The organism is Amycolatopsis albispora, from assembly GCF_003312875.1.
Classification (GTDB): domain Bacteria; phylum Actinomycetota; class Actinomycetes; order Mycobacteriales; family Pseudonocardiaceae; genus Amycolatopsis; species Amycolatopsis albispora.
This window is the reverse complement of record NZ_CP015163.1, coordinates 841,555-897,272: the sequence shown is the minus strand read 5'-3', so window position 1 is coordinate 897,272 and position 55,718 is coordinate 841,555. Positions and strand designations below refer to the sequence as shown.

Here is a 55,718-nt window from a genome sequence, read left to right as displayed (position 1 = left end):
GGTGCGGCCGTCGAGGATCGGCACGGTGATGTTCGGCGCCGAGACCACCTGCGTGTCCAGCACGAACGCGGCCTGCTGGTTCACGTTCGCCGAGGTGAAGTCACCCCAGAGCTTGGTGCCCTCGGCCTTGAAGGTCAGGTCGACCACGTAGCCGCCGCGCTGGCTGTCGTAACCGGAGGCGGCGGTGTCGATCATCGTGCCGGGCAGGAACTCGGGCTCCAGCACGAACTTCTGGCTGCCGTCCTTGAGGCAGGCGACCAGCGGCAGGGTCGGGTCGTCGTTGCCGCGCAGCGGGTCGTTCGGCAGGCACTGGAACTGGGCCAGCGTCTCCTGCTGCAGCTGCTGCGCCGCGGCGACCGCGGCCTGGTCGGCCGGGTTGGCCGCGACCAGCGCCGGGTTCTGCCGGACCGCCTTGGCGGCCTGGATCGCCTGCGCCTCGGCCTCCGGTGAACCCGGGGTGGGCGGGGCGGGCTGGTCCTGCGCGGGAGCCGCGCCGGGTGCGGAACCACCGGCGGGCGGGGCCGAGGGCTGACCGGCCGCTGGCGCCTCGCTCGGCTGCCCGCTCGCGGGCGGCTGCGTGGCGGGCGGCTGACCGGCCGGCGGCACCTGCGGGGCCGGGGTGGCCGGCTGCACGGTGGCCACCTTGCGGAAGCCCAGCTTGGCCGTCTGGCCCAAGTTCTTGGCCTGGTCGCCCTGCTCGCCCGGCACGGTGATGACGACGTTGTTGCCGTCGAGCACCACCTCGGTGCCGCTGACCCCGATCCCGTTGACCCGGGTCTCGATGATCGTCTTCGCCTGGTTGAGCGCTTCCTTGGACGGCTCGGCGCCGTCCAGGGTCCGGGCGGTCAGGGTGACCCGCGTGCCGCCCTGGAGATCGATGCCCAGCTTGGGGGTCGGCTTCCCGTCGCCGGTGAAGAACACCAGCGAGTACAGGCCGATGACGATCAAGACGAAGAACGCGAGATAGCGTCCCGGGCGGATCTGCCCGGCCGGTGGTGCCACGGTGCGTCGGTCTCCTCGAACTGGGGCCTTCCCGAATGGAACAGGGCCTGCCTGACTGGAAGTTTTCGGGTAAGCCCGCGCGGACGCGGGCATACGCAGCACCGAGACACTACTCGGTGCTGCGTGAGCCCTGCGTTACCCCCTCATCGGCGTGTGCACGCCGGTGCGCAGGGTGTTACTTCTTACCGTGCTCCAGGGGAGGCGCGACCTGAGGACCAGCCTTCTCGGCTTCGGTCTTCTCGTCCTCGTCGGACTTCGCGGTCTCGACCTCGGTGGCCGACTCGATGACCGGCGTCTCGTCGGACTCGGTCTCATCGGCTTCGTCGTCCTCGACGATCGGCTCGACCTTCTCCCGGACGGCCTGGCGCAGCCAGGTGGTCACCACGCCGGGCGCGATCTCGAGATCGATCGTGGTGTCGCCGCTGGTGTCCGCGACGGTCGCGTAGAGACCGGAGGTGGTCATCACGCGGTCGCCCTCGACCAGGTTGTTCTGCAGCTCCTGCTGACGCTGGACCGCTTGCTTCTGCTTGCGGCTCCCCAGGAACAGCGGGATCGCCACGACCAGCATGAGCAGCAGCGGCAGGAAAAGGCCTTCCATGACTCTCCATTCAGCGGGTGCGGCAGCGGCGGGACCGCCTGCCGATTCGCCCGATTTGTTCTGGGTCTGCTTGTTCGAGTGTGCCAGGTACCACCCGCGGTGCCGTCGGCGGGCAGTGCCGCCCGCCCCGCCGGTTACCCGAACAGACCAGGGTTGCCCTGGTCGAACCGTCCGGCCTCCCAAGGCACCTCGGTCGGTGGCCGTAACCCGAGGTGCTCCCACGCGGCCGGGGTAGCGACCCGCCCACGGGGGGTTCGCGCGAGCATACCCGCGCGGACCAGGTAGGGCTCACACACCTCTTCCACCGTGGTCGACTCTTCACCGACCGCCACCGCCAGCGTGGCCACGCCGACCGGCCCGCCGTGGAACGACTTGACCAGCGCGGTGAGCACCGCGCGGTCGAGCCGGTCCAGCCCCAGCTCGTCCACGTCGTAGACCTCCAGCGCGGCGCGGGCCACCTCCAGGGTGACCTTGCCGTCCGAGCGGACCTCGGCGTAGTCGCGGACCCGGCGCAGCAGCCGGTTCGCGATCCGCGGGGTGCCGCGGGACCGGCGCGCGATCTCGGCTTCGCCGTCGGCGTCCAGCGTGATGCCGAGAATGGTGGCCGAGCGCCGCAGCACCTGCGAAAGCTCGTCGGCGGAGTAGAACTCCATGTGCCCGGTGAAGCCGAAGCGGTCACGCAGCGGACCGGTCAGCGCGCCGGACCGGGTGGTGGCGCCGACCAGGGTGAACGGCGCGATCTCCAGCGGGATGCTGGTGGCGCCGGGGCCCTTGCCGACCACCACGTCCACCCGGAAGTCCTCCATCGCCAGGTAGAGCATTTCCTCGGCGGGCCGGGCGATGCGGTGGATCTCGTCGATGAACAGCACGTCGCCCTCGGTGAGGTTCGACAGCATCGCGGCCAGGTCGCCCGCGCGCTCCAGCGCGGGGCCGGAGGTGATCCGGATGGCGGCGTCCAGCTCGGCCGCGATGATCATCGACATGCTGGTCTTGCCGAGCCCCGGCGGGCCGGACAGCAGCACGTGGTCCGGCGGCACACCGCGCCGCCGGGCGCTCTCCAGCACCAGTTCCAGCTGCTCGCGCACCCGCGGCTGGCCGACAAAATCGGCCAGTTTCCGGGGCCGGAGCGTGGTTTCCACGTCCCGGTCGCCGTTCTGGGCGAAGGCCGACAGCGTGTCGGCGTCGGCGAAATCCGGTTCGTCGGTCACCGGGTCATCGTGCACGGTGCCCGCCTACCGCTTGCGGCCCAGGGTGGTCAGCGCCGAGCGCAGCACCTGCGACGTGGTCACCGTGCCCTCGCCGGTTTCGCCGAGCACCCGGTCCACCGCCTGCTCGGCCTGCTTCGCCGCGAACCCGAGGCCCACCAGTGCCTCGACCACCTCGCCACGCACCGCGCCACCGGCCACCGGCACCGCGTCGGCTGTCCCCGGCACCGCGTTGACCTTGTCCCGCAGTTCCAGGCTGAGCCGTTCGGCGCCCTTCTTGCCGATGCCGGGCACCTGGGTGAGCACGTTGATGTCGCCGTCGGCGAGCGCCGAGCGCAGCTTGTCCGGGTCGAGCACGGCGAGCGCGGCCAGCGCGAGCCGCGGCCCGATGCCCGACACCGTCTGCAGCAGCACGAACAACTCGCGCGCGTCGGCGTCGGAGAAGCCGAACAGGGTCAGCGAGTCCTCGCGGACCACCAGCGAGGTGTGCAGCCGGATCCGCTCACCCCGGCGCAGCGTGGCCAGCGTGCTCGGCGTGGCCTGCACCGCGAACCCGACCCCGCCCACTTCGACCACCGCGTGGTCGAGCCCGACGGAGAGCACTTCCCCGTGCACCGAAGAGATCATCGTCCCGCCCTCGCATTCTTCTTCGCCGCCTCGGCCAGCCGTGACCGGTGCACCTTCGCCAGTTCGGCCGCCCGCGCCTCGGCCGCGGCCAGCCTGGCGCGCATCGGCTCGCGCCACAGGTGGCAGATCGCCAGCGCGAGCGCGTCGGCGGCGTCCGCCGGTTTCGGTGCCTTCGCCAGCCCGAGCAGCTTGGTCACCATGCCGGTGACCTGCGCCTTGTCCGCCCGTCCCGAGCCGGTGACCGCGGCCTTGACCTCGCTCGGGGTGTGGAAGTGCACCGGCAGCCCGCGCCGGGCGGCGCCGAGCGCCACCACTCCCCCGGCCTGCGCGGTGCCCATCGCGGTGCGCACGTTGTGCTGGCTGAACACCCGCTCGATGGCGACCACCTCGGGCCGGTAGGTGTCGAACCAGGTCTCCACCGCGTCGGCCACGGTGAGCAGCCGGGTGGCCAGGTCCGCGTCCGCCGGGGTGCGCACCACGTCGACCGCGACGCAGCTGACGGTGCGCCCGGCACCCCCGTCCACCACGCCGAGACCGCAGCGGGTCAGGCCGGGGTCCACACCGAGCACACGCACAGGTTCCACTCCTCGCCGAACAACCGTTCGAGGAGCAGGCTACCGGCGACCGGCCCGGTAACCGCCGGGGACGCGCCGGTCAGGGTCCGTCGACCCCGGGTGTCCAGCTCTCCGGGTCACCGCTTTCGGTGAGCACCAGCTGCCAGGTGTCGAAGCCCTCCGGCGCGTCGGGCTCCCACGGCCACTTCCCCTCCGGGGAGGCCACGATGATCTGCACCGCCGGGAAGTCGCCTTCGGGATAGATCAGGAAGGCGCTGCCGAAGAACTCGGGGTAGTGCCCGAGCGCCACCTTCTCGAAGGTGATCGGCACGCCGTCGAAGAAGTCGTCGTAGACCTTGCCGAACTCGAACCGCTCACCGGCGGCGGCGCGGTCGACGTAGGCGTCGAGCAGCACCGGGCCGATGTGCTCGGGCAGGCCCATCACCACCGCCTCGGGCACCTGGTGCATCGCCCAGGCGCAGACGGTGAAGCAGTAGCCGGAGCCCTCTTCGTCGGCGGGCACCTGGATCACCGCGTTGCCGCGGCGTTCGCCTTCGGCGACGATCCAGTCCTGCAGTGCCTGGTCTTCTGGAGCGAGGGCCTCGGTCGTCACGGCGCACATTCTGCCGCATGACCGAGGCCCCGCCCAAGAAGCACTAGCCGACTTCCGCGAGAACCTCGTCGGAGACGTCGAAATTGGCCCACACGTTCTGCACGTCGTCGCAGTCCTCGAGCGCGTCGATCAGCCGGAAGACCTTGCGCGCGCCCTCGGCGTCGAGCGGCACGTTGACCGACGGCACGAAGCTGGCTTCCGCCGACTCGTAGTCGAAACCGGCTTCCTGCAGGGCTTTCCGGACCGCGACCAGGTCGGTGGCCTCGGACACGATCTCGAAGCTCTCGCCGAGGTCGTTGACCTCTTCGGCACCGGCGTCGAGCACCGCCATCAGCACGTCGTCCTCGCCGCTGTCCGCCTTCGGCAGCAGCACCACGCCCTTGCGGTTGAACAGGTACGCCACCGAGCCCGGGTCGGCCAGCGAGCCGTTGTTCCGGGTCAGCGCGGTGCGCACCTCGCTGGCGGCGCGGTTCTTGTTGTCGGTGAGGCATTCGATGAGCACGGCGACGCCGTTCGGCCCGTAGCCCTCGTACATGATGGTCTGCCAGTCGGCGCCGCCCGCCTCCTCACCGGCGCCGCGCTTGCGCGCGCGCTCGATGTTGTCCTGCGGGACCGAGTTCTTCTTCGCCTTCTGGATCGCGTCGAACAGCGTCGGGTTGCCGTCCGGGTCGCCCCCGCCGGTCCGCGCGGCGACCTCGATGTTCTTGATCAGCCTCGCGAACAGCTTGCCACGCTTCGCGTCGAGGGCGGCCTTCTTGTGCTTGGTGGTGGCCCACTTGGAGTGGCCGCTCATCTTTCCTCCATCCGATCCGGCGGCGTGCCGCCGTCCTTATGCCTGCCCACGCACGATCCGCACGAACAGCCGGTGCACGCGCTCGTCACCCGTGAGTTCCGGGTGGAAGGCCGTCGCGAGCACCATCCCCTGCCTGACCGCGACGATCCTAGCTGGCGCGCCGGCGCGGCCGGGATCTTCCGGCACGCTGGCCAGCACCTCGACCCCCTGGCCTGCCTTCTCCACCCAGGGGGCGCGGATGAACACCGCGTGCAGCGGGGCCCCGTCGACCCCGGTGAACTCGAGGTCCTCCTCGAAGGAATCGACCTGCCTGCCGAAGGCGTTGCGGCGCACCACGATGTCCAGCGCGTCGAGCTGGTGCTGGTCGGGGCGGCCGTCGAGGGCCTGGCGGGCGAGCAGGATCATCCCGGCGCACGAGCCGAACGCGGGCAGGCCCGCGCGCAAGCGCTCGCGCAGCGGTTCGAGCAGCTCGAAGGTCTCCAGCAGCCGCGACATCGTGGTGGACTCGCCACCCGGCAGCACCAGACCGTCCACTTCGGACAGCTCGGCGGCGCGGCGCACCGGCACCGCGGTGGCGCCCGCGCGCTCGGTCATCGCCAGGTGCTCGGCCACGTCGCCCTGCAGGGCGAGCACGCCGACCACCGGCCGTGCCTTGGACACGTCAGTTCCCTCCCGACCCGAATTCCGCTGGTCAAGCCTAGGGCCTCGACGAGCGGAGGGCAGCCGGGGGTCGGGCGTTACGGCACGCCGAGCAGCCGCAGGCCCGCCGCCGTGGCGGCCGCGGCGAGCACCACGACGACAAACGGGGCCTTCCGCCACGCCAGCACCCCGCCCACCAGCACCCCGGCGGGCCGGGCGTAGCCGGCGAACTCGGCGCCCTCGATCAGGGCCGAGGTCGCCACCAGCGCGGCGAGCAGGACCACCGCGGCGGTGGCCATCAGCTTCTCGGCTCGTGCGTTCAGCTCGACCTTCGCCCGCAGTGCCGGTCCGGCGAAGCGGAAGGCGAAGGTGCCCGCGCCCAGCACGACGGCGCAGACGACCAGGGTCAGCGGTGAGATGATCACGCGGCCACCTCGCTCTTGCCGGCTTCGGCCTCGGTGCGCACCAGCAGCACCAGCGGCACGCCGAGCAGAGCCAGCAGCACCGGCACCCCGGCGGGCAGGAACGGGGCGGCGGCCACGGCCAGCACCGCGCCGGTGAGCGCCGCGGTGCGCACGCCGCGGTCCTTCAGCGACGGCAGCACCAGCGCGAGCAGCACCGCCGGGAACGCCGCGTCGAGGCCGAACACGTCGGTGTCGGTGATCGCGGTCCCGGCGAACGCGCCGATCACCACGCTCACGTTCCAGACCACGAAGAGGCTGAGCCCGCAGGCCCAGTAGGCCGCGCGGCGGCGTCGCCGATCCTCCTGCGCCAGCGCGAAGGCGACCGTCTCGTCGAGCATCAGGTGGCTGCCGACCAGCCGGCGCACCCAGCTCTTGCCCAGCACGTCCCCGACCGCGAAGCCGAACGGGATGTGCCGCGCGTTCACCAGCAGCCCGGCCACCACCGCCGCGATCGGGTTGCCGCCAGAGGCGACCAGTCCGATGAACAGGAACTGGGACGCGCCCGCGAAGACGACCACCGAAAGCAGCATCGGCACCCAGACCTCGAAGCCGGCGCTCACCGCGATGGCTCCGTACGAAATGCCGACGATGCCGTCGGCGAGGCAGACCAGCGCGATGTCGCGCATCAGTTCCCGGCCCAGGGTTCGCTGTATCGAACGCATCACCGCCTAAGATGAACAGAACCACCGCCTGTTCGTCAAGCCGAACAGAACGACTGACGGAGCGAACACAGATGGCTACCGAAGGCGCCCCACTCGACGTGATCGCCGCGTCACTGAAACGTGAACGCGAGCGCGCCGGGCTGTCCCTGACCGAACTGGCCCGCCTGGCCGGGATCGCCAAGTCGACGCTGTCGCAGCTGGAGTCGGCCACCGGGAACCCGAGCGTGGAGACGCTGTGGGCACTGGGCAAGGCGCTCGACGTGCCGTTCTCCAAGCTGGTCGAGCCGCCGGTGCCCCGGATCCACGTGATCCGCAACGGCGAGGGCATCACGGTGGCCTCCGAAGAGGCCGACTACCTGGCCACCCTGCTGGCGTCCTGCCCACCGCACGCGCGCCGCGACATCTACCTGATCCGCGCCGAGCCGGGCAGCGTGCGCCGCTCGGACCCGCACCGGCCGGGGATCATCGAGCACGTGGTCGTCTGCCACGGCCGCGCACTGGTCGGCATGGCGGGCGAGCCGATCGAGGTGGGCCCGGGCGACTACGTCGCGTACCCCGGCGACGAAGCCCATGTGTTCGAGGCGCTGGAACCGGGCACCACCGTGGTCCTGCTGTCCGAGCACACCTGAGCCTGGCCAGCACGCACGGCTGGCGGGGCGGCGAGGCTGTCCCGCCGGCGGGACCGGGCCGAAACGCCGATTCATTGGTTTCCCGCGGGAAATGCGGTGATGATTCTCCGTCCGGCAAACGCGCGCCGCGCCATCCACGGGTAATGTCGCACATTGCCGATCGGCGAACAATTGTGGAAGGAGTAGCCCGGTGACGACCAGCAGACGGGGGCGAACCATCGAGGGCGCGCAGACCCTGGTGATCATCGTGGCCATTCCCCTTGGCTTGATTCCGCTCATTCGCTGGATCCTCAGCGAGGACCACGGCGGGCTTTTCCGCTGGTTCTTCGGCAGCCTTTCCGGGGTACTGGGTTACGCGGCCCCGATCATCGTGCTGGCCGTGGCCTTCCTCCTCGTCATGCTTCTGGAAGCGGTCAAGAAAAAAGGCGCGTGACCGCTTCGGCAGACGATCCGGTATATGGCGCTCGCCGTGACCACGGCCTCCGCCAAGGGCGCACTCAAGATCGACGGGCGCCGATACCGAAGACCGCTCTCGGGCGGACGGCACCGGCTCTGGCGTTGGGTATGACCAGAGTCGTCCAGTTCGCGGGCATCTTCCTGCTCGTCGCGGGCCTCAGCGGGGCCGTCGACCACCTGGCGGGCCAGCGGCTTCCTGGCGGGGTTCGAGACCTTCGCGAACCTCACCGTGGCCGCCGTCGGCCTGGGCATCGTGGTCCCGGAGCAGCCGGGAAATCAGGGCGCGTAGAACTTGGTGGTCGCCTCGACCGCGGCGGCGACGTGTTCCGGGTCACCACCGGCGGCCAGGTGTGCCTCGCCCCAGGATGCGGCGCTGCGCCGGATGAACTCGCGCGCCTCGGGCGACTTCTCGATCGCCTCGTGGTCGGCGGGCTCGCCACCGGCCAGCAGCTGGGCCAGTGCGAGCAGACGCAGGTCCCAGCCAACGCCACCGGCACCGGGGCCGTAGGTCGGGAAGAGGGGCTCCTCGACAACCGCCGCGTGGATCAGCTCGAATTCGGTGTCCTCGGCCGGACCAGGGGCCAGGCGTACTTCCACCTCGCTCGTGCCGGGCCAGTCGTCGGCCTCCGGGCCGAAGAGCCAGGACACCTTGAGCAACCGCGGCGGCTCGCAGCGGAGGATCTCGCCGTGCTCACCACCGTCCAATTCGAACTTCCCGCCAGGCCGTAGCTCCCCGGTGACCGGTTTCAACCAGCGACGCAGCCGCTCGGGACTGGTCAGGGCGTCCCAGACGTCGTCGATCTGCGCGTCGTAGCGACGCCGAATCTCGATGGTGTAAGCCTCACCGGCGGGCACGCGACCCTTGCCCATCGCCCGGCGCGCGGCGGCCAGTTCGTCCAATGCGTCCTTCATGTCTTCCTTCCCTTCGCACGCTTGCCCCGCGCCAGCTCGGTGCCCAGGGCGTCGAGACGCTGTTCCCACAACCGGCGGAACCGGTCCAGCCACGCGTCAACCTCGCTCAACGGTTCGGGCTCGACGGCGTAGAACCGGCGAGCTCCCTCCGCCCGCACCGACGCGAACCCGCTGTCACGCAGCACGCGCAGATGCTGGGAAACAGCGGGCTGGGAGATGCCGAACTCGGCACGGATCACGTCCGTGATCGCGCCCGAGGTCCGCTCACCGTCGGCGAGCAACTCCAGAATGCGGCGGCGCACCGGGTCGCCCAGGATGTCGAACGCGTGCACAACGCGAACCGTACCAGCCTCGGCTTATATAAGCCAGATCTGGTATCTCGACGGATCGTGTTTTCGCGGTCAGGCCGTGCCCAGCTGGTCGAGCCGCTGCTGGAGACGGTCGGCGTCGTCGTGACGTTCCTGGGCCCGATACAACTCCCGCGCCTCCTGCCACGCGGCGCGTGCCTCGTCGTTCCTGCCGAGTGCGACCTGCGAATCACCCAGGCCGTCGAGCGTGTTGGCGAGTTCGAAGCTGTAGCCGAGCTCCCGGAGCAGCGCGAGCGCGGGCTGGTAGTGGTGCACAGCTTCGTGGTGCCGCCCGGTGTGGTGCGCGATGTAGCCCAGGTTCTCCAGGGCGTACGACTCACCATCGGGATTGTCGTGGCGGCGGTGCAGGATGAGCGCGGCGTCGCAGTGCTCGCGTGCTCGCTCGTACTTCCCGAGCCGGGCGGCGTGCCAGCCCATCTCGTTCAGCGCTTCGGCTTCCCACACCGGGTTGTCCAGGGTGCGGTAGAGCTCCAGCGCCCGCGTGGCGTGCGCCAGCGCCTGTTCGCTGTCCCCGCGCTGTCCCCACGCCCGCGCGAGCATCCGGTGGGTGTGTGCCTGGTTGGTGTGGTCGTGGTGATCGGCCGCCAGCGCCAGGGATTCGTGCAGGTGCTCGACCGCTTCCTCGTGCCGTCCCACCTCGGTGCAGGCGTAACCGAGGGCGCGGTGGGCACGGGTGCGGGCGGCGGGGTCGCCGAGGTGGCGGGCGGCGGCGAGACCGGCGCGCCAGACGGCGAGCCGGTCGTCACCGCGGCCCCGCCGGTCGTGGTAGGTGCCCAGGGTCCAGGCCAGCTGCCAGACCACCTGGTGCCAGCCGCGGGCGGCGGCCGTGTGCTGTGCGGCCAGCAGGCCGGAGTGCTCGGCGTCGAACCAGGCCAGTGCCGCCGCGTAGTCCGGCAGCGCGGCGGGCTGGACCTCCGGTCCCGGCGGATCCAGCTGGACGGGCGGACGATGGGGATCCAGCAGCCGGTCGGCGGAATGGGCGGTGTGCAGGAAGAACTCGACCACCCGGCGCAGCGCCCGCTCCGGCACTTCGGCAGGCAGCCGCTGGTGCGCGGTGTCGGCGGCGTAGCGGCGGATCAGGTCGTGCATGGCGTACCGGCCGTCCCCGTGCCGGTTCAGCAACGACGCGTTCTCCAGTTCCTGCAACAGTTTCCGGGCACGCGGCACCGGGTGGCCGATGAGGCAGGCGGCCGCGGGCAGGGAGATGTTCGCGCCGGGTGCGAGCGCCAGCAACCCGAACGCCGCCTGCTGCTCGCCGGTCAGCCGCTCGTAGGACCAGGACAACGCCGCGGGCAGGCTCGCTGACGGGTCCTCGTCCGACAACGCCGCCAACCCGGCTTCCCACAGCTCTTCGGCGATCTCGGCGAGCGGGGTGCCGGGGTGGATCTTGGCGCGGCCCGCGATGATGCCCAGCGCGAGCGGCAGTCCCCCGCACAGCCTGACCAGTTCCGCCACCGCCGCCGGTTCGGCCGCCAGCCGGTCCGCGCCCACCTGGGCGGCCAGCAGGGCGTGGGCTTCACCGGCGCCGAGCATGTCGAGGGGCAGGTGGTGCGCGTTGTGGCGGGCGACCAGCCCGGTCAGCGTCCGGCGGCTGGTGATCAGCACGGTGGCGGAGTCGCCGCCCGGCAGCAGCGGCACGACCTGCTCGGCGTCGGCGGCGTTGTCCAGCACGATCAGCATCCGCTTCCCGGCGACCAGGCTGCGGTACAGCGCGGTCTGGGCGGGCAGGTCGACCGGGACGCGCCCGGGTTCCACGCCGAGTGCGTCCAGGAATCCGCGCACCGTCACCCCGACCGGTGTCGGTCCGCTGTCCGGGCTGAAACCGCGCAGGTCGGCGAACAGCTGCCCATCGGGGAATTCGGCCAGGTGCTGGTGCGCCCAATGCAGCGCCAGCCAGGTCTTGCCGACACCGCCGCCACCGCCGATCGCCGAAACCACCACCGTTCCACCGGCGGCCGAGGCTTCGTCCACCGCCGCCGAAAGCGCGTCCAGTTCCCGGTTCCGGCCGACGAACACCCCGGGCGGCGCGGGCAGTTGCCGGGGCACCGGCCCATCGGTCGCCGGCTCGGCGGGCAGCACCGCGGCCAGCAGTTCGTCCCGCTCGGCCGGGCGCACGTCCAGCGCCTCGGCCAGCAGCCGGACCGTCGCCACCCGGGGATCGGTCCGCTCGCCGGACTCGAACCTGCGGATCGTGCGCACGCCGACCCCCGACCGCTCCGCCAGCTGGTCCTGCGTCATTCCCGCCCGTCGCCGCAACTGCCGCAACAGCGCGCTGAACCGACCCGTCACCTGGCACCCTTCAGTCCCGATGATCTTCCGGCTTGCCACGCTAGCGCGAAACCTGCCACGAACGGCCGGTTCCCGGCCCTGGACACCGCACTCGGTCCCGCTTGACCCGCCGGGACCGAGTGCGGCGCCTCGCTACGGAATCGACACCGTGCCTGCCCAGTACGGGTTGGGCGCCGGGTCCTTTTCGGCGCGGTATTCGATGTCGAAGCACGTGTTCTTCTTCACCGACCGGCCGAGGTTGTAGGTGCCGTGGCCCTGGATGACCCGCGTGTCGGCGAAGGGTTTCTTGCTGTTGCAATGCACCAGCCGCAGGAACAGCACCTGGTTCCCGCCCCAGCCGATACCGTTCGTGTAGTTGATCGCGATGTCCCCCGTCCGCACCTGCGTGATGTTCACGTTGGCGTGCTTGATCCCGGTGGTCGCGTGCCCGTCGACCTTGAAGCTCGCCGCGGACGCCACTCCCGGCGCCAGCAGGCCGAGGCCCATCACGGCGCTCGTCGCGGCGACGGTGGCCACGACCCTGTTCCACTTCGTGCTTGCCATTGCTCTCTCCTTCGTCGGATTTCCCGGAAAACTCGTCAGGGCACGTCGGGCGGCCGGGTTTCGAACCACTGGCCGTGATCGACACCGGCGGCGCCCCGCACACACCGCACGACCGGGTTGCCGCCGGGGTCGGCGACGCAGGTCCACAGGTCGCTGAGCCCGACCGGCCCGGTTCGCTCACCGGGCGGGACGGCGGCGTACTCGGCCATCACGCGGTAGGCCCGCGAGCAGGCCACCACCCCGCTCGGCGACGGCATGGCGATCAACGTGTGGACCCGGCCTTCGCCGACTTCGACCGGACCGCAGACCACGGGCACGGTACCCGCCGAGGCCGTGCCGAAGGTTCCGCACGCCGCCAGGACGATCGCCGCTCCCGCCAGTGAGCCGATTTGTGCCTTCACGCTCCTGTCCCTCCTCTCGCGGGCCCCGTTCGGGCCGTGCTCACAGCATTGGCAGCAGCCGGAACAGCAGGCAACGGTGAGTAACGGGTCCGTACACGGTCCGTACGGACCCGCACGAACTCGTACAGGCGGCGTCGTCCCCCGATCCGGTCATCGCCACCGGTTCCGAGGACGTCGCGCAGGTGGGTGCTGGACCGTGGGGTCATGTCCGGCGCGCTGGTGGGCGACCACAACATCGATCTGGCCGAGGTCGGCTCGATCGCCGCTTTCGGCGAGGTGCTGACGCGGCTGAAGGAGCGGTCGGGCCGCTCGCTGAGCCAGCTGGCGAGCGCGACGGCCGAGTCCGGGGCGCACGGGCTGAGCCGGAGCACGCTCAACGGCTACTTCAAGGGCAGGCACCTGCCGCAGCAGGGCGTGGGCCGGGAGTTCCGGCTGCTCCTGCGTGAACTCGGGGTGACCGACGACGAGCAGTGGTGGGCGACCGTGGAGCGGCTCCGCCACCGGGCGCGAAACGGCGGCCGGAAGGCGGACAACCCGTATCCGGGGTTGCGTTCGTTCGACACCGCGGACGCCGCGCGCTTCTTCGGCCGGGCGGCGCTGACCGAACGCCTCGCCGGCGAGGTCGCCGCGCGTACCGGGGAGCCGGTCGTCGTGGTGGGACCGTCCGGCGCCGGGAAGTCTTCGCTGCTGCGGGCGGGGTTGCTGCCGGGGCAGATCGAGGCCGGACGGCTGCCGACCGTGGTCACCCCGGGGCAGTCATCACCGGCGGAACTCGCCGGAGCCGCCAGGACCGGAGACCGCTGTCTGCTCGTGGTGGACCAGCTGGAGGAGATCTTCGCGGCCGGGATCGACGACGCCGACCGGTGCGCCTTCCTCGCCGCCGTGTGGTCGGTGGCCGAAGTCGCTCCCGTGGTGCTGGGGCTGCGCGCCGACTTCTACGGGCACGCGTTGCGGAGTCCGGAACTGGCGGCGGCGTTGCAGCGCGGTCAGGTCGTGGTCGGCCCGATGACCGAACCCGAACTGCGAGCGGCGATCGTCGAGCCCTCGCGCGGCGCCGGGATGGAGGTCGACGGCGGGCTGGTCGAACTGCTCATCCGCGAGGTGACCCCTGGCGTGCCCGGTGAGGCGGGCGCCGCGCACGAACAGGGCGCGCTGCCACTGCTTTCGCACACCCTGCGGGCCACCTTCGACGCCGCCACGGCGCGTGGCGGGCGGACGCTCGGCATCGACGACTACCGCTCGGTGGGCGGTATCCGGCACGCCATCGCCGACACCGCCGAAGCCGCCTACGCCAGCCTGGGCCCGGATGCGCAGCGGGCGGTCCGGCAGCTGTTCCTGCGGCTGGTGCACGCCGGTGAGACCGCGGCCGACACCCGCCGCCGCGTCGATCGTGACGAACTGGCCGGTGACCGTCCCGACGCCGAGGCCGAGCGGATCGACGACATCCTGGACACCTTCATCGCGCACCGGCTGCTGACCGCCGACGACACTTCGGTGCAGATCAGTCACGAGGCGCTGCTTCAGGCCTGGCCGCGGCTACGCGGCTGGCTCGACGACGACCGCGCGGGCCGCCAAGTACACCGGCGGCTGACGCTGGCCGCCCGCGCCTGGCGGGACCACGGGCGCACCGACGACGACCTTTACCAAGGCGGCACCCTCGCCGCCGCGCACACCTGGGCCGAGGAACACCGGGACGAACTCAACCCGCTCGAACGGGAGTTCCTCGACGCCGGTGCCCGCAGGCGTGACGCCGCCGACGCGGCCGCGCGCCGCCGTGTCCGGCGCCGGTACCAGCTCACCAGCGCCGCCGTGGTGCTGGCCGTGCTCGCGGCGAGCGCATTGTTCTACGCCTGGCGCACGCAGGACGCGGCCGAGCGGAACGGGCAACTCGCGCTGTCCCGCGACCTCGCGGTCAAGGCGGAGCGGCTGCGCGAATCCGACCCGGCGCTGGCCGCGCAACTCGCCGTCATCGCCTACCGCGGCGCGCCCACCGCCGAGGCGCGCTCGGCGGTGCTGGACTCGGCGGCGCGCCCCCTCCCCGCCCGGCACTTCGGCGCCGGCGATTCCACCCACGTGGTGGCGGCCACGCCGTCGGTGCTGGCCACCGGCGCGGACGACGCCACGATCGCGCTGTGGCGGGCCGGGCAGCCCGTGGCGGCGGGCCCGCCGCTGTCCGTGGGCAGCCGCCCCGCGGCCATCACGATCAGCTCCGACAGCCGCCTGCTGGCCGCGGTCGGGGAGAACGGCACCGTCCGGGTGTGGGACATCAGCGATCTCGCCGCCCCCGCCGAGCTGGCGACCATGGCCGGTCCGCGCGGGAACGTGGCGTCGGTGGCGATCTCCCCGGACGGCCGGACCGTGGCCGCGGGCGGCGCCGACGCCAAGGTCCACCTGTGGGACCTCGCCGATCCCGCCGGGCACACCGTGCTCGACGGTCCCGGCGAAGCCGTCACCAGTGTCGCGTTCGCCCCGGACGGGCGGATGCTGGCCGCGGGCAGCCGGGACCGCGCCGTGCACCGCTACGCCCTCACCGACCCGGCCGGACCGCGACCGCTCCCGGCCCTGCGCGGCCCGGCCGGTCAGGTGTTCTCCGTGGCGATCTCCCCGGACAGCCGCGTCCTCGCCGCCGGCACCAGCACCGACCGGGCCGTGCACCTGTGGGACGTCAGTGATCCCGTCCACGCGAAACCGCTCGGCGCGCTCACCGGACCGGCCAGCTGGGTGACCTTCATCGACTTCAGCCCGGCGGGTGACCGGATCATCGGCGCCAGTTCGGACCGCAAGCTCTGGGAATGGGACGTCGAGACCCGCGAGGTCCACCGCACCCTGCCGCATCCCGGCGTGCTCACCACCGCGATCTACGTGGACCAGCACACGGCCGTGACCCTCGCCGAGGACGGCATCACCCGTACGTGGAAGATTCCGGGGCCCGTCATCGACGACCTCGGTGACACGGTGTTCGCGGTGGACTTCACCAGCACGGGGAACACGCTCGCGGTCGGCCCGGGCGGCCAGGACAACCGGATCCACCTCTACGACGCCTCGGTACCCGAGCGCCCCGAACGCCTCGGCACTCCCCTCTCTCCCGCTGGCGGCTTGGGGAAGCTCAGCGGTCCCCTCGCGATCAGCCCGGACGACACACTGCTCGCGGCGGGCACCGGGACCGGTGGCATCCACCTTTGGGACATCAGCGATCCCGCCAGCCCGAGGCAGCTCGCGGGCACGGCTGTCGCCGATTCGACCGTGGCCTGGCTGGAGTTCCGGTCCACCGGCCGCGGGCTCGTCGTGGCGTCGAAGGACGGCACCGCCACGTTGCTCGACCTCAGCACCCCTGCCCGCCCGGTCCGCACGGCGACGATGCGGGAGTCCGGCAGCGCGCTCAACGAGGCCCGGTTCAGCCCGGACGGCAGGCTGCTCGTGACGAGCAGCGACGACGGCAACGCCTACCTCTACAACGTCACCGACGGCACCGGCCCGCGCCTGGTCGCGACCCTGCCCACCGGGGACGCCGCGACGTCGGCCGCGTTCAGCCGCGACGGCGCGCTGCTGGCCGTCGGGGCCGCCACGGACGACAACGTCCACCTGTGGGACGTCAGCGGCGAGCCGAAGCCGCTCGGCGAGTCGCTCGACGGGCCGGTCGCCGACCTGCACCAGCTGAGCTTCCACCCCGGACGCGACGAGCTCGCGGCCGCGGGGATCGACGGCACGGTGTGGTTGTGGGACCTCACCGATCCGGCCGAACCCGCGCACACGGGCACCGTCGCCGCGTCGGCCGACGCGGCGATCTCGGTGGCCCACAACCACGACGGCACGTTGCTCGCCGGCGGCAACCGGGACGGCTCCGTCCGCCTGTGGCGCAGCGACCCGGAAGCAGGCGTCCGCTGGCTTTGCGCGGCCACCGGGGCCGGGATCACGCCCGCCGAATGGGCGCAGTTCCTGCCCGGCACGGCCTACGCGCCACCGTGCGTTCAGTAGGTGCTCGGCAACCACGTGACCGGCGGTGGCCGAGCTGATCGAGTGGGCACGCGCGGTCGCTAGGCTCGCGCCCATGTCAAACCCGAAGACCCGCTGGGCCGCGGTCGGCGCCGAGGGTCGGGATCGGTGGCTCGCCGTGGTGCTCACGGTCGCGGCGTTCGTGCCGGGGCTCGCCGTGCTCGGGGCCCAGTTCGGCGACCTGCCCCGGCGCGAGGGTGACGTGCTCGCGGTGCTGCTGGTCGCCGGGCAGACGCTGCCGCTGGCGGTGCGCACCCGCTGGCCCGCCGCGGCGCTCGCGGTGATCGGGATCTGCTTCGCCGCGCACGAGGTACTGGCGTACCCCACGACCGTCGGCAGCCTCGCCCTGTACTTCGCGCTGTATTCGGCCGGGGCGCACCAGGAGCGGTTCCGCCGGGTGCTGGCGGCGGTCGCCTCGGCCGGGTACGTGGTGTTCGCGGTCTTGCTGGTGCTCCGCGGCTCCCCCGCCGGTTTGCGTGACTACGTCGTCTACTTCGGAGTGCTGGCCGTGTTCTGGCTGCTGGGCACGATGGTGCGGCAACGCCGTCACCAGGAGGCCGAGCGGCGGCGGCTCGTCGCCGAGGCCGCGGTGGCCGGGGAGCGCGCGCGGATCGCCCGCGAACTGCACGACGTGGTGACCCACCACGTGACGGCCATGGTGGTCCAGGCCGATGCCGCCCGGTACCTGGCACCCGAGCGTGTCCCGGAAGCGCTTACCGCGATCACCGGCTCTGGCCGGAACGCGCTCACCGAACTCCGGTTCCTGCTGGGCGTTCTCGAGGCGACCGGCGCGCGCACGCCGGGCCTGGCCGCCCTGCCCGACCTCGTGGCCCAGCCCGGCCGGGTCGTCGAACTGGTCGAAGAGGGTGAACGTCCGGAGCTGCCGGCGGAAACGGAGCTGACCGCCTACCGGATCGTGCAGGAAGCGCTGACCAACGCCGCCAAGCACGCCGCCGGTTCCCCCACGGCGGTGCGTGTCTCCTATGGCCCGGACTTCCTCGAGATCGAGGTGACCACCGAAGGCACGGCCACCGACCCCGGCGCGCTCGGTTCCGGCGGCCGCGGGCTGCGTGGTCTGAGCGACCGGGTGCGGGCGCTCGGCGGCCGGTTCGCCGCGGGCCCCTCGACGGACGGTTTCCGGGTCAGCGCCACGATTCCCGCGAGGAGCGCCGCATGACCGACCCGATCCGGGTCCTCATCTGCGAGGACCAGGAGCTCATCCGCGCGGGTTACGCGACCGTGCTCGGCGCCCAGCCGGATCTCGAGGTGGCCGGCGAGGCCGCCAACGGCCAGGAGGCGCTCGCCCAGGTCGAACGGCTGCGGCCCGACGTTGTCGTGATGGACATCGAAATGCCGCTGCTGAACGGGATCGAGGCGACTCGCCGGATCGCCGGCCCCGAAGCGCTGAACCCGGCGAAGGTCCTTGTGGTCACGACCTTCAACGTCGACCAGTACGTCTACGACGCGTTGCGAGCCGGTGCGAGCGGTTTCCTGCTCAAGGACGCGCCGCTGACCGAACTGATCGAGGGCGTGCGCACGGTCGCCCGCGGCGACTCGCTCCTCGCCCCCGCGGTGACCCGGACCCTGATCGGCCGCTACGCCGACCGGATCCGCCCGGCCGGGACTCCCGCCCCGCTGGAGGGACTCGCGCCACGGGAACTGGAGGTGCTTCGGCTGATCGCCGCCGGCCTGTCGAACGCGGAGATCGCGGCCGAACTGGTGCTCAGCGTGGAGACGGTGAAGACCTACGTTTCGCGGATCCTGACCAAGCTGGACCTGCGTGACCGGGTACAGGCCGTGGTGCTGGCGTACCGGTCCGGGCTGGTCACCGTTTGATCAGCTTCGCCCGGCGGAGCAGCCACACGGCCGGGACCAGGCAGCACAGCAAGGCGAAGAGGCTCGCTTCCGGCCCGAAGGTGCCGCCGGTCAGCACGTCCGGTCCGGAAAGGACGGTGCGCAGCAGGCCGGGTTCGCTGGCCGCACCGGACACCGCGGTGCCGAACATGCCGGACTCGGTGAAGTTCCAGGCGAAGTGCAGGCCGATCGGCAGCCACAGCGACCGCGTCGCGGTGTAGGCGATGGCCAGCAGCGCGCCGCCTTCGACCGCGATGGCCAGCGTGCCCCAGAGCGTGGCGTTGCCGTTGAGCAGGTGCGTCAGCCCGAAGATCAGCGACGAGACCGCGATCGCGATGATGCTGCCGGTCCGTTCCTCCAGGATGCGGTGCACCACGCCGCGGAAGAGCAGTTCCTCGGTGACGGCCACCGAAGCCATCGAGCCCGCCACGCCCAGGCACGCCCAGAACGAGCCGCTGGTGACGTCGCCGTCGGTGAAGAGGAACACGAGCAGCATCGTCGCGAGGAAGGCCCCGGCGCCGATGAGCGCGCCGCGCCCGAGCCCCCGCCACCGTCCGGCGGCGGCCAGTTCGGCGACCTCCGTCCGATTCTCGACGCGTCGCGAAAGCCAGGTGTAGCCGGCGATCGCCCCGACGGCGGCGGCGAGCCCGACGAGCAGGCGCAGCACCGGCACGCCCGAAACGAGCGTGTCCAGCCCGCGGGCGCCGATCATCAGCGCGGCGGTACCGACGAGCAGCACCGGCACGCGGAACCGCCGCAGCGGTGTTTTCGGTTCAGTGCTCTCGGTGGGGATGGTCATCAGGAGTTCCTCTCGCCCTTTGCCTTGCGGTACGGCGAGATTAGGAACGAACCGCGACGCGCCACATCACTCCGCGACGGACATCCGCGGTAGCTCTCAAGAGGGACACGCTCGCGGCCGCTGAAGTTGGTCGCGAAGCGCTTCGGCCCGGGGATCGCCCAGGTCTTCGTAGATGTCGAGGGCCGCCTGCCAGTTCCGGCGACCGGCGTCGGGCCTGCCGATCTGGTGGTGGACGAAGCCACGAGTGCTGAGCGCGAGCGCCTCGCTGTGCCGGTCGCGGAGCTTGCGGGCCAGCTCCAGGCCTTCGGAAAGCCGGTCGAGGGCCTGCTCGTACTCGCCGAGGCCCAGGTGGGACTCGCCGAGGTGGATCAGCGTGACGGCTTCGCCGTGCCGGTGGTTGATGACGCGGCAGAGCTCCAGCACCCGGCGGAACTGGCGGAGAGCGTCGGCATGGGCACCAAGGCCGAGATAGGCCTCGCCGAGATTGCCCATGGCGATTCCTTCGCTGTACTGGTTTCCGGTTTCCCGGATGACTTCCACCGCCTGCCGGGCATAGTCGGCGGCCTCGGTGTACTGGCACAGACCGAGGTAGGTGTCGGCGAGGTTCGCCAGCACCATGCCCTCGCCCCACCGGTCGCCGGCGACCCGGAAGAGTTCGCGGGCCGTCCGGAAGTGGCCGAGGCTCTCGTCGAACCGGCGCATGCCCACGTAGGCGGTCGCGAGTCCGTTGAGCATGCGGGCCTGCCCCTTCGGGTCTCGCAGTTCGCGGGCGGCCGCGAGGCCGGTCTCGTGCACCGCGACCCAGTCGGTCCAGTACTTGCGCAGGTAGAAGAAGCTCCACAGGTTGTTCGCGAGCTGCCAGGCCGCGGCCCCCAGCCCGGTTTCCGCCGCGACCCTGGCGACCGCCACCAGGTTGGCCCGCTCGGTTTCGCACCACTCCAGCGCCGCGTCGAAGTCGGCGAAAACGGCGGGATGGTCGGGGACGGGCGTCGCGTCCACCACGCCACGCTGACGGCCGGGATGCAGTTGCCGGTCCGCGGCCGCGGCGGCATGGAGGTACCACCCGGCCAGGCGGTGCAGCGCTTCGTGCCGCTGGGCGACGGTGTCCGTGACCTCGGCGCACTCGCGGGCGTAGGCCCGGAGGAGGTCGTGCAGCTGGACGCGGTCCACCTCCGCGGACTCGATCAGGTGCGCCTCCACCAGGCCGTCGAGAAGTCGCCGTGCCACGGCGGGTGCGAGCCCGGCCATGGCCGCGGCGGCGTCGGTGCTGATGTGGGGGCCGGGGTGCAGGCCCAGCAACCGGAGCAACCGCGCCTGGGCATCCGGAAGGTTCCGATAGGACCAGGAAAGCACCGGGCGGATCGCGGTGAACTGGTCGGCGCCGAGGCTGAACACTTCGAGTCGCCGGTCGGCGTCGACCAGTTCGGCCGCCAGCTCGGCGAGCGCGAGGTGGGGACGGGCGACCGCGCGCTGGGCGGCGATCTGGATCGCCAGCGGCAGCCGATCACACAACCGGGCCAGGTGCGCCACCGCCGCCGGTTCCGCGTCCGCCCGATCCGGGCCGACAATGGTGCGCAACAAGGCCACGGCGTCCTTTTCCGGCAGCCGGTCGATCGATATCCGGTGCATTCCCACGCTCACCGCGAGACCGGTGAGCTTGTCGCGGCTGGTGATCACCACCATGCAGGACGACGAACCGGGCAGCAACGGCCGTACCTGGTCGACGCTGCTGGCATTGTCCAGCACGATCAGCAGGCGCCTGCCGGTCACCACGGAACGGAACAGGGCCGCCCGGTCGTCGAGGGACGGCGGAATCTTCGCGGCAGGCACGTCCAGCGCGCGAAGGAAACCGTCCAGCACTTCACCGGGCGTCGCCGGCGGGCCGGGATCGTAGCCACGCAGGTTGACGTACAACTGCCCGTCGGGAAACCGGGCGCGCACGTGGTGCGCCCACATCACGGCCAACGTGGTTTTGCCGACGCCGGCCGTGCCGCTGATCGCCGAAATGACCACCGCCCGCCCGGCCGGCCCCGTTGCCGAAGCGGATTTGCCCATTGAGTCGAATACGGCGTCGAGTGCGGACAGTTCCGCTGTCCGCCCAGTGAAATCACGAACGGGTGATGGCAACTGCCCCGGCACGATCCGCACCGCTTTCCCTGGTGCGTGCGCACCACGCTCTTGGCCACTGGATTTCGCGCTTCTCCGGACCCGGCGCGGGACGCGTGCTTCCAGCTCCGCGCGTTCGCCGTCGCTCAGTCCGAGCGCCTTCGCCAGGGCAAGAACCGTGTGCGGGTAAGGATGTCTGCGCTCCTCACGTTCCAGCGCGCTGATCGCCTTGGCGCTCACACCGGCCCGCTGGGCCAGTTGCTCCTGGGTCAGGAACGCGCGCTCCCGCTGCCTCCGCAGCAGGGCGCCGAACGATTCCCGCGGAACCTCCACGCTTCATGATAACCCCACACTTTGCCGAAGTGTGGGACTCACTGTGGGTGGCCGTCGCCCGCCTTCCGGGGAAAATTCCTGCCATGAAACCGGAACAAAATGGGGGACGCATGAGAAATCTCAAGAACCGGCTTGCCTTCGTCGCCTTCACCGCGGGCCTCGCGCTGATCGGCACCTCCGGCGCCGCCGTGTCCGCGGCCGCCGAACCGGCTGCCACTCAGCAGCAGGTCGCCGAAGCCGCGGTGGCCTACCTGGGCAGCACCAGGGACCTGGCCGTCTGCCATTCAGCAGGACTGTGGCACATCACCCACGGCAGCGGCACCTATTACTACTGCCAGGAATACTACGACCCGATCTCCGGCCGCTGGTACGCCCTTTACGTCGGCTCGTAGGACTTTTGTGCCCAAACAAGGACGTGCGCAAAAACGGGAGGGACAATGCACGTTTTCCGGAAGTACCTCGTCACCGCCGCGCTGGCCGGCGGCATCGCGTTCGCCGGCGCGCTGGGCGCCACCGGCGCCTCGGCCGAACCGGCGACCGCCGCGGAAACGGCGGTGCGGGCGGCTCCGCAGCCGGGTTATATCGCGGTCGGCCGCCAGAACATCGTGTTCAGCCAGTACGGCGGTCCCACGTCGATCGGCTCGACCGCCGAGGAGGTGATCTACGCGCAGTGCCAGCACGACGGGATCTGGGGGTGGCAGACCTACGCGTGGGTGCCGTCGCTGAACAGCTGGGGCTGGCTCCGCAACGGTGACATCACCGGGCTCACCGGTCCGATCTGGTGGCTGGACGTCTGCTGAGCGGCGGAAGGGAGCGAACCATGCGCAAGATCCTGGCCGCACTCGTGCTGACCGCGGGTTGCCTCGGCATCGGCGTGGTGCCCGCCCAGGCCGCGGCCACCCCGGCCGCGGCCTGCGCGATCGCGAACCCGTACCTCAAGGTCACCCACTGGGGTTCGGAAGGCGGCTTCCACACCTACTGCCACGAACGGCGGTACGTGGCAGCCACCACCGCCTTCTACGACTCGGCGGGGAACCTGCTCATCACGATGGGCGGCCGCACCCTGATCCACGCCGACGGCCAGTGGCACTGGATATGGGCCAACACCCCCTGGGGCGGGGTCTGGCAGCCGGTGGCCCGCGGTTGCCTCACGATCTCCCTCGACAACCCGGGTGGCCCACTGCTGCACCAGCACTGCGCGAACGTGCAGTGACTCCCCACGACGCACCCGGTGCCTCCGCTCGGGAGGCACCGGGTGCGTCCGGAATCACGCGAGCAGCCAGCCATCAGCCGCGGTCGAGCACCTGGCCACCGGTCAGACCCGCGTCAGGCATTTGGTCGGGAGCCAGCCATATCGCGACGCTTTCCACAGGTCCGAAGGACCACACGTGGAGTATTTGCCACCGGTTTGATTTGCACAGGTGAGACCGTAGAAGATGTGGCCATGATTATAGGTCCCCTTGATCGGGGACGATCGATCCTTGTCGGCGTGGGCGTTCATCGTGTGCGAATTCACCACGTAGTTGCAGGTTGCGTGCGGTGTGACAATGTTCTCCGCCTCACTGGCGGCCGCCGGAGAAGCGACGGCCACGGAGGCGATCAGGGCAACGGCGGAGCCAAGCAATGCCATTTTCATCGAATCAATCCTATTCGTATCGGTCTTGTCCGAGCCCAGAAACTACAGCGCGAACTTGCCGATAGCCAGCTCCTGTCGAAAGGAAAGCCGGCCCAGCCCACCGGCAACATGGCAACCTTGCGCATAGTTCCCCCTTGGTCGAAAAAGCAGTGAAATCAACCGGCATTCCAGGCGCCGGCGGGCCTGCTTGCGCCTGTCGGTCGATGGCATCCCGTCCTTGCGCGACTGTCTGATGGATGACTCGCGAGGTATATGTCTGGCGCCTGGTCTTCGTATGAGTCATCACGGAAAGAATCCTCAACGTCACTCGGGTGGAGCAATCGGACAGTTCGCCGGGTCACTATCGTCATGAGCGGGGAAGCTGCGCGGTGTTGAGTTGTCGGCGCTCGAGGGGGGAGAGCGGTGGTGGACGACGCTGAGTTCGACCGGATCTTCCTGGAAGTACTGCACCGGCTGTACTCACGGGTTTCGCTCCTGGTGGGGGGTCGCCACCTTGCCGACGACCTCGTGCAGGAGGTGTACGTGCGGCTCAAGGCGCGTGCGAGCCGTCGCAGACGGTTCGTGGAACACCCCAACCCATACGGGTACGCGCTGGCCACCGCCATGAACCTCGCCCGGGGCCAATGGCGGTCCGCACGTCGAGCGACCGCACTCGACCGGATCGAGGAATCGTCGGATGATGGAGGCCTGGCGGCTTTCGAATCGTGGGAGGCCGTCTCGCACGTTCTCCAGTCACTGACGGGGAAGGAAGCCGTGGTCGTACTTCTGGTGGACCTTGACGGCCATTCCATCGACGAGGCTGCCCAACTGCTGGGAGTACACAAGGGAACGGCGCAACGAAACAGGACGCGAGCCCTGGCGAAACTCCGGGAAGCGCTGGCCAGTCCGGCTCTCGGCGCGGACGGCGGTGCCCGATGACCGTGACGTTCAACGCCGACGACGAGCCCGCGGGAGACGAACCCGGCAGTGACGACCTGCGGCGCCTACGCGATGAACTCCACGCGGCCGCGGACTCTGTCATCCCACCGGTCGACTTGCTACCTCGGGCCCAAGCACGCCACCGGCGCCACACACGCCGGCGCCAGCGCGTGGTGATCGCGACGACCGCGGCGGTCGCCGGGGCCATGATGGCTTTCACGTGGGCGTGGCTCCCCCGTCCTGAACCGGAGCCGCCCTCGGCGGGAGCGGCCAACCCCGAGCAGGCGGCGTTCACCTACACGACGCCGGCGGGCTGGGTCGCGACCGCTGCCGAGAACTCGACGGCGCCACGGGTCGAACTGCGGCCGCCCGGCGACGGCGCAGCCCGAAGCTTCGTGACGATCGAACAGGCCCGAATCCCCTTCGACGCTTCGGCCGAGCGTCAGCGCTGGGTGGAGTGGCTCGCCAGCCGCGAAGGCAGCTCCGGCTACCGCAACTTCGACGCCAACGCCAGCTTCGGCGGCAAGACGGTCATCCACTACAACGAACAGCACCCTGGCGTGTATGTGGACTGGTACGTCATGGCGAAGGGCACCGTGCAGGTGTTCGTCGGCTGTCAATACGTCGCATCGGGTTCCGCCGGACAGGCACGAGCCGCCTGCGAGAACATCGTGGCGAGCCTGAGCATCGACTCCGACCAGCCTCGGTAGCCGCTACCGGACCAGGAGGCCGTACCGAAGCAGGCTTACCAGCCGCGCTCGGCCAGGCGGTGCGGTTCCGGCACATCGTCGACGTTGATGCCGACCATTGCTTCGCCGAGGCCGCGGGAGACCTTCGCCAGTACGTCCGGGTCGTCGTGGAAGGTGGTGGCCTTCACGATCGCCTCGGCACGGCGGGCCGGGTTGCCGGACTTGAAGATGCCCGAGCCGACAAAAACGCCCTCGGCGCCGAGCTGCATCATCATCGCCGCGTCGGCCGGGGTGGCGATGCCGCCCGCGGTGAACAGCACCACCGGCAGCTTGCCCTTCGCCGCGACCTCCTTGACCAGCTCGTACGGGGCCTGCAGTTCCTTGGCAGCGACGAACAGCTCGTCCTCCGGCAGCGACGACAGCCGCCGCAGCTCCGCGCGGATCTTGCGCATGTGCGTGGTCGCGTTGGACACGTCGCCGGTGCCGGCCTCGCCCTTGGAGCGGATCATCGCCGCGCCCTCGTTGATCCGGCGCAGCGCCTCGCCGAGGTTCGTCGCCCCGCAGACGAACGGCACGGTGAACGCCCACTTGTCGATGTGGTTGGCGTAGTCGGCGGGCGTGAGCACCTCGGACTCGTCGATGTAGTCGACGCCGAGCGACTGCAGCACCTGCGCCTCGACGAAGTGCCCGATCCTGGCCTTGGCCATCACCGGGATGGACACCGCCTCGATGATGCCGTCGATCAGGTCGGGGTCGCTCATCCTGGCCACGCCGCCCTGCGCGCGGATGTCGGCGGGAACGCGCTCGAGCGCCATCACCGCGACCGCGCCGGCGTCCTCGGCGATCTTGGCCTGCTCGGCGGTGACCACATCCATGATCACGCCACCCTTGAGCATCTCGGCCATGCCGCGCTTGACGCGCGCGGTGCCGGTCTCGGGCTGGGCGGGGCTGGTGGACTGGACGTCAGACACGACTGGGCCTTTCGAGGGAGCTAACGAGGTGTACCGAGTTCGAAGATACGACCGACGTGGCCCCTCCACCCAGGCCAGTGCGCGGCTATCTCAGCAGTCCACTTGCGGCGAATGGCCTGGTGAACGAGCAGTCCACTCCCCGACGGCCAAGCCACCCGGGTGCTTGTTGCGGTTGCGGGTTGTGGTCACTGTCCGTCCGGGTGTGTGATCGAGGCCACACACTCGAGCCGAAGCCGACGCAAGGAGGCCACCCATGGCCGAAAAGCATTCGAAGAACGGCGAAGCCGGGGCCGCGGTCGCTGTGGACGACCCGGCCAAAGTGCGCAACGTGGTGCTCGTCGGGCCGTCGGGCTCCGGCAAGACCACGCTGACCGAGGCGCTGCTGGCCGCCTCCGGCACGGTCTCGCGAGCCGGTTCGGTGGTCGACGGCACCACGGTGTGCGACCACGATCCCGCCGCGGTGCGGCAGCAGCGCTCGGTCGGGCTGTCGGTGGCTCCGCTGCTGCACGACGGGATCAAGATCAACCTGATCGACACGCCCGGGTACGCGGACTTCGTCGGCGAGCTGCGCGCGGGGCTGCGTGCCGCGGACGCCGCGCTGTTCGTGGTCTGCGCCGCCGAGGGCGTGGACGCCGCGACGGTCGCGGTCTGGGAGGAGTGCGCCGCGGTCGGCATGCCGCGCGCGGTGGTGATCGCCAGGCTGGACCACCAGCGCGCCGACGCCGACGCCGAGATCGCCGCCTGCCAGGCCGCCTTCGGCAACGGCGTGCTGCCGTTGTACCTGCCCGCGGGCGACGGCCTGATCGGACTGATCACGCAGCGGTACTTCGACTACTCCGGCGGTTTCCCCGCCAAGATCGGCGAACCGGACCCGGCCGACCTCGACCGCCTCACCGACGCCCGCAACGAGCTGATCGAGGGCATCATCGCCGAGAGCGAGGACGAGGGCCTGATGGACCGGTACCTCGCCGGTGAGGAGATCGCCGAGAGCACGCTGATCGCCGACCTGGAGGCCGCCGTCGCCAAGGGCACCTTCCACCCGGTCATCCCGGTGTGCGCCCAGACCGGGCTCGGGCTCGGCGAACTGCTCGACGGCATGGCCCGCGCCTTCCCGTCACCGCTGGAGCACCCGCTGCCCGAGGTCACCTCACCTGAGGGCATTCCCCGCCCCCGGCTCAGCGCCGACCCGGCGGGCCCGCTCGCCGCCGAGGTGGTGCGCACCGCGGTGGACTCCTACGTGGGCCGGGTTTCCCTGGTCCGCGTTTTCTCCGGCACGCTGCGCCCGGAGCGGCCGGTGCACGTCTCCGGTCACGGGCTCGCCGAACGCGGGCACGAGGACCACGACGCCGACGAGCGGGTCGCCCACCTGTACTCCCCGCTGGGCTCGAACCTGCGGGAGGTGCCGTACTGCGTGGCCGGTGACCTCTGCGCGCTGACCAAGGTCGGCTCGGCGGAGACCGGCGACACCGTGTCGTACCCGGACGACCCGCTGCTGATGAAACCGTGGCCGATGCCGGAACCGCTGCTCCCGGTCGCGGTGGTGGCGAAGAAGCGCAGCGACGAGGACACGCTGGCGCGCAACCTGTCCCGCCTGGTCGCCGGGGACCCGACGTTGCGGCTGGAGCGCAACGCCGAGACCGCGCAGCTGGTGCTGTGGTGCATGGGCGAGGCACACGCCGACGTGGTGCTCTCGCGGCTGCGCTCCGGCGGTGCCGAGATCGAAACCGAGCCGGTGCGGATCAGCCTGCGGGAGACCTTCGCGAGCAAGGCGTCCGGGCACGGCAGGCACGTCAAGCAGTCCGGCGGGCACGGTCAGTACGCCGTGTGCGACATCGAGGTCGAGCCGCTGCCCCGCGGCGGCGGGTTCCAGTTCGTCGACCGGGTGGTCGGCGGCGCGGTCCCGCACCAGTTCATCCCGAGCGTGGAGAAGGGCGTGCGCGCGCAGCTCGCCCGCGGCCTGGTCGACGGCCATCCGGTGGTCGACATCAAGGTCACCCTGGTCGACGGCAAGGCGCACAGCGTGGACTCCTCCGACGCCGCCTTCCAGACCGCCGGGGCGCTGGCGCTCAAGGACGCGGCGTCGAAGGCGCGGATGGCGCTGCTCGAGCCGGTCGACGAAGTGGCGGTGCACCTGCCCGACGAGCACCTCGGCACGGTGCTCGGCGACCTGTCGTCCCGGCGCGGCCGGGTGCTCGGCACCGAAGCGGGCGAGGGCGGGCGCACGGTCATCCGCGCCGAAGTGCCCGCGACCGAGCTGCTGCGCTACGCGATCGACCTGCGGGCGCTGACCTCGGGCACGGCGACGTTCACCCGGCGGCACGCGCGGTTCGACCCGATGCCGGAAGGAGCGGTGAAGAGCGGCTAGCGCTGGCCGCCGAGGTCGGGTTCGGCGATCTCGAAGTACTCCGGCTGCGGTGCGGTCCCGGCGAGCTTGAAGTACCGGACCTTGCGCCGCCGCCGGAGCGCGAGCGTGTCGCGCACGGCGTCGTTGTGCACGCGGCGCGCGATCACCACGCGGTGCCCGGCGTCGTCGAGTTCCTCGGCCAGGCCAGGCGGCAGCACCGAACGGTCCACTTCGGACAGCAGGCGGGTGAGCTCGTTCTCCTCGGCCTCGCGCTCGGACCGCGGCGCGGCTTCGGCGCGTTCGGCTGCCGCGCGCAGGCGTTCGGCGTGCTCACCGGACTGGTCACCGGCCGCGGCCACCGCCCGCGCCACCACCGCCCGCCGCGCCAGCGCCGCGTCGAGCGCGGCCCAGCCAGCGTCGGTGCGCACGTGCAGGCGGTCCAGCCGGTTGGCCGTGGCGACCAGGAACAGCCCGCCCAGCACGATGACCACCGCCACCACCGAGAGCAGCACGATCAGCGTGGTCACGACGCCGGCTCCTCGTCCGGGCTGACGCGGCGTGGGTCCGCCGCGATCGCCGCCTCGTAGACCCGCAGCACCTGGGTGGTGACCACGGACCAGTCGTAGATCACCACGCGCTCCCCCGCCGCCGCGGCCAGCGACGCACGCCGGGCCGGGTCGCCGAGCAGTTCACGCAGCGCCGCCGTCCACGCCGCCGGGTCGCCGGTGGTGGCGAGCGCCCCGGCGCGGCCGTCGTCGAGCACCCGCCGGAACGAGTCGAGGTCACTGGCGAGCACGCAGGTCCCGGCCGCCATCGCCTCGGTCAGGATCATGCCGAAGCTCTCGCCGCCGATGTTCGGCGCGCAGTACACGTCCACGCTGCGCAACGCGCGTGCCTTGGTGCTGTCGTCGACCTGGCCGAGCAGTTCCAGGTGCGGCGCCAGCTCCGGACCGGCCTCCCGCAGCAGCGACCGCTCGTCACCACGGCCCGCCACCAGCACCCGCAGCTCGGGGAACTCGGGCAGCAGTGCGCGCAACGCCTCCAGCAGCACGCTCATGCCCTTGCGTGGTTCGCCGTACCGGCCGACAAAACCGACCGTGCCCCCGCTGCGCGGATACCCGTCCAGCGGGCGCGCGTCGGCGAAGAAGGCGGCGTCCACCCCGTTCGGGATCTCCACCGCGTCCCCGCCGGAGTGCTCGACCTGCACGCGGCGCGCCAGCGCCGAGACCGCGATGCGCGCGGTGATCTTCTCCAGCAGCGGCCGCAGCACCGGCTGGAACGCCGAGAGCGTGCGTGAACGCGGGGTGGCCGTGTGGAAGGTCGCCACGATCGGCCCGTCGGCGATCTTCAGCGCCAGCAGCGACAGGCTCGGCACCGCGGGCTCGTGCAGGTGCAGCACGTCGAAGTCGTTGTCGCGCAACCAGCGCCGGACCCGCGCGTAGGACACCGGGCCGAACTGCAGGCGCGCCACCGAGCCGTTGTACGGGATGCCGAGCGCCTTGCCCGCCGGGTGCACGAAGGCGGGCAGGTCCGCGTCCTCGTCGGCGGGCGCGAGCACCGAGACCTCGTGCCCGCGTTCGAGCAGCGCCTCGGCCAGGTCGACCACGTGGCCCTGGACCCCGCCGGGCACGTCGAACGAATACGGGCAGACGACGCCGACCCTCATGCCTGGCCCGCCTCGACCTCTTCCGGCTGGCCGCCGGGGAAGTCGGCGGTCCAGAACGGTTGCAGCATGTGCCAGTCGGTCGGGTGCGCGGCGATGTCCCCGGCGAAGATGTCGGCCAGCGCTTGCGTGGCGGCGGGCACCTCGGCGCGCGCGGTGACCCGGATCCGCGGGTGCATCCGGATCTGCCAGCCGCCCTCGGTGAACCAGCAGCCGACCGGGATCAGCGCGGCACCGGTGGTCGCGGCGAGCCGCGCGGGGCCGCCCGGCATCCGGGTGTGCTCGCCGAAGAAGGTGACGTCGATGCCGGAGCCGGTCAGGTCGCGGTCGCCGACCAGGCAGATGGCCTTGTTCTCCCGCAACCGCTTGAGCAGCACGCGGAAGGCGGCGCTGTCGCCGGTCAGCGGCACCACCTCGAAGCCGAGCGCTTCGCGGAAGGCGACGAACCGGCGGAACACCGACTCCGGTTCGAGCCGTTCGACCACCGTGGTGAACCCGCCGAGGTACCCGGCGAGCCAGACCCCGGCGGCGTCCCAGTTCCCGGTGTGCGGCAGGGCGAACACCACGCCGTTGCCCTCGGCGAGCGCGGCGTCGAGGTTCTCCACGCCGGTGATCGCCGCGGCCACCTTGGCCCTGACCTGCTCGTGGTCCATCGACGGCAGGCGGAAGCTCTCCTGCCAGTAGCGCGCGTACGACCGCATCGCGCGCTTGGTCAGCTCGTCCAGCTCGGTGGCGTCGGCCTGAGGCACCACCCTGGCCAGGTTGCGGCGCAGCTGCTGCACGCGCGGGCCGCCGCGCCAGGTGGCCAGGTCGGCGCCGAGGGAGAAGATCGCGTTCGCGGCCGGTTCGGACAGCATGCGCGCCAGGCGCCAGCCCGACGCGTAGGCGATGTCCGTGATCCGGCCGGCGAGGCTCACGCGTCCTCCTCGGCCGGTTTGGCCACGTCGGCCGGTTTGGCCGCCTGGGCCGCTTCGGCTGCCTTTGCCCTGGCCGCCTTCGCCACCGCGCCGAGCCGCTGCAGCAGCGTGATCAGCGAGAGCACGGCCAGCAGCCACAGCGACACCTCGACCGCGTGCGGCACGCCCAGGCCCATCAGCCCGGTGCCGACCAGCGCGATGATCAGGCGTTCGGCGCGTTCGACCAGGCCGCCGTCGGCTTCCAGGCCCGAGGCGTCGGCGCGGGCCTTCACGTACGAGATGACCTGCGCCAGCACCAGGCAGATCAGCGCGGCCGCGGCGGCGCGGTGGTTGTCCGCGATGGTGAAGCACCACCAGGCGATGGCGGCGAACAACGCGCCGTCGACCAGCCGGTCGCAGGTGGCGTCCAGCACCGCGCCGAACGGGGTGCCGTGGCCGCGTGCCCTGGCCATCGCGCCGTCGAGCAGGTCGAGCATGGCGAAGCCCCACACGGTGAACGTGCCGGTGAGCAGCCAGCCGTTCGGGAAGAAGACCAGCGCGCAGACCATCGCGCCCAGCGTGCCCGCCACGGTCATCACGTTCGGGGTCAGCCCGGCGCGGACCAGCACCGCGCCGATGGGATCGGTGACGCGGGAAACCGAGGCACGCGCGAAGATGTTGAGCATGAGTGTGGTGGCCGGACCTAGCTGGAGGGGTGTGGGTCCCCCGCAGCCTATCCAGAGGTACCTGAGGCCCTGGCCTTCGGCTCGCCGGAAAGCACCGGCTGTGCCTCGTCACACGGTTCGGCCGCGCACGGATCCTCGGCCAGTTCCCGCGCCTTCGCCGCCGCGCACGGCGCGGCCAGCTTGCTGACGATCGCGTCGCTGATCTCGCCGAGCGCGCGCACCTGCTCCGGCGTGAGCGGGTCGAACAGGCTCTCGCGCACCGCCTCGACGTGCCCCGGCGCGGCGGCCTCCAGCGCCGCGAACCCGGCGGGCGTGAGCGCGGCCCACGCGCCTCGCTTGTCCGTGGCGCACGAGTAGCGCCGCACCCAGCCGTTGGCCTCCAGCCGGGAGACGGCGTGGGAGAGGCGGCTGCGCGAGGATCGCGAAACGTCAGCTAGCTCACTCATGCGCAGGGTGCGGTCGGGCGCTTCGGACAGCGCGACGAGCACCTCGTAGTAGGTGTGGGGCATGCCGCTTTCCTGCTGGAGCTGGGTTTCCACGTGCCCCCGCAGCATCGAGACGGCGGCCGAGAACGAGCGCCAGACCCGCTGCTCCTCATCGGTGAGCCACCTCGGTTCGGTCATACCGCCCATGATACCTGGTTGAACGCTCAACCATAATTCGCTACGGTGTGGTTGAGGGTTCAACTACCACTGCTTCAGAGGAGTTTCCATGAGCGCACCCACCACCGAGATCCCCGGCTACGTGGCCGGGACCTGGAACATCGACCCGGCGCACTCCGAGGTGAGCTACAGCGTCAAGCACCTCGGCCTGGCCAAGTCGCGGGGCACCTTCCAGCAGTTCGGTGGCCAGATCGTGACCGGGGAGAACATCCTCGACTCCACGGTGACCGCCGAGATCGAGGTCGCCTCGATCAGCACCGGCGTCGGCGCGCGGGACGAGCACCTCAAGACCGAGGAGTACTTCGACGCCGCCAACCACCCGACGATCAAGTTCCAGTCCACCGGGATCCGTCAGGACGACGATGAGTTCCTGATCGACGGCGAACTGACCTGGCGCGGCGCGACCGTGCCGGTGACGCTGAAGGCCGAGTTCAACGGCATCGGCCCGAACCCGGCGAACAACAACGCCACCACCATCGGCGTCTCCGCCGAGGCCACCATCGCCCGCCGCGACTTCGGCATCGGCCCGGAAGGCAACGCCTTCCTGGGCGAGAAGGTGAAGATCACCCTGGAGATCGAAGCCGCCCTGCAGTCCTGACCCCGGTGCACGGCGCCACGACGTGTGAAGGTGGCTCGGCCTAGTAGGCCCAGCCACCTTCACACGCGGCGGCCCGTGTAGGGGGCGCGGCCGCGCTGGGGCCCGCGTTGGCACTGCCCGCGTTCGAGCGGGCCGCCTTCGGGAGCCGCGTTCGGCCGGGCCGCCTTCGGGAGCCGCATTTGGGCGGACCGGCGGCAGCCGCCGGGCGGAATGGTCGCGGCGGGGAGCGTTCGGAACGTGAGCCGCCGCGGGTGGGCAGGTTGGACACGAATGTGGCTTTCGGGGCGGATTCGGCCCCGAAAGCCACATTCGTGTCCAACCCGGCGCCGCGGCGGTGGCCCGGCAGACCCGGCAAATCACTGCCCGGCACGCCTGGCAACTCGGCACACTCGCGCGAACCCGGCGGCCAGCGAATCCGGTCGCCAGGCAGCCAGGCGAGTCCTGCAGCCCGGCTGCCTGGCCAGCCCGCGGCCCGGCGAACCTGGCCCGATCCGACTCGCCAGCGCGGCGTGGCGAGTAAGGCCGAGTCTGGCCCGCCAGCGCGGCGGCTTGGTGGGGCCAGCCCTCGCCAGCGCGGCAGCGACCCGGCAAGGCCCAGCCCAGCCCAGCCCAGCCCAGCCCAGTTCGGCCCGGCCCAGCCCAGCCAGCTCAGTTCGGCCCGGCCACCTCGGCTCGGCGTGGCTCGGCTCGGCGTCGCGTGGCGTCGCGTGGCATGGCGTGGCGTGGCGTGGCGTGGCGTGGGATGTTGGGGGCGGGGCGGGATGAGGGCTAGGTGGTGCGCCAGGCTTGGGCCAGCAGGTCCCGGGTCTCGTTCAGCAACTGCGGCAGTACCTTCGTGTGCCCGATCACCGGCATGAAGTTGGCATCACCACCCCACCTTGGGACCAGGTGCTGGTGCAGGTGCGCGGCGATCCCCGCGCCCGCGATGACGCCCTGGTTCATTCCGATGTTGAACCCGTGCGCATCCGACACCTTCCGCACCACGCCCATCGCGTGCTGCGTGAACCGCGCCAGTTCCACCGTTTCCGCATCGGTCAGCTCGGTGTAGTCGGCCACGTGCCGGTAGGGCACCACCATCAGGTGCCCCGGGTTGTACGGGTACAGGTTCAGCACCGCGTACACCGACTCACCCCGCGCCAGGATCAGCGCGTCGGCATCCTCCAGCTCCACCAGGCGGCAGAACGGGCACCCCGTCGGCTGGTCACCCTCGGGCTTGTTCTCGCCCTGGATGTACGCCAGCCGATGCGGGGTCCACAGCCGCTGCAGCGCGTCGGGCACGCCGACGCCGTCCTGCGCCTCGAATTCGGGCTTCACGCGAGAACCGCTCCGAAGCTCTCCGCCGACGGCGAGGTGTTCTCACGGCGGCCGATCCACGCGCTGATCGCCTCGACCGCGGTGTCCACCGGCACCCCGTTGACCTGACTGCCGTCGCGGAACCGGAACGACACCGCGCCGGACTCCACGTCCTTGCCGCCCGCCAGCAGCATGAACGGCACCTTCTGCATGGTGTGCGTGCGGATCTTCTTCTGCATCCGGTCGTCACCGAGGTCCAGCTCGACCCGGATCCCCTTGGTGCGCAACGCCTTCTCCACCCCGCGCAGGTGCTCGGTGTGCTCGTCGGCGATCGGGATGCCGACCACCTGCACCGGCGACAGCCACGCCGGGAACGCGCCGGCGTAGTGCTCGGTGAGCACCCCGAAGAACCGCTCGATCGAGCCGAACAACGCGCGGTGGATCATCACCGGCCGCTTCCGCTCGCCGCCGGCCGCGGTGTACTCCAGCTCGAACAGCTCGGGCAGGTTGAAGTCCAGCTGGATGGTCGACATCTGCCAGGTGCGGCCGAGCGCGTCCTTGGCCTGCACCGAGATCTTCGGCCCGTAGAAGGCCGCGCCGCCCGGGTCGGGCACCAGCTCGAGGCCGGAGTCGGCGGCCGCCTCCCGCAGCACCTCGGTGGCCCGCTCCCACACCTCGTCCGAGCCGACGTACTTCTCCTCGTTCCGGGTGGACAGCTCCAGGTAGAAGTCGTCGAGCCCGTAGTCGCGCAGCAGCCCGAGCACGAAGCCCAGCAAGGACTTCAGCTCCTCGCCCACCTGCTCCTCGGTGCAGAAGATGTGCGCGTCGTCCTGCGTCATGCCGCGCACACGGGTGAGGCCGTGCACCACGCCCGACTTCTCGTACCGGTACACCGAGCCGAACTCGAACATGCGCAGCGGCAGCTCGCGGTACGACCGCCCGCGCGAGCGGAAGATCAGGTCGTGGAACGGGCAGTTCATCGGCTTGAGGTAGTAGTCCTGCCCCGGCCGCCGGACGGTGCCGTCCTCGTTGTACTCCGCGTCCAGGTGCATCGGCGGGTACATGCCGTCCTTGTACCAGCCGAGGTGCCCGGAGATCTCGAACAGCGACGCCTTGGTGATGTGCGGCGAGTTGACGAAGTCGTAGCCCGCCTCGACGTGCCGCTGCCGCGAGTAGTTCTCCAGCTCCTGCCGGATGATCCCGCCCTTCGGGTGGAACACCGCCAGCCCGGAGCCGATCTCGTCGGGGAAGGAGAACAGGTCCAGTTCGGCGCCGAGCTTGCGGTGGTCACGCCGCTCGGCCTCGGCCAGCATCTCCAGGTAGTGCTCCTGCGCCTCCGCCGATTCCCACGCGGTGCCGTAGATCCGCTGCAGCTGCGGGTTCTTCTCGTTGCCACGCCAGTAGGCCGCGGCGACGCGGGTCAGCTTGAACGCCGGGATGTGCTTGGTGGTCGGGATGTGCGGGCCGCGGCACAGGTCGCCCCACACCCGCTCCTTGGTGCGCGGGTCGAGGTTGTCGTACACGGTCAGCTCGCCGCCGCCGACCTCCATCACCTCTGAAGTGTCCACAGTGTCCACATCGGACTTCAGGTCCACCAGTTCGAGCTTGAACGGCTCGTCCGCCAGCTCGGCCTTGGCGGCCTCCACCGACTCCAGCACCCGCCGCGAGAACTGCTGCGAGCCCTTGATGATCTGCTTCATGCGCTTTTCCAGCGCCTGCAGGTCTTCCGGGGTGAACGGGGTATCCACCGCGAAGTCGTAGTAGAAGCCGTCCTTGACCGGCGGGCCGATGCCCAGCTTCGCCTCGGGGAACTGCTGCTGCACCGCCTGCGCGAGCACGTGCGCGCAGGAGTGGCGGATCACCGAGCGGCCGTCCTCGGTGTTCGCCGCCACCGGCTCGACCTCGGTGTCGGTTTCGGGCACCCAGGCCAGATCCCGGAGCCTGCCTTCGGGATCGCGCACCACCACGACGGCTTCCGGGCCCTTGCCCGGCAGCCCGGCCTCGCGGATCGCCGCACTCGCCGTAGTGCCCGCGGTGACCACCACGCGTTCGGACGGGGTGGCCGCGGTTGGCGAGAACTCTGACACGGTGGGCTCCTCAGCTGGGTCTTCCGATGACTCCCGTGATGCTAGCCGTCGCGGTCAGGGCAGCTCACACGTGTCGAACGCGAACGGCGCTCCGCCCTCGAAAAACGCCGCGAACGGACCGTAGGCGTCGTTGGGAACGGGACAACGGAACCGTTGGCCGGTTTCAGAGCGTGTCGACCACCTGGTCGTAGCCCAGCCGCGGCAGCCGGTCGTACCACGCGTTCTCGCCCGGCTTGCCGACGTTCACCACGACCAGCGACTTCCACGGCCGGTCGTGGAAGAACTCCTTGTCCACGCCGTGCGCGTCGAAGCCGGTCAGCGGGCCGGCGGCCAGCCCGGCGGCGCGCACGCCGATGATGAAGTAGCCCACCTGCAGCAGCGCGTTGGACTTGGCCGTCTCGATCCGGACGTCCTCCTCGGCGAACGCCGCCTTCGCCCCGGGGTGGTGCGGGAACAGGCTCGGCAGGTTCTCGTGGAACTCGGTGTCGGCGGCCAGGATGACCGTCAGCGGCGCGCTCTCGGTTTTGGCGCGGTTGCCCTCGGCCAGCAGCGGGATCAGGCGCTCGCGTGCCTCGCCGCTGCGCAGCACCAGCGCGCGCAGCGGCTGGGTGTTCATCGAGGTGGGCGCCCACTTCACCAGGTCATAGATGGCCTTGACCTGGTCGTCGCCGACCGGCTCGGGGCTGAAGGCGTTGGCCGTCCTGGCTTCGCGGAAGAGCAGGTCCTGCACCTCGCGGTCGAGGGCGAGGCCATCGGGGCGAACGTCGGCGGAGGTCATGATGCGGTCCTTCCTGGTGAGTTCCTGACTACCTCCAGCCAACATAGTTGAGCGCTTGACTATTTCGGTTTCAACTAGATCCAGGTCACAGCGGAAAACGTCACAGAGGGAATCTCAGTAGGCGCCTTCGCCGACCAGCACCGCCCGCACGGTCTTCCAGAGAATCACCAGATCGAGTGCCAGTGACCAGTCCTCCACGTACCGCAGGTCCAGCCGGATGCTCTCCGCCCACGTCAGGTCGCTGCGGCCGCTGACCTGCCACAACCCGGTCAGCCCCGGCTTGACCAGCAGCCGGCGGCGGGCATCGGCGGCGTAGGCCTTGGTCTCCTCCGGCAGCGGCGGGCGCGGGCCGACCAGCGACATCCGCCCGGTCAGCACGTTGAACAACTGGGGCAGCTCGTCGAGCGAGTACCGGCGCAGCAGCGCGCCCACCCGGGTGACCCGCGGATCGCGGCGCATCTTGAACAGCGGACCGGCGCCCTCGTTGGCGTCGAGCAGTTCGCGGCGCACGGCGTCGGCGTTGACCACCATGGTGCGGAACTTGAGCATGGTGAACGGCTGGCCGTTGCGGCCGACGCGGCGCTGGCGGTAGATCACCGGGCCGCGGTCGGCCAGCTTGATCGCCACCGCGACGGCCAGCAGCAGCGGCGAAATGCACAGGAGCAGAAGTGCGGAGGCGACGCGGTCGACGATCTCCTTGACCAGGCGGCGGCCGCCGGTGAAGGTCGGCGCGGTCACCCGCAGCAGCGGCATGCCGAGCACACCGGAAACGTTGAGGCGCGGGCCGGCGACCTCCATCAGCACCGGCGCGACCACCATTTCGGCGGCGGTGCCTTCGAGGTCCCAGGCGACCTGCTGCAGTTTGCGCGGGCTCCAGTACGCATCGGCGGTGACCGCGACCACCCGGTAACCACCGCGGCGGACGTGGTCGGCGAGTTCGTCGAGCCTGCCGACCACCGGCACCCCGTCCAGCTCACCGCTGCCGGGTTCGCCTTCGCCGGTGAACGTGCACACCGCCTCGACGCGCCAGCCGACGTGGGATTCGGCGCGGGTGCGCGAGATCAGATCGCGCACGGTGTCCGGGCTGCCCGCGGCGAGCACCGGCAGCAGGCAGCCGCCGCGGCGGCGGTTGCGGTGGAGCCAGCGGCGGAGCACATACCGTTGCGGGAACGAGACCAGTGCGACGGCGGGAATGACGGCGAACACCCAGGGCTGCACGGCGAGCGCGCCGAAGAGCAGCCCGCCGAGCGCGACCATCACCGCCGCGGCGAACAGGCCCCGCCCGAGTCTTCGGAACTCCTCGGCGCCTTCACCGAGCACTCTCGGATTCCACGCGCGGCTGGCGGGCAGCGCGCACACGACGGCGAGCACGGTGCCCAGCGCGAGCCACTGCGTGATCGGCCAGGCGGCACCGAAACCGTGCAGCACGAAGGCCGACACGGTGACCACGGCGGCGGTCGCGACCAGGTCACCGAGCACAACCAGGCTGCGGTAACCGGATTCCCAGTCGGGCGTGTGCCGGTCCCGGTCCGCCGCCGCGGGCGGGCGCGGATCGGCGGGCGCGTCCGGCGCGATCCGGTGCGGTTGCCGGGAAATCGCGGGAAGGCCGATGTGCGGCCGCGCATCGTTGACCGGCCGGGAATTGACCGGCAAGGACCGCCGCACCGACTCTTCCATCGGACCTCCCATACACGCGAAAATGATGACTGAGAGTGACTGCGAGTGGTATACGCTCAGTAGGGCCGCGAGCAATACACGCGGTGGTATCGGTCACTCTGAATGCAGCGTTACAAGGTCAGAACGCGAATTCGGCTCACTGAGAAGGCGGAGGAATGATGCTTGAATAACAAAGAGGTGACGAAGGGTGATCATTGGTCTTGGGGAAACCCCTACGCAAAGTAGTCGGAAATTTCTCCCCTCACCCGAGCGGCCGTGCCGTTAGGCCGCCCGTGGGAGCCACCGTCCATTCAGGACAGTCCAGGCGGCTCAGACGATGGCGACGCGCGAAGTGCCGTCGAACCGGTACGCCCAGCGTGTCCTCGACGGACTCGAGCAGGCGCGCGGCGATCTCGGCGGCGTTCCGCTCGTCGGCACGCACGCGGATCGACAGGGTCAGCTCGACGACGGCGGTCATGGCGAGCATCCTCGGGGCACGACCGGCGCCGGTGCCAGCGCGTCCACGCTGCGGAACCGGCGCGCGGTCAGTGGACGAGCTTGAGCCCGACCACCCCGCCGACGATCATCGCGAGGAAGAGAACCTTGAGCGCGGACAACGGTTCCTCACCGGTGACCATGGCGTAGACCACGGTGAGCACCGCGCCGATGCCCACCCAGACGGCGTAGGACGTGCCGACGGGCAGCTCGCGCATCGCGTAGCCGAGCCCCACCATGCTCGCGGCGAGCGCGGCGAAGAACACCGCGGCCGGGCCGAAGCGGGTGAGGCCTTCGGACTTGCCGAGCGCGGTGGCCCAGACGGCTTCCAGCACCCCGGAAAGCACCAGTACGACCCAGGACATGACGGCCTCCAGCGGGCCGTCTTGTCGCACACCGGGTACGGCACCCCTCGTCCGGAAGCCCGTTTTGCGGGCTCACCGACAAGATCTCACATACCGCCATCCGGCGGCAAACGAGGCGTAGAGAAGGCGCGGGAGTTTCGCCTACGCTCGCTTCGTGAGGAAGAAACTCGCCTGGTGGCGCGGGCGCTCGCCGCTGGTGATCACCGTGGTGGCGGTGGTCACCGCGGCCGGTCTCGCGCTGTCCGGCGCGGCCAGGCCCGAAGGCGGGGTCGACTTCTTCCAGTCCGGGCACTGGGTGTTCAACTCCGTGCTGGGCACGGTGTTCCACATCGACGGGGCCAGCCGCAACATCGACGCGCAGCTCGGCCTGCCGGGCGCCGATCCGGGCAGTCAGGTGGTCCAGGGCGAGACCGGCGGGTACGTGGTCGGCGGCAACCGGATCATCGAGTTCGGCAAGTCCGACCTGGCCGTCGGCAAGGTGACCGCGCCCGCCGCGCAGGAGCGGCCGGTGGCGCTCGAGATCGCGGGCGGGCCGTACCTGGTCTACCGCAACGCCGGGCAGATCGTGCGCCTCGGCGACGAGCACACCACGATCTCGGCGGGCGGCAGCCTCGGTGATCCGGTGTCCACCAGCGCGGGCTCGGTGTGGGTGCACCACCAGGGCACCAACTCGCTCTGCGAGCTGGCCCGCGACGCCGACCGGCTCGCCTGCCCGACCAACGCGCCGAGCGGGCACACCGGCGGGCTGACCGTGGTCGCCGATCGCCCGGTTTTCGTCGACACCTCCACCGACACCGCCCACCCGATCGAGGGCGGCAAATTCGGCGAGGGCACCGCGCTCGGCGTGGACGTGCCGCCGTCCGCGCGCTTCGCTTCGACCGACGTCGGCGGCCGGATCGCCGTGCTCGACAGCGCGGGCAAGCGCATGCATCTGGTCGACACGACACCCGCGAAAACCCGGCCGATCACCGTGGACCTCCCGGCCGGCGACTACAGCGCGGTCGCCTCCTCCGGGCAGGCGGTCGTGCTGCTCGACCGGGCCAGGAACACCGTGCTCACCTACGACCGCGACGGCAGGCCGCGGCAGAGCACCCCGGTCCCGCCAGGTGAACCGCGGCTCGCGAGAGGCGAGGATTCGCGTGTCTACGTGGACAGCGCCGACGGCGGCCACGTGCTCGTGGTCGACAACAACGGCGCGGTCAACCCGGTCCAGGTGGCGGGCAACGAGCGGCCCACGCCCTCCCCTCCCCCACCGGCCGCGCAGACCCCACCGCCGCCCACCGCACCACCCGCCCAGCAACAGCAACAGCAGCCGCCTCCGCCCCAGCAGCAACGGACGAACCCGCCGGCGCAGCCCAAGCCGCCACCGGCCAAACCGCAGACACCGGCGCCGAAACCGGCCAGTCCGCCGGGTGCGCCACCCGGGGTCAAGGCGACCGCCGGGAACGCCGCGATCACGGTCAACTGGGGTGCCGCCTCCCCCAACGGCGGCGCCGTTTCGAACTACCACATCGCCTGGAGTTCCAGTGCGGGCAGCGGTGAGAAAACCGTCGGCGGTGGCGTCCGGTCGACCACGCTCAGCGGGCTGACCAACAACGCCACCTACGTGATCACGGTGACCGCGCAGAACTCCGCCGGACGCGGCCAAGGTGCCCAATCCGGCGCGGTGACGCCGAAATCGCCGAGAACGATCACCGTGTCCCGCGGTGAATCCGAGGCGTACGGGGACGGCTGCTCGCTGCCGGACTGCGCGAAGATGCGGGTGGTCGCGACGGGCTTCGACCCGAACACGGAGTACGACTTCAACCCGTTCTCCACCGCCGAGGGATACAAGAACCCAGGCTCCGGGCAGACCACTGACAAGAACGGATCCGTCACCTTCGAGGCGTTCCACTTCGACCAGGTCGGCGAATCCGTCTGGGTGATCGCCGACGGTGTCGAATCCAACCGGTTCACCTGGCCGCCGGGGTAGGCGCGATCAGGCAAGATCTGCCCCATGGACGACTACCCGAAGTACGACGCGGTCGGCTTGGCCGCCCTGGTCCGCGAGGGCCAGGCCACTCCGGCGGAGTTGCTCGACGCGGCCCGTGCCCAGCTCGCGCGGGTGAACCCGAGGCTGAACGCCGTCGTGCGCGAGGTGGAGCCGCCCGCCACCCCGGCGGACGGGCCGTTCGCCGGGGTGCCGTTCCTGCTCAAGGACCTGAACCAGGACCTGGCGGGTGAGCCGACCAGCGCCGGGTCCCGCTCGATGGTCTCGGTGCCGGCCAAGGAGACCACCACGGTGGTGCGCCGCTGGCTGGACGCCGGGCTGGTGGTCTTCGGCAAAACGAACACACCCGAATTCGGGGCCAAGGGCATCACCGAGCCGGACCTGTTCGGGCCCGCGCGCAATCCGTGGAATCCCCAGCACACGCCGGGCGGGTCCTCGGGTGGTGCGGCCGCGGCCGTCGCGGCAGGGATCGTGCCGTGTGCGGCGGCCAGCGACGGCGGTGGCTCGATCCGCATCCCGGCCTCGGCCTGCGGACTGTTCGGGCTCAAGCCGTCACGCGGGCTGATCCCGGCCGGTCCGGCCAGGGCCGAAGGGCTCGGCGGCACGGCGACCGACGGCGTGATCTCCCGTTCGGTGCGGGACACCGCGGCCATGCTCGACGTGCTCGCCGGGCCAACGCCGCTTTCGCCCTATCTCGCGGCCGCGCCGGAGAAGCCGTTCGCCGACGAGGTCGGGCGTGATCCAGGCCGGTTGCGCATCGCGTTGTGCACCGCCAGCGCGATCAATCCCCACCCGCATCCCGAGGCCATCGCGGCCGCCCGCGCCGCCGGTGAGCTGCTCGCGGAACTGGGGCACGAGGTGGTCGAGCTCGAGTCGCAGCCGTTCGACGACGCCGCGCTCGCCAAGGACTTCCTGACCAGCTGGTTCGTCAGCTGCGCGCATTCGATGGCCGAGTGCAAGGCGGCCAGCGGCGCCGGGGACGACGAGTTCGAACTGGACACCCGCACCATGGCCGCGCTCGGCCGGGCGACCAGCCCGGTCGACCTGGTGCGCGCGATCGAACGGCGGCACGAGCACACCCGGCGCCTCGCCGAGTTCCACGAGTCGTATGACTTCCTGCTCACCCCGGCCACGGCCACGCCGCCGCCGAAGATCGGCGCCTTCGACACCCCGGCGCCGGTGCGCAAGCTGCAGCGCGGGCTGCTCACCGCCGGAGTCGCCGGGCTGCTGCGGTTCACCCCGATCGTCGACCGGCTGATCCACGAGAACCTGAGCTGGGTGCCCTACACGCAGCTGGCGAACCTGACCGGCAGGCCCGCGATGAGCGTGCCGCTGCACTGGACCGCCGGCGGGCTGCCGATCGGCGCCCAGTTCGTCGGGCGGCTCGGCGCCGACGGCGCACTGCTGCGGCTGGCCGCGCAACTGGAACAGGCGAAGCCGTGGGCTGAACAACGTCCTACGGCGATTTAGCTAGCGAATCAGCTAGTTTTCCGCGCTCGCCGCCCATCGGCCCTTGTGATGCATGGGGTGCCCACAATACTGAGCCACGGAAACGGGCACCGGGGGCGGGAAACGGAGCGCGGAAGATGGCGGCCACGTTTGAGGTGCGCCGGCGGAGGCTGGCCACGGTGCTCGCGGCGATGGCGGCGGTGACCGCCTGCGATCGTCCCGATACCCCAGGTCAGGCGGCTCCTCCGGCGCGGGCGACGCTGCTGGACCGGGCCCCGGTGGCCGGTGCCGCGGAGGTGTCGGCCAGCCCGACCGCGGCCAGGATCCGCGGTCGCGGGCAATTGATCGTCGGCGGTCAGCTCGATCTGCCGTTGCTTTCCGAGCGCAATTCGATCACCGGTGAAACCGAGGGATTCGACGCGACACTGGCGAAGTTGCTGGCGAAATACCTGCTCGGTGAATCGACGGTGAAAATTGTCACCGCGACCCCGGAGACCAAGGAAACGCTGCTGCAGGTCGGCACGGTGGACGCGGTGATCCGGATCTACACGATCACCCCGGAACGGGCGGAAAAGGTCGCCTTCGCCGGGCCGTACCTGCGGTCGGGGCAGGCGATCGCCGCACTGGACCAGGAACGCTCGATCACCCGTCCGGCCGATCTCAACGGCAGGCCGGTGGCCGTGGTGGCGGGCACCACCAGCGTGGACGCGCTGCGGCAGGCGGCGCCGAGGGCCGAGTTGGAAACCTTCGGCACCACCAGCGAATGCGTGCAGGCACTGGAATCCGGGCGCGCGGTGGCCTACGTGCACGACCTGACCGCGCTGGCCGGGGCGGCCCGGCTGAACGACCGGATCAAGATCATCGGCGAGCCGTTCACCAGCGAGCCCTACGGCATCGGGCTGCCGCGCGGGGACGCCGCGTTCAAGGAGTTCGTCAACGGCTGGCTGGACAAGATCGTCCGCGCCGGGCTGTGGACCGAGCTGTGGCAGTCCACGCTGGGCACGGTGGTCACCGGGCCGGTGCCGACGCCACCGCAGATCGGCTCGGTACCGGGCTCCTGAGTCAGCGCCGCCAGAGGTCGACGGCGATCGTGCTGGTCTGCTCGCTGAACAGCCCGTCCGGGCTGGCGCGGTGCAGCAATTGCCGCAGGTCCGCCTCGAACCGCGCGCGATGGTCGCCAAACAGGTGCGGCGCCGAACTGGACAGCGAATACACACCGGCGACAACATCGTCGGCCACCCGCGTGACCACCCGGCCCGGCACCTCGACGCGGCCCGGCCCGGTGAACCCGGCGGCACGGTAGATCTCCGATTCCCCGGCGGGCGTACCGTCCGGCAACTGGCCCTGACCCGCTCGCCGCACCGGGCCGAGGTACTCGCGCACCAGTTCGCCGATCTCCGCGTGCGGTGGCCGTGGGTGCGGCAGCGGCTCGGGACTCGTTGTGCCGTGGGTGGTCTCGGCGTGCACGTGGGCGCAGACGCCGTCGCCGGTCAGCATGTCGCGCACCGTGGCGGCCACGCGCGGCCGGTCCAGCCAGTGGAACGACTGGGCGAAGGTGACCAGCTCGAACCGTCCGAGCCCGGCGGGCAGTTCCTCCGCGCGCAGGTGCATCCAGCGGGCGTGGCCCACCCCGGCCGCGTCCGCGCGGCGAGCGGCTTCGGCGACCATGCCGGGGTCCGCGTCGATGCCGGTCACCTCGCGGAAGTGCCCGGCCAGCACCAGGGTCAGCGAGCCGGGGCCGCAGCCGACGTCGAGCAGGCGGCCGGAGCCGTCCAGCCCCAGCTCGGCGGCCAGCGCGTCGGCGAGCGCGACGGGGTACGAGATCCGGCCGCGAGCGTAGTACTCGGCGCTACCGGCATACAACGACGGATCCCATATCCAGCCCATGACCGCCGAGCCTACGGAACCGGGCGGATGACCTCGATGAGGCTCGCGAAGCTGTCGCTGCCGTGACCGGCGTCGATCGCGCGCCGGGTCAGGGTGCGCACGGTGGTGGCGAGCGTGTCGTCGAGGCCGAGTTCCCGGTGGTCTCGACGAGGTGGTCCATCAGCGGCGCGTCGAGTTCCAGCCATTCGCCGTCGCCGGGGTAGCTGCCCCGGTCGAGCTGACCGGCGTAGTCGGTGATGACCTCGCTGACGGTCCCGGCGAGCCAGCCGGTGAGCAGCGGGGCCACCTCCCCCGCCCGGATGCCCGCGGTGCCGAGGAGCGCGGCGGTCTGCACGAATCCGGCGAGCGTGGCCCAGGCGAGGTTGAGCAGCGCGAGGTCGTAGCGCGCGGCGGCGCCGGGGTCCCCGCCGAGGTACACGGCCTGCCCGAAGGCGGCGAGCCGGTCGCGGTGCCGGTCGAAGACGCCTCGGGTCCACTGTAGACAACCACCGTCCCGGGGGCGCCCACGTGCTCGGGATGCGCCCTCGCGGGTGCCGAAGTGCTCGTAGACCACCGGCCGCGACACCTGGGCCGCCTCGGCGAGGGTGACCAGGGTCAGCGCGGCCGTGCCCTGCGCGCGGCTGAGCTCGAAGGCGCGGTCGAGCAGGAACCGCCGCCGGTCCGCCTTGGTCATCCGGGTCGCTGTCATGCGCGCATGGTAGAAGCCAGCCGCGACCGCTGGAGCAGCCAGACGAAGTAGGGCACCCCGATCAACGCGGTCATCAGCCCGGCCGGCAGTTGGGACGGCGCGATCACCGTGCGGCCGACGGTGTCCGCGGCCAGCACCAGTATCGCGCCGAGCAGCGCGGCGACCGGCAGCATCCTCGCGTGCCGCCGCCCCACCAGCGCGCGGGCGGCGTGCGGCGCGACCAGGCCGACAAAGGCGATCACCCCGATCCCGGCGACCGCGCTCCCGGTGAGCAGCACCGCCCCGACGAGCAGCAGCAGCCGGGACCGCGGCACCGCCCCGCCCAGCACCCGCGGTGTCTCGTCGTCCAGCGACAGCAGATCGAGTTCGCCGCGTGCCCGGACCAGCAGCGGCACCACCACCAGGATGGCCAGCGCCATCGGCACCAGGTGCGCGAACGACCGCCCGTAGGTCGAGCCGCCGAGCCAGGTCAGCGCCTTGGCTTCGTTCCACGGATCGGACAGCGTGATCAGCAGGGTGACCAGCGCCTGCGTCCCGGCCTGCATGCCGAACCCGATCAGCACCAGCCGCTCGCTGGCGAGCCCGCCCCTTGCCGCCAGCGCGAACACCACGGCCATCGCGGCGGCCGCGCCGAGCCCGGCAAAACCGGCCTGCGTCCAGAAACCGACCCCGGAAACCAGGGTGATCACGGTGACCGCACCGAGCCCGGCCCCGCCCGAGACGCCGATGACGCCCGGATCGGCCAGCGGATTGCGTGCCACCGCCTGGACCACCGCACCGGCCAGCGCCAGCGCGGCCCCGGCGAGGAAGGCCGCGGCCACGCGCGGCACGCGGTTCTCCATCACCCCGGTGACCAACGGTCCGGCCTGCCCGCTGACCCAGTTGACCACGTCACCGAGCAGCAGTTTCGCGTCGCCCAGCAACACCGAGCCGACCAGCGCGCCGATCGCCGCGACCACCAGCACCCCGGTGATCAGGCGGTAACGCGGCACGGACACCCCGGCCCGCGCGTGCGCCGACGGTGGTTCGGCCGCCGCGGTGGCGACCCGGATGTTGCGGGCCAGCACCATCAGGAAGATCGCGCCGAGCACGGTGGTCACCACGCCGGTGGGCACTTCGAGCGCGCCCTGCGAACCGATCAGCGCGCGCATCAGCACGTCGGCGCCGAGCAGCAGCGCCACGCCCATCGCCGCGGAGACCGGGAGCAGGGCGGCGTGCCGGTGCAGCCCGGGAACCACGTTCGACAGCAGCCGGACCAGCGCGGGTGCGGCGAGGCCGACAAAGCCGATCGGCCCGGCGATGGTCACCGCGGTGGCCGCCAGCAGCACGGCCAGCGCGATGGTGGTGAACCGGATCCGTCCAACGTGGACACCGAGGGTCCGCGCGTGGTCGTCGCCCAGGTACATCAGGTCCAGCCGCCGCGACAGCACCAGCAGCCCGAGCAGCGCCGCGCCGACCACCGGGCCGAGCGTGCGGACCCCGTCGAGCCCGTTCTGCCCCAGCGAACCCGCGCCCCAGGCGAACAGGCCGCGGGTCTCCTCGGAAAACAACAGCAGGAGCACGCGGGTCGCGGAGATCATCGCGAGCGCGATGGCGGTGCCCGCCAGCACCAGCCGGACGATGCCCTGCCCGCTGGTGCCAGCCAAGGTGAGCACCAGCAGCGCCGCGGCCAGCCCGCCGGCGAAGGCGACCCCCGCCGCGCCGAGCAACGGCAGCGAGATGCCGACCGCGGCCACCGCGACGATGGCCAGGTGCGCGCCGGCGTCGACGGCGAGTGTGTCCGGTGAGGCCATCATGTTGCGCGCCACCGACTGCAGCGCCGCGCCGGACACCCCGAGCGCGACGCCGACCACCAGTGCCGCGGCCAGCCGCGGCAGCCTCGACTCCAGCACGATCGCCGCGGTGTCCCCCGGCCCGCCGCCGAAGAGCAGCCGCAGCGGGTCCAGGGGATCCAGGTTCGCCGTGCCCTGGGTCAGGTGCACCGCCGAGCCGAGCACGATGAGCACGGCGAGCCCGGCGGCGAGCAGGGCGAGCCTGGACCGCCCGAGCGTGGTCCCCACCCCGGTTATGACTTAAGCGCGGTGACCGCGGCGTCGACGTACTGCTCCATCGACTTCGGCCCGCCGAACATCCACAGCGAGTCCGGCAGCCTGCGCACCTTGCCGGAGGTGACGAACGGCAGCTTCTGCCAGATCGCGTTGCCCGCCAGCTCGGTGGCGTAGGCGTCCCCGAAGGTGTCGTTGGCCATGTACCAGAACCGCACGTCCGGCAGCTGGGTCAGCCCTTCGACGTCGGCCTGCGCCAGGCCGTAGACCGGGTCGCCCTCCATCGGCCACGGATTGGTCAGCCCGATGCGCTCGAACACCGCTGGCACCAGCGCGCCCTTCGCGAACGGCCGGATGCCGACCGTGCCGGAGGTGACGTAGGCATCGGAGAAGGCCACCGGCTGACCGGCCGCGCCCGCCTGCTCGACGGCCGCCTTGCCCTCGTTGATCTTGTTGTCGAACTCGGTGCGCAGCTGCGCGGCCTTGGCCTCGGTGCCGGTGGCCTTGGCGATCAGGTCCACGTTCTTGAACATCGCGCCGATCGGGTCCTTGGTGTCCCCGCCGGCCAGCACCAGCACCGGGATCCGCGCTTCGATCTGCTCCAGCGCGCCTTCGGCGAGGCTGTCGGTGACCACCACCAGGTCGAGGTCGAGCGAACCGAGCGTGTCGATGCTCGGCTCCCCGCGGGTGCCGATATCGGTCGGCGTGCCGTCGAGCGGCGCCGCGCTCACCCACTGCCCGTAGCCCTTGATGTCGGACACCGCGGTCGGCATGACACCGAGCGAAACCAGGTGCTCGACCGCGTTCCACTCGGTGGCCGCGACGCGCTTGGCCGGTCCGTCGAGGCGGACCTCCTTGCCGCGGGAGTCGACCACGGTGACCGGCGCACCGGCCGCGGTGGCCGGGGTCTCGCCCTGGGGAGCTTCGGTGGTGCCACATCCCGCGGCGAACACCATGGCGGCCGCCGAAAGGGCGGCCACCGCACGGAACTTGCGCATGTTTCTCCTACTCGATGGGTGACCGGCGCGCCGGTCAGGCCGGGGCCGCGGGCACGCCCGCGCCGTTGAACCGGCCGATGGCCCGGGTGCGGATCCGTCCGTCCGGGTCGGTTTCGACGTCCACCCGGATGCCGTAGGCGCGGGTGAGGTTCGCTTCGGTGAGCACCTCGGCGGGACTGCCTTCGGCGGTGACCCGGCCGCCCTCGATCAGCAGCAGGCGGTCGGCGATGGCGGCGGCCTGGTCGAGGTCGTGCAGCACCACCCCGACGCCGACGCCGTGCTCGTCGGCCAGGTCGCGGACCATGTCCAGGATGGCCACCTGGTACCGCAGGTCGAGGAAGGTGGTCGGCTCGTCGAGCAGCAGCAGCGAGGTGTCCTGGGCGAGGCAACTGGCCAGCCAGACGCGCTGCGCCTGCCCGCCGGAAAGCGCCTGCACCGGACGTTCGGCGATGGCGGTGAGCCCGGTCAGCCGCAGCGCGCGCTCGACCGCGGCGGGGCCGCCGGGATCGCGGCCACCCCAGCGGGTGCGGTGCGGATGCCTGCCGAACTCGACCAGCTCCCGGACCGACAGCCCGCCCGGTGTGGTCCGGTGCTGGGAAAGCAGCGTGATGCGGCGCGCGAGTTCCTTGGTGGACAGGGCACGCAGCTCGGCGCCGTCGTCGAAGGTGACCCCACCTGCCACCGGGTCGTGCAGCCGGGCCAGCGCACGCAGCAGCGTGGATTTGCCGCTGCCGTTGGGCCCGATCAACGCGGTGACCGCACCGGCGCCGACGGTGACGGAAGCGGCGTGCACCACGACGTCCCGCCCGTAGGCGACGTCGATCTGGTGCGCGGAGACGCCGGTGGCGGCGGGCGGGGGTGCGGACACGAGCCACACATTAAAGAGAGGCTTACCTAACTGCAAGACCGAGTGCGCTCCGGCACATTCCGGTCCTCTGTGGAGGATCGATAAAGCCGTTGGTGGGGCGTTCCGCCCCGGCCTAGGGTCCGGACATGGCGAGCGAACCTCCAGCCGGTCCACTGCGCACGCGCGACTCCCTGGTCCCCGACCTGCGCGCGGCGGGCGTCGGGGCCGGGCAGACGCTGCTGGTGCACGCGTCGCTGCGGTCGCTGGGCTGGGTCAACGGCGGTGCGGTGACCGTGGTCGAAGCGCTGCTCGAGGTGCTCGGCCCGGACGGCACCCTGGTGGTGCCGACGATGACCGGGGACAACTCCGACCCCGCCGGCTGGTCCGCACCCCCGGTGCCGGAAGACTGGTGGGCGCCGATCCGCGCGACCATGCCCGCCTACGATCCACGCATCACACCGTCACGCATGATGGGCGCCATCGCGGAGACGGTCCGCACCTGGCCCGGTGCCCGCCGCAGTGCGCACCCGCAGACCTCGTTCGCCGCGCTCGGACCACGCGCGGAGGAGATCACCCGCGGCCACGCTCTCGACTGTCGTCTCGGCGAGCAAAGCCCGCTCGCCCGCCTCGAAGCCGCCGGCGCGCACGTGCTGCTGCTCGGTGCCGGTTTTGCCAACTGCTCCTGCTTCCACCTGGCGGAGTATCGACTCCCCGGCCCCATGGAAGAGGTCGCCTTCGCCGCCCGCACCGACTCCGGCCGGGAATGGCTGACGCTCAAGGAAAAGCGCATCAACAGCGACGACTTCGCCACCCTGGGCACGGCCTACGAACGCGACCGGCCAGTCCACAACGGACAGGTCGGCGCCGCCCACACCAGGTTCTTTCCCTTGGCGGACGCGGTGTCCTACGCCGAGCGCTGGTTGCGGACACACCGCCCGGCGTAGGACGGCAGCACGCCCGCCGCGTTCCCGGTGTTCTTCACCGCCGGAAACGGACCGGTCCCGGCAGGCACTGGGTTTCTTGGTCTCTCCGCCCGATGACACCGGCACTCGGCCTTCGTGGTGATGCGCCCGGCGTTGACCTTCTTGAAGGGATCGGGCAACTTCGCGCTCGACGGCACCGCCCCGGGCAACGACACCGCGCAGGCGCCGACCGTCAGCCACCCGCGGGATTCCCCAACGGTTCCGGCCCACTGATGTACCTCTGATTGGCCGGGGTCGTGATGGTCAAGGTGCCATCAGGCGCGACCTCGTGATGCCAGCCGGGAAGGTCACGCAACTTGTGGTCGGCCCGGCACAACCCGACCAGCGTGGTCGCGCCGGTGGGACACCCGTCTTTCCAGCCTCGGCCGCGACTGTCACAATGATCAAGGTCACCAAACTGAGCCGGACGAGTACACCCAGGACGACGGCACTCGCGGTCGCGAACCCGCACCAGTTCATCGAGTCCGGCCTTGGGCCGGTAGCGACGGCGGCCAAGCTCCACGACCTGCCCTTCCGCCGGATCGGTGATGATTCGCTGGAAAACGGTGCCAGGGCGGGCGGCGATATCACGGGCAAGCGACGCCGGGATGGGTCCGTGCCCGGCCAGCTCGGCGGGTTCATTGCGGAGACCGGCGTAGGTGAGGGCATCCAGATACAGATACACGTGGGCCTTCACCTCACCACCGAACTGCTTGCCCACCAGCATGTCCAGTGCTACGTCGGCACGGAGTTGGTCGAGGGTGCGGGTCTCGTCAGCAGTCTTCAACAGCCGAGCTTGGCGATCGACGCACACATACGCAGCCACTGCCTTTTCGACGGGTGCGTTTTCTAGGGAGAGGCCAGCCACGCCAGCAACACCGTGGTGCAGATGGAGGCCACGGTCTTCACGAGGCCTACGGGCGCGTTCCTCGAAACCTTCGGGATCGGCGCGGGCCGCCGCCGAAGTCGCCGATCGGCGAGCCCCCGTCGGATTCTTCCCCTCAAGGCGACCAGCCATCACCTCATCCACCACCGCCGCCTTATCGTCAGCCAACCAGGCCGCCGCGTCATTCACCGCCACCGCCGAGGCCATCGGTACAGCCCCAGCCTCCACCAACCCCAGCACAGCCGGGAAGCGATCGACCAACCCCTCCGCGTGGGCGATCAGTGCGTGGGCCTTGTATTTGGTCATGCACAAGGCCATGGACAATTCCTCCGCCACCCCACGCCGAACCGACGCCGCACGAGCAAAGGAAACCACCTGCCGGACCAGCCTAGCCTCAAGCCGGGCAATCTCCGCAGCAGTGGCTTTCAGGTCAAGGAGGATCTCCCCCTCAGAAGATTCCATACCCAATTATATCACACATACGTTCGAAACAAAACGGTGCCTACAAAAAGCGCCCCACTCGCCCACCCACACCTCCCCCACCCCCGGTCCACAGCCCAAAACACGGCGAAGGCCAGCTTGTCAAGGTACTCTTTCCAGCCTTGACAAGCTGGCCTTCGCCGTAGTCACAATAAAATACCGGGGGTGGGCCCCTACAACGAAGCGCCACCACAAATGACCATTGTCTGACCAGTAATAGACGCCCCATCCCCACCCAGCAAAAACGCGGTCAGCGCTGCAACCTCAGCAGGCGAAACCAGTCGCCCCAACGGCGGCACCACCGGTGGCGTACGACGACGCCCCGGATCCCGCAACATCGGCGTATCCGTCGGCCCAGGCGCCACCACATTCACCGTGATCCCCCGAGGCGCCAACTCCGCCGCCCAAGACCGCGCCAAAGCCGACAAAGCCGCCTTCGTCGCCGCATACTGACTCTTACCCGGCACGCCCACCATCGTCCGGCTACCAACCAGCACAATCCGGCCACCATCCACCAACCGCCCAACCAGCTCCCCCACCAACACCTCAGCCGCCCGGACATGCACCGCCCACATCCGCCCCCCGTCCTCAATGGACAGCTCCGAAACCGGCGCCGACCGCTGCAACCCGGCCGCGTGCACCACCGCGTCCACACCCGACAAAGACCCCAGCGACCCGCCAAAATCACCAGCCAGATCCGCGCGAACCCACTCCACCCGCGCATCCGGCTCCGACCGGCACACCCCCGTCACCCGCCACCCGTCGTCCAGCAACCGACCGGCTACCGCCGCTCCAATCCCGGAACTCGCCCCCGTCACCACCGCGTGCCTACGACGCGACGACAACTTCAACTCCCTTGGCGCGGAACGGTTCCAGCGCCTCCTCCGACACCGCCGAATCAGTCACCAACGTCCACCGCTCCGGCATCGGCGCCCACGCGTGAAACGGCCGTCGGCCGATTTTCGCCGCGTGCACCAGCAAGTAAACATGATCCGCCCGGCGAGCCATCAGCTCCTTCAGCCGGGTCTGGCGAATATCCGCCTCACAAATCCCATCTTCCGCCGTCACGCCGTCCGCCCCGAGAAACACCCGGTCGAACGTCCGCCGTTCCAGCGCCGCCTCCGCGAGCGGGCCGATGAAACCCAGGCTCTGCGGCCGCAACACCCCGCCAAGGCATTCCACCGTCACCGAATCCGACGACGCCAGTTCCTGCAACGCCGTCATCCCCGTGGTCACCACGGTCAGCGCCGGAGCCCCGCGCAACTCGTGCGCCAGCGCCCCGGTCGTGGTGCCCGCGTCGAGCAGCACCGTCTCCCCCGCGCCGATCTGACGCGCCGCCCAGCGTGCGATGGACCGCTTGGCCTCGAACTCCTCACCAACCCGCTGACGCAGACTCGCCTCGGGATGCGCGACGAGCGCCATCGCGCCGCCATAGGTCCTGGCCAGCGCACCGGACTGCTCGAGCTGCGCGAGGTCGCGCCGAATCGTCGAGGCCGTCACCCCGAAATGCGCGGACAGCTCGTCGACGTTGGCCAGCCCGGTGGTGGTGGCCAGCCGGACGATGGCCTCCCGGCGGAGTTCGGATTCGCGGGGCACTCGCTCGTCCCTTTCAGCTGACGGAGACCGGCGCCAGCTCGGCGGCCTGGCGCAACGCCTCGATCATGCTACCGACCTCCGCCCTGCCCGTCCCGGCGATGTCGAAGGCCGTGCCGTGATCCACCGACGTCCGGATGACCGGCAGGCCGACGGTGATGTTCACGCCCGCCTCGATGCCGAGCACCTTGACCGGCCCGTGGCCCTGGTCGTGGTACATCGCCACGATCAGGTCGTAGTCACCACGCCCGGCCAGGAAGAACGCGGTGTCCGCGGGCAGCGGGCCACGCGCGTCGATGCCGTCGGCACGCAGCTTCTTCAGCGCCGGCTCGATCTTCTCCTCTTCCTCACCCGCACCGAACAGGCCGTTTTCCCCCGCGTGCGGATTGATGCCGCACACGCCGATGACCGGCGCGGCCACCCCGGAAGCCCGCATCGCCTCGTGCCCGCGCCGGACGGTCCGCTCGACCAGGCCGGGCTCGATCCGCGCGATGGCGTCGATCAGCCCGATGTGCGTGGTCACGTGGATGACCTTCACCTTGGGCGTGGACAGCATCATCGACACCTCCTCGGTGCCGGTCAGCGCGGCCAGCAACTCGGTGTGCCCGGGATACAGGTGCCCGGCCGCGTGCAACGCCTCCTTGTTCAGCGGCGCGGTGCAGATCGCCTGCACCGAACCGGCCAGCGCCAGCTCCGAAGCCACCCGGATGTACTGGTACGCCGCCTCACCCGCGACCGGGCTGAGCTTGCCCCACGGCAAATCGGCGGGCAACAGCCCGAGATCCACCACCTCGATGCGCCCGCGTTCGAACCGCGCGTCGGAAACCGAATCCACGGCCACCACCTCGACGGTCACGCCGAGCAGCTTCGCCGCTTCCCGCAGCCGCCGCGCGTCGCCGATCACCACCGGGCGGCAGCGCTCGTACACCGCACCGTCGGCGAGCGCGCCGACGATGACCTCCGGGCCGATCCCGGCTCCGTCCCCCATGGTGACGGCGATGACGGGCAGGTTCGAACTCACAGGGCCTCCTGGTGCTGGGTCTGGCTGAGCTGGCGGGTGATCGCGAGCAGGCTGTCCTGGCCGCCGTGGCTGCCGGGCCGCGTCACGATTTCGTGGCCGGTGTCGGTGCGCGCGTGCACCGCACCGGGATGGACCTGGCCGAGCAGGTCGAGCCGGGTCACGCCGAGCGCTTCGAGCACTCGGCGGGCGGTCTCGCCGCCGGTGAGCGCGAGGCGTGCTTCGCGGCGGCCCAGCACGTTCTGAACGGTGGTTGCGAGATGCGCGGTGAGCGCGCGACCCCGCGCCGGGTCGACGAGCCCAGCCCGCACAGTCAGTACAACGCGGCCCGAGCCGAGCCCGGCCACTACCGCCGCGGTGACGTCTCCCAGCACGACCGGGTCGATCTCGACCACCGGCACCCCGTCGGCGGCCAGCACTTCGACCTGCCGGCGGGCACTCGGTTCCGCCGAACCGACCACCACGAGCACCGGCGCGGAACCGGGTTCGCGCTCCGGAACCGGCGGCACCGGCCGTTGCCTGCCGAAAGCCGCGGCGAGCCCGGCCGAGCCCACCGCGACCACACCGGGGAACGGCCGCGCGGCCGCGGCGAGCAGATCAAGATCCGCGTCCGTTTCCGCGTCACACCCCGCGATCCGGCCGTCGCGCGCGATTTCGGCGAGCAGTTCGGGCAACACAGGAGAACGCACCGCGGCCAAGTCCACAGTAGACAACGGCAGGTCGCCCAGCGCCGCGGCGACGGTGTCGGGCCGGTACTCACCCGGCCCCGGCTCGGCACCGGCGAACACCACCCGGCCGCCGATGGTGGCGCGCCCGGCGACCGGCAGCGCGGGCGTGCAGAGCACCAGCCCGTCGCGTACGTCGCGGATTCCGCGCACCATCGCCTCGACGTTCCCGCGCAGCAGCGAGTCGATCTTGAGGAAAAGCGGTTCCGCTCCCCCGGCTGCCTCACGCACGACCGCGCGAGCCGTGCCCTGCTCGGCCTGACGCAGGTCGAGATCAACCGCTCCAGAACCCTCGCTCTGCGCGAAACGCGCAAGTTGGACGGAGGTGCCACGCAGCGCCAGCGCGGCTTCCGCCGCGCCGCTGAGATCGTCAGCCAAGGCCAGACGCATAGAAACCACCTCCCCGCCCTCTCGACTTGCGCGAATCACGCTATCGGTATTGCGCATATCGCGCAACCGTGTCAGTGTGTCGCATCACCAGGTCCTCCACGGGCGACGGCGCCCGCGGGTTACGGAGGTTCCACCAGATGCAGACAGTGCTGTCGCGCAGAACACTGCTCAAGGCCTTCGGGG

The 55,718-nt window shown here is 71.0% G+C and carries 56 protein-coding genes, 1 pseudogene and 1 riboswitch (2 of these 58 only partly in view); of the genes and pseudogenes, 17 read left to right on the top strand and 40 right to left on the bottom strand.

Going from position 1 to position 55,718, the window contains the following annotated elements:
- The 10 genes from secD to A4R43_RS04375 all read right to left on the bottom strand — a co-directional run.
- Window positions 1–1,002, bottom strand: partial view of a protein translocase subunit SecD gene (gene secD / locus A4R43_RS04420; protein WP_113691115.1) — the 5' portion only. Its footprint begins 717 nt before the window's first position; 1,002 of the gene's 1,719 nt are visible here — the first part of the coding sequence; the start codon lies at window positions 1,000–1,002; its stop codon lies beyond the left edge, outside the window.
- Window positions 1,003–1,177: 175 nt separating this feature from the next.
- Window positions 1,178–1,600, bottom strand: coding sequence for a preprotein translocase subunit YajC (gene yajC, locus A4R43_RS04415; protein ID WP_113691114.1), 423 nt, complete (start codon window positions 1,598–1,600; stop codon window positions 1,178–1,180).
- Window positions 1,601–1,734: 134 nt separating this feature from the next.
- Window positions 1,735–2,808 carry a Holliday junction branch migration DNA helicase RuvB gene (gene ruvB, locus A4R43_RS04410; RefSeq protein WP_113691113.1) on the bottom strand — a complete coding sequence of 358 codons (1,074 nt, stop codon included), beginning with the start codon at window positions 2,806–2,808 and terminating at the stop codon, window positions 1,735–1,737.
- A gap of 24 nt (window positions 2,809–2,832) precedes the next feature.
- Entirely contained in the window at window positions 2,833–3,432 is a 600-nt protein-coding gene (ruvA, locus tag A4R43_RS04405) for a Holliday junction branch migration protein RuvA (protein ID WP_113691112.1), read from the bottom strand.
- Window positions 3,429–4,007, bottom strand: a complete 579-nt coding sequence (gene ruvC / locus A4R43_RS04400) for a crossover junction endodeoxyribonuclease RuvC (protein WP_113691111.1) — start codon at window positions 4,005–4,007, stop codon at window positions 3,429–3,431. The genes ruvA and ruvC overlap by 4 nt, the downstream gene beginning before the upstream one ends.
- Window positions 4,008–4,086: 79 nt before the next feature.
- Window positions 4,087–4,608 carry a DUF4262 domain-containing protein gene (locus A4R43_RS04395; RefSeq protein ID WP_113691110.1) on the bottom strand — a complete coding sequence of 174 codons (522 nt, stop codon included), beginning with the start codon at window positions 4,606–4,608 and terminating at the stop codon, window positions 4,087–4,089.
- Window positions 4,609–4,642: 34 nt separating this feature from the next.
- Window positions 4,643–5,392, bottom strand: coding sequence for a YebC/PmpR family DNA-binding transcriptional regulator (locus A4R43_RS04390; protein ID WP_113691109.1), 750 nt, complete (start codon window positions 5,390–5,392; stop codon window positions 4,643–4,645).
- A 36-nt stretch (window positions 5,393–5,428) separates the two neighbouring features.
- Window positions 5,429–5,986 (bottom strand): pyridoxal 5'-phosphate synthase glutaminase subunit PdxT, encoded by a 558-nt coding sequence (pdxT, locus tag A4R43_RS04385; protein WP_236809433.1) that lies wholly within the window; start codon window positions 5,984–5,986, stop codon window positions 5,429–5,431.
- A 143-nt stretch (window positions 5,987–6,129) separates the two neighbouring features.
- On the bottom strand, window positions 6,130–6,450 hold the full coding sequence (locus A4R43_RS04380; protein ID WP_205215417.1) for an AzlD domain-containing protein: 321 nt from the start codon (window positions 6,448–6,450) through the stop codon (window positions 6,130–6,132).
- 2 nt (window positions 6,451–6,452) lie between these two features.
- Window positions 6,453–7,157 carry an AzlC family ABC transporter permease gene (locus A4R43_RS04375; RefSeq protein WP_113691108.1) on the bottom strand — a complete coding sequence of 235 codons (705 nt, stop codon included), beginning with the start codon at window positions 7,155–7,157 and terminating at the stop codon, window positions 6,453–6,455.
- 71 nt (window positions 7,158–7,228) lie between these two features.
- Between A4R43_RS04375 and A4R43_RS04370 the strand changes: the two genes are divergently transcribed.
- Both A4R43_RS04370 and A4R43_RS04365 read left to right on the top strand, forming a co-directional pair.
- Window positions 7,229–7,786 (top strand): helix-turn-helix domain-containing protein, encoded by a 558-nt coding sequence (locus A4R43_RS04370; RefSeq protein ID WP_113691107.1) that lies wholly within the window; start codon window positions 7,229–7,231, stop codon window positions 7,784–7,786.
- A 190-nt stretch (window positions 7,787–7,976) separates the two neighbouring features.
- Window positions 7,977–8,219 carry a hypothetical protein gene (locus tag A4R43_RS04365; RefSeq protein WP_113691106.1) on the top strand — a complete coding sequence of 81 codons (243 nt, stop codon included), beginning with the start codon at window positions 7,977–7,979 and terminating at the stop codon, window positions 8,217–8,219.
- 299 nt (window positions 8,220–8,518) lie between these two features.
- Here A4R43_RS04365 and A4R43_RS04360 read toward each other — a convergent pair whose 3' ends face one another.
- The 5 genes from A4R43_RS04360 to A4R43_RS04340 form a co-directional block, all read right to left on the bottom strand.
- Complete coding sequence (locus A4R43_RS04360) at window positions 8,519–9,154, bottom strand: SRPBCC domain-containing protein (protein ID WP_236808764.1); 636 nt, start codon at window positions 9,152–9,154, stop codon at window positions 8,519–8,521.
- The gene (locus tag A4R43_RS04355; RefSeq protein WP_113691105.1) at window positions 9,151–9,486 is read right to left on the bottom strand and encodes an ArsR/SmtB family transcription factor; all 336 of its coding nucleotides are present in this window, start codon (window positions 9,484–9,486) and stop codon (window positions 9,151–9,153) included. Before A4R43_RS04355 ends, A4R43_RS04360 begins: the two co-directional genes overlap by 4 nt.
- 69 nt (window positions 9,487–9,555) lie before the next feature.
- On the bottom strand, window positions 9,556–11,811 hold the full coding sequence (locus A4R43_RS04350) for an ATP-binding protein (RefSeq protein WP_162788314.1): 2,256 nt from the start codon (window positions 11,809–11,811) through the stop codon (window positions 9,556–9,558).
- 132 nt (window positions 11,812–11,943) lie between these two features.
- On the bottom strand, window positions 11,944–12,354 hold the full coding sequence (locus tag A4R43_RS04345) for a hypothetical protein (RefSeq protein ID WP_113691103.1): 411 nt from the start codon (window positions 12,352–12,354) through the stop codon (window positions 11,944–11,946).
- Window positions 12,355–12,389: 35 nt separating this feature from the next.
- Entirely contained in the window at window positions 12,390–12,755 is a 366-nt protein-coding gene (locus A4R43_RS04340) for a hypothetical protein (RefSeq protein WP_113691102.1), read from the bottom strand.
- Between the two features lie 204 nt (window positions 12,756–12,959).
- Between A4R43_RS04340 and A4R43_RS04335 the strand changes: the two genes are divergently transcribed.
- The 3 genes from A4R43_RS04335 to A4R43_RS04325 all read left to right on the top strand — a co-directional run bounded on the left by A4R43_RS04335 (window position 12,960) and on the right by A4R43_RS04325 (window position 18,584).
- A complete protein-coding gene (locus A4R43_RS04335) occupies window positions 12,960–16,730 on the top strand; it encodes an nSTAND1 domain-containing NTPase (protein ID WP_162788313.1) in 3,771 nt (1,256 codons plus the stop codon).
- Between the two features lie 73 nt (window positions 16,731–16,803).
- Window positions 16,804–17,925, top strand: a complete 1,122-nt coding sequence (locus tag A4R43_RS04330; protein ID WP_113697338.1) for a sensor histidine kinase — start codon at window positions 16,804–16,806, stop codon at window positions 17,923–17,925.
- Window positions 17,922–18,584 (top strand): response regulator, encoded by a 663-nt coding sequence (locus A4R43_RS04325; protein WP_113691100.1) that lies wholly within the window; start codon window positions 17,922–17,924, stop codon window positions 18,582–18,584. Before A4R43_RS04330 ends, A4R43_RS04325 begins: the two co-directional genes overlap by 4 nt.
- Here A4R43_RS04325 and A4R43_RS43800 read toward each other — a convergent pair.
- Window positions 18,574–19,401, bottom strand: a complete 828-nt coding sequence (locus A4R43_RS43800; protein WP_113691099.1) for a CPBP family intramembrane glutamic endopeptidase — start codon at window positions 19,399–19,401, stop codon at window positions 18,574–18,576. The two genes, A4R43_RS04325 and A4R43_RS43800, sit on opposite strands and share 11 nt — an antisense overlap.
- A 96-nt stretch (window positions 19,402–19,497) precedes the next feature.
- Complete coding sequence (locus A4R43_RS04315) at window positions 19,498–21,840, bottom strand: ATP-binding protein (protein WP_113691098.1); 2,343 nt, start codon at window positions 21,838–21,840, stop codon at window positions 19,498–19,500.
- Window positions 21,841–21,950: 110 nt separating this feature from the next.
- On the opposite strand from A4R43_RS04315, the gene A4R43_RS04310 reads away from it, so the two are divergent.
- From A4R43_RS04310 to A4R43_RS04300, 3 genes are read left to right on the top strand one after another with little or no spacing between them, the layout of a single operon-like run.
- A complete protein-coding gene (locus A4R43_RS04310) occupies window positions 21,951–22,232 on the top strand; it encodes a hypothetical protein (RefSeq protein ID WP_113691097.1) in 282 nt (93 codons plus the stop codon).
- 45 nt (window positions 22,233–22,277) lie between these two features.
- Window positions 22,278–22,640 carry a hypothetical protein gene (locus A4R43_RS04305; protein WP_113691096.1) on the top strand — a complete coding sequence of 121 codons (363 nt, stop codon included), beginning with the start codon at window positions 22,278–22,280 and terminating at the stop codon, window positions 22,638–22,640.
- 20 nt (window positions 22,641–22,660) lie between these two features.
- A complete protein-coding gene (locus A4R43_RS04300) occupies window positions 22,661–23,053 on the top strand; it encodes a hypothetical protein (protein ID WP_113691095.1) in 393 nt (130 codons plus the stop codon).
- Between the two features lie 102 nt (window positions 23,054–23,155).
- Here the strand turns inward: A4R43_RS04300 and A4R43_RS42560 are convergent, their stop codons facing one another.
- Window positions 23,156–23,476, bottom strand: coding sequence for a hypothetical protein (locus tag A4R43_RS42560; protein ID WP_162788312.1), 321 nt, complete (start codon window positions 23,474–23,476; stop codon window positions 23,156–23,158).
- 405 nt (window positions 23,477–23,881) lie between these two features.
- On the opposite strand from A4R43_RS42560, the gene A4R43_RS04295 reads away from it, so the two are divergent.
- Entirely contained in the window at window positions 23,882–24,394 is a 513-nt protein-coding gene (locus tag A4R43_RS04295; protein WP_162788311.1) for an RNA polymerase sigma factor, read from the top strand.
- The gene (locus A4R43_RS04290; protein WP_113691093.1) at window positions 24,391–25,104 is read left to right on the top strand and encodes a type VII secretion-associated protein; all 714 of its coding nucleotides are present in this window, start codon (window positions 24,391–24,393) and stop codon (window positions 25,102–25,104) included. Before A4R43_RS04295 ends, A4R43_RS04290 begins: the two co-directional genes overlap by 4 nt.
- A 35-nt stretch (window positions 25,105–25,139) precedes the next feature.
- On the opposite strand, the gene pdxS is transcribed toward A4R43_RS04290, so the two are convergent.
- A complete protein-coding gene (pdxS, locus tag A4R43_RS04285; protein WP_236809430.1) occupies window positions 25,140–25,988 on the bottom strand; it encodes a pyridoxal 5'-phosphate synthase lyase subunit PdxS in 849 nt (282 codons plus the stop codon).
- Window positions 25,989–26,307: 319 nt separating this feature from the next.
- Here pdxS and A4R43_RS04280 point away from each other — a divergent pair, with 319 nt between their 5' ends.
- Window positions 26,308–28,419 (top strand): elongation factor G-like protein EF-G2, encoded by a 2,112-nt coding sequence (locus A4R43_RS04280; protein WP_113691091.1) that lies wholly within the window; start codon window positions 26,308–26,310, stop codon window positions 28,417–28,419.
- Here the strand turns inward: A4R43_RS04280 and A4R43_RS04275 are convergent.
- From A4R43_RS04275 to A4R43_RS04255, 5 genes are read right to left on the bottom strand one after another with little or no spacing between them, the layout of a single operon-like run.
- Entirely contained in the window at window positions 28,416–28,925 is a 510-nt protein-coding gene (locus tag A4R43_RS04275) for an NUDIX hydrolase (protein WP_113691090.1), read from the bottom strand. The two genes, A4R43_RS04280 and A4R43_RS04275, sit on opposite strands and share 4 nt — an antisense overlap.
- On the bottom strand, window positions 28,922–30,064 hold the full coding sequence (locus tag A4R43_RS04270; RefSeq protein WP_113691089.1) for a glycosyltransferase family 4 protein: 1,143 nt from the start codon (window positions 30,062–30,064) through the stop codon (window positions 28,922–28,924). Before A4R43_RS04270 ends, A4R43_RS04275 begins: the two co-directional genes overlap by 4 nt.
- Entirely contained in the window at window positions 30,061–30,918 is an 858-nt protein-coding gene (locus A4R43_RS04265) for a phosphatidylinositol mannoside acyltransferase (RefSeq protein WP_236809427.1), read from the bottom strand. The genes A4R43_RS04270 and A4R43_RS04265 overlap by 4 nt, the downstream gene beginning before the upstream one ends.
- Window positions 30,919–30,974: 56 nt before the next feature.
- Window positions 30,975–31,643 carry a phosphatidylinositol phosphate synthase gene (gene pgsA / locus A4R43_RS04260; protein WP_113691087.1) on the bottom strand — a complete coding sequence of 223 codons (669 nt, stop codon included), beginning with the start codon at window positions 31,641–31,643 and terminating at the stop codon, window positions 30,975–30,977.
- Window positions 31,644–31,690: 47 nt separating this feature from the next.
- Complete coding sequence (locus tag A4R43_RS04255; RefSeq protein ID WP_113691086.1) at window positions 31,691–32,266, bottom strand: MarR family winged helix-turn-helix transcriptional regulator; 576 nt, start codon at window positions 32,264–32,266, stop codon at window positions 31,691–31,693.
- Window positions 32,267–32,354: 88 nt separating this feature from the next.
- Between A4R43_RS04255 and A4R43_RS04250 the strand changes: the two genes are divergently transcribed.
- Window positions 32,355–32,903 carry a YceI family protein gene (locus tag A4R43_RS04250; RefSeq protein WP_113691085.1) on the top strand — a complete coding sequence of 183 codons (549 nt, stop codon included), beginning with the start codon at window positions 32,355–32,357 and terminating at the stop codon, window positions 32,901–32,903.
- Between the two features lie 768 nt (window positions 32,904–33,671).
- Here A4R43_RS04250 and A4R43_RS04240 read toward each other — a convergent pair.
- From A4R43_RS04240 to A4R43_RS04215, 6 genes are all read right to left on the bottom strand, one after another.
- Complete coding sequence (locus A4R43_RS04240) at window positions 33,672–34,217, bottom strand: HIT family protein (protein WP_113691083.1); 546 nt, start codon at window positions 34,215–34,217, stop codon at window positions 33,672–33,674.
- On the bottom strand, window positions 34,214–36,241 hold the full coding sequence (thrS, locus tag A4R43_RS04235) for a threonine--tRNA ligase (protein ID WP_418190868.1): 2,028 nt from the start codon (window positions 36,239–36,241) through the stop codon (window positions 34,214–34,216). The genes A4R43_RS04240 and thrS overlap by 4 nt, the downstream gene beginning before the upstream one ends.
- 205 nt (window positions 36,242–36,446) lie before the next feature.
- A complete protein-coding gene (locus A4R43_RS04230; protein WP_113691081.1) occupies window positions 36,447–37,061 on the bottom strand; it encodes a malonic semialdehyde reductase in 615 nt (204 codons plus the stop codon).
- A 114-nt stretch (window positions 37,062–37,175) separates the two neighbouring features.
- A complete protein-coding gene (locus A4R43_RS04225) occupies window positions 37,176–38,738 on the bottom strand; it encodes a sugar transferase (RefSeq protein ID WP_113691080.1) in 1,563 nt (520 codons plus the stop codon).
- A gap of 241 nt (window positions 38,739–38,979) precedes the next feature.
- Window positions 38,980–39,195: a hypothetical protein gene (locus A4R43_RS04220; RefSeq protein WP_113691079.1), complete on the bottom strand. Its 216-nt coding sequence runs from the start codon at window positions 39,193–39,195 to the stop codon at window positions 38,980–38,982.
- 67 nt (window positions 39,196–39,262) lie between these two features.
- Window positions 39,263–39,577: a DMT family transporter gene (locus tag A4R43_RS04215; protein ID WP_113691078.1), complete on the bottom strand. Its 315-nt coding sequence runs from the start codon at window positions 39,575–39,577 to the stop codon at window positions 39,263–39,265.
- 10 nt (window positions 39,578–39,587) lie between these two features.
- A riboswitch (guanidine-III (ykkC-III) riboswitch) is annotated at window positions 39,588–39,654 on the bottom strand.
- 77 nt (window positions 39,655–39,731) lie between these two features.
- On the opposite strand from A4R43_RS04215, the gene A4R43_RS04210 reads away from it, so the two are divergent.
- The 3 genes from A4R43_RS04210 to A4R43_RS04200 all read left to right on the top strand — a co-directional run bounded on the left by A4R43_RS04210 (window position 39,732) and on the right by A4R43_RS04200 (window position 44,077).
- The gene (locus A4R43_RS04210; protein WP_113691077.1) at window positions 39,732–41,549 is read left to right on the top strand and encodes a fibronectin type III domain-containing protein; all 1,818 of its coding nucleotides are present in this window, start codon (window positions 39,732–39,734) and stop codon (window positions 41,547–41,549) included.
- A 24-nt stretch (window positions 41,550–41,573) separates the two neighbouring features.
- The gene (locus tag A4R43_RS04205; protein ID WP_113691076.1) at window positions 41,574–43,037 is read left to right on the top strand and encodes an amidase; all 1,464 of its coding nucleotides are present in this window, start codon (window positions 41,574–41,576) and stop codon (window positions 43,035–43,037) included.
- Between the two features lie 116 nt (window positions 43,038–43,153).
- Window positions 43,154–44,077, top strand: a complete 924-nt coding sequence (locus A4R43_RS04200) for a glutamate ABC transporter substrate-binding protein (RefSeq protein ID WP_113691075.1) — start codon at window positions 43,154–43,156, stop codon at window positions 44,075–44,077.
- A 1-nt stretch (window position 44,078) separates the two neighbouring features.
- On the opposite strand, the gene A4R43_RS04195 is transcribed toward A4R43_RS04200, so the two are convergent.
- The 5 genes and pseudogenes from A4R43_RS04195 to A4R43_RS04175 all read right to left on the bottom strand — a co-directional run bounded on the left by A4R43_RS04195 (window position 44,079) and on the right by A4R43_RS04175 (window position 49,502).
- Window positions 44,079–44,903, bottom strand: coding sequence for a class I SAM-dependent methyltransferase (locus A4R43_RS04195; RefSeq protein WP_113691074.1), 825 nt, complete (start codon window positions 44,901–44,903; stop codon window positions 44,079–44,081).
- Between the two features lie 11 nt (window positions 44,904–44,914).
- Window positions 44,915–45,576 (bottom strand): annotated as a pseudogene (locus tag A4R43_RS04190) (imine reductase family protein).
- Window positions 45,577–45,587: 11 nt separating this feature from the next.
- Window positions 45,588–47,651 (bottom strand): iron ABC transporter permease, encoded by a 2,064-nt coding sequence (locus A4R43_RS04185; protein ID WP_113691072.1) that lies wholly within the window; start codon window positions 47,649–47,651, stop codon window positions 45,588–45,590.
- 5 nt (window positions 47,652–47,656) lie between these two features.
- Window positions 47,657–48,634, bottom strand: coding sequence for an ABC transporter substrate-binding protein (locus A4R43_RS04180; protein WP_113691071.1), 978 nt, complete (start codon window positions 48,632–48,634; stop codon window positions 47,657–47,659).
- Window positions 48,635–48,668: 34 nt separating this feature from the next.
- A complete protein-coding gene (locus tag A4R43_RS04175; protein WP_113697337.1) occupies window positions 48,669–49,502 on the bottom strand; it encodes an ABC transporter ATP-binding protein in 834 nt (277 codons plus the stop codon).
- A gap of 125 nt (window positions 49,503–49,627) precedes the next feature.
- Between A4R43_RS04175 and A4R43_RS04170 the strand changes: the two genes are divergently transcribed.
- Entirely contained in the window at window positions 49,628–50,425 is a 798-nt protein-coding gene (locus A4R43_RS04170; protein WP_113691070.1) for an AAC(3) family N-acetyltransferase, read from the top strand.
- A 211-nt stretch (window positions 50,426–50,636) separates the two neighbouring features.
- On the opposite strand, the gene A4R43_RS04165 is transcribed toward A4R43_RS04170, so the two are convergent.
- The 5 genes from A4R43_RS04165 to A4R43_RS04145 all read right to left on the bottom strand — a co-directional run bounded on the left by A4R43_RS04165 (window position 50,637) and on the right by A4R43_RS04145 (window position 55,535).
- Window positions 50,637–51,791: a DUF222 domain-containing protein gene (locus tag A4R43_RS04165; RefSeq protein WP_113691069.1), complete on the bottom strand. Its 1,155-nt coding sequence runs from the start codon at window positions 51,789–51,791 to the stop codon at window positions 50,637–50,639.
- Between the two features lie 191 nt (window positions 51,792–51,982).
- Window positions 51,983–52,627, bottom strand: a complete 645-nt coding sequence (locus A4R43_RS44720) for an SDR family NAD(P)-dependent oxidoreductase (RefSeq protein ID WP_418190803.1) — start codon at window positions 52,625–52,627, stop codon at window positions 51,983–51,985.
- A 10-nt stretch (window positions 52,628–52,637) separates the two neighbouring features.
- Window positions 52,638–53,405, bottom strand: coding sequence for a DeoR/GlpR family DNA-binding transcription regulator (locus tag A4R43_RS04155; protein WP_113691067.1), 768 nt, complete (start codon window positions 53,403–53,405; stop codon window positions 52,638–52,640).
- A 13-nt stretch (window positions 53,406–53,418) separates the two neighbouring features.
- Window positions 53,419–54,423, bottom strand: a complete 1,005-nt coding sequence (gene pdxA, locus A4R43_RS04150) for a 4-hydroxythreonine-4-phosphate dehydrogenase PdxA (RefSeq protein WP_205215240.1) — start codon at window positions 54,421–54,423, stop codon at window positions 53,419–53,421.
- Window positions 54,420–55,535, bottom strand: coding sequence for a nucleotide-binding domain containing protein (locus A4R43_RS04145; protein WP_162788309.1), 1,116 nt, complete (start codon window positions 55,533–55,535; stop codon window positions 54,420–54,422). The genes pdxA and A4R43_RS04145 overlap by 4 nt, the downstream gene beginning before the upstream one ends.
- Before the next feature lie 137 nt (window positions 55,536–55,672).
- Between A4R43_RS04145 and A4R43_RS04140 the strand changes: the two genes are divergently transcribed.
- Window positions 55,673–55,718, top strand: partial view of an ABC transporter substrate-binding protein gene (locus A4R43_RS04140; RefSeq protein WP_113691065.1) — the start only. Its footprint extends 1,511 nt past the window's final position; only the first 46 of its 1,557 coding nucleotides appear in the window; it begins with the start codon at window positions 55,673–55,675; its stop codon lies off the right edge, out of view.

Excerpts from the sequence above, each read along its gene's own strand:
- A4R43_RS04145 (WP_162788309.1), bottom strand. The coding sequence starts at position 55,535 with ATGCGTCTGGCCTTGGCTGACGATCTCAGCGGCGCGGCGGAAGCCGCG.
- A4R43_RS04325 (WP_113691100.1), top strand. The coding sequence starts at position 17,922 with ATGACCGACCCGATCCGGGTCCTCATCTGCGAGGACCAGGAGCTCATC.
- A4R43_RS04250 (WP_113691085.1), top strand. The coding sequence starts at position 32,355 with ATGAGCGCACCCACCACCGAGATCCCCGGCTACGTGGCCGGGACCTGG.
- A4R43_RS42560 (WP_162788312.1), bottom strand. The coding sequence starts at position 23,476 with ATGAAAATGGCATTGCTTGGCTCCGCCGTTGCCCTGATCGCCTCCGTG.
- A4R43_RS04225 (WP_113691080.1), bottom strand. The coding sequence starts at position 38,738 with ATGGAAGAGTCGGTGCGGCGGTCCTTGCCGGTCAATTCCCGGCCGGTC.
- A4R43_RS04330 (WP_113697338.1), top strand. The coding sequence starts at position 16,804 with ATGTCAAACCCGAAGACCCGCTGGGCCGCGGTCGGCGCCGAGGGTCGG.
- A4R43_RS43800 (WP_113691099.1), bottom strand. The coding sequence starts at position 19,401 with ATGACCATCCCCACCGAGAGCACTGAACCGAAAACACCGCTGCGGCGG.
- A4R43_RS04215 (WP_113691078.1), bottom strand. The coding sequence starts at position 39,577 with ATGTCCTGGGTCGTACTGGTGCTTTCCGGGGTGCTGGAAGCCGTCTGG.
- A4R43_RS04200 (WP_113691075.1), top strand. The coding sequence starts at position 43,154 with ATGGCGGCCACGTTTGAGGTGCGCCGGCGGAGGCTGGCCACGGTGCTC.
- A4R43_RS04290 (WP_113691093.1), top strand. The coding sequence starts at position 24,391 with ATGACCGTGACGTTCAACGCCGACGACGAGCCCGCGGGAGACGAACCC.
- pdxT (WP_236809433.1), bottom strand. The coding sequence starts at position 5,986 with ATGACCGAGCGCGCGGGCGCCACCGCGGTGCCGGTGCGCCGCGCCGCC.
- A4R43_RS04375 (WP_113691108.1), bottom strand. The coding sequence starts at position 7,157 with ATGCGTTCGATACAGCGAACCCTGGGCCGGGAACTGATGCGCGACATC.
- A4R43_RS04390 (WP_113691109.1), bottom strand. The coding sequence starts at position 5,392 with ATGAGCGGCCACTCCAAGTGGGCCACCACCAAGCACAAGAAGGCCGCC.
- ruvA (WP_113691112.1), bottom strand. The coding sequence starts at position 3,432 with ATGATCTCTTCGGTGCACGGGGAAGTGCTCTCCGTCGGGCTCGACCAC.
- A4R43_RS04395 (WP_113691110.1), bottom strand. The coding sequence starts at position 4,608 with ATGTGCGCCGTGACGACCGAGGCCCTCGCTCCAGAAGACCAGGCACTG.
- A4R43_RS04205 (WP_113691076.1), top strand. The coding sequence starts at position 41,574 with ATGGACGACTACCCGAAGTACGACGCGGTCGGCTTGGCCGCCCTGGTC.
- A4R43_RS04335 (WP_162788313.1), top strand. The coding sequence starts at position 12,960 with ATGTCCGGCGCGCTGGTGGGCGACCACAACATCGATCTGGCCGAGGTC.
- A4R43_RS04370 (WP_113691107.1), top strand. The coding sequence starts at position 7,229 with ATGGCTACCGAAGGCGCCCCACTCGACGTGATCGCCGCGTCACTGAAA.
- A4R43_RS04170 (WP_113691070.1), top strand. The coding sequence starts at position 49,628 with ATGGCGAGCGAACCTCCAGCCGGTCCACTGCGCACGCGCGACTCCCTG.
- A4R43_RS04360 (WP_236808764.1), bottom strand. The coding sequence starts at position 9,154 with ATGAAGGACGCATTGGACGAACTGGCCGCCGCGCGCCGGGCGATGGGC.
- yajC (WP_113691114.1), bottom strand. The coding sequence starts at position 1,600 with ATGGAAGGCCTTTTCCTGCCGCTGCTGCTCATGCTGGTCGTGGCGATC.
- A4R43_RS04165 (WP_113691069.1), bottom strand. The coding sequence starts at position 51,791 with ATGGAATCTTCTGAGGGGGAGATCCTCCTTGACCTGAAAGCCACTGCT.
- A4R43_RS04195 (WP_113691074.1), bottom strand. The coding sequence starts at position 44,903 with ATGGGCTGGATATGGGATCCGTCGTTGTATGCCGGTAGCGCCGAGTAC.
- A4R43_RS04310 (WP_113691097.1), top strand. The coding sequence starts at position 21,951 with ATGAGAAATCTCAAGAACCGGCTTGCCTTCGTCGCCTTCACCGCGGGC.
- A4R43_RS04255 (WP_113691086.1), bottom strand. The coding sequence starts at position 32,266 with ATGACCGAACCGAGGTGGCTCACCGATGAGGAGCAGCGGGTCTGGCGC.
- pgsA (WP_113691087.1), bottom strand. The coding sequence starts at position 31,643 with ATGCTCAACATCTTCGCGCGTGCCTCGGTTTCCCGCGTCACCGATCCC.
- A4R43_RS04265 (WP_236809427.1), bottom strand. The coding sequence starts at position 30,918 with ATGCTGTCCGAACCGGCCGCGAACGCGATCTTCTCCCTCGGCGCCGAC.
- A4R43_RS04280 (WP_113691091.1), top strand. The coding sequence starts at position 26,308 with ATGGCCGAAAAGCATTCGAAGAACGGCGAAGCCGGGGCCGCGGTCGCT.
- A4R43_RS04220 (WP_113691079.1), bottom strand. The coding sequence starts at position 39,195 with ATGACCGCCGTCGTCGAGCTGACCCTGTCGATCCGCGTGCGTGCCGAC.
- pdxS (WP_236809430.1), bottom strand. The coding sequence starts at position 25,988 with ATGGCCGAGATGCTCAAGGGTGGCGTGATCATGGATGTGGTCACCGCC.
- A4R43_RS04230 (WP_113691081.1), bottom strand. The coding sequence starts at position 37,061 with ATGACCTCCGCCGACGTTCGCCCCGATGGCCTCGCCCTCGACCGCGAG.
- A4R43_RS04300 (WP_113691095.1), top strand. The coding sequence starts at position 22,661 with ATGCGCAAGATCCTGGCCGCACTCGTGCTGACCGCGGGTTGCCTCGGC.
- A4R43_RS04180 (WP_113691071.1), bottom strand. The coding sequence starts at position 48,634 with ATGCGCAAGTTCCGTGCGGTGGCCGCCCTTTCGGCGGCCGCCATGGTG.
- A4R43_RS04270 (WP_113691089.1), bottom strand. The coding sequence starts at position 30,064 with ATGAGGGTCGGCGTCGTCTGCCCGTATTCGTTCGACGTGCCCGGCGGG.
- A4R43_RS04305 (WP_113691096.1), top strand. The coding sequence starts at position 22,278 with ATGCACGTTTTCCGGAAGTACCTCGTCACCGCCGCGCTGGCCGGCGGC.
- A4R43_RS04345 (WP_113691103.1), bottom strand. The coding sequence starts at position 12,354 with ATGGCAAGCACGAAGTGGAACAGGGTCGTGGCCACCGTCGCCGCGACG.